Source organism: Limosilactobacillus rudii (genome assembly GCF_014145455.1).
GTDB classification, from domain to species: Bacteria; Bacillota; Bacilli; order Lactobacillales; family Lactobacillaceae; genus Limosilactobacillus; species Limosilactobacillus rudii.
This window is the reverse complement of sequence record NZ_JACIVB010000033.1, coordinates 1-57,671: the sequence shown is the minus strand read 5'-3', so window position 1 is coordinate 57,671 and position 57,671 is coordinate 1. Positions and strand designations below refer to the sequence as shown.

General features: G+C 37.7%; 54 protein-coding genes and 1 other RNA gene (1 of these 55 running past the window's edge). 18 read left to right on the top strand and 37 right to left on the bottom strand.

Going from position 1 to position 57,671, the window contains the following annotated elements:
* From H5S39_RS02165 to kduI, 3 genes are all read right to left on the bottom strand, one after another.
* Positions 1-380, bottom strand: partial view of an IclR family transcriptional regulator gene (locus H5S39_RS02165; protein WP_182595349.1) — the 5' portion only. 373 nt of this gene lie to the left of the window's left edge; 380 of the gene's 753 nt are visible here — the first part of the coding sequence; it begins with the start codon at positions 378-380; its stop codon lies beyond the left edge, outside the window.
* 134 nt (positions 381-514) lie between these two features.
* A complete protein-coding gene (kduD, locus tag H5S39_RS02160; RefSeq protein ID WP_182595350.1) occupies positions 515-1,330 on the bottom strand; it encodes a 2-dehydro-3-deoxy-D-gluconate 5-dehydrogenase KduD in 816 nt (271 codons plus the stop codon).
* 13 nt (positions 1,331-1,343) lie between these two features.
* Entirely contained in the window at positions 1,344-2,192 is an 849-nt protein-coding gene (gene kduI, locus H5S39_RS02155) for a 5-dehydro-4-deoxy-D-glucuronate isomerase (protein ID WP_182595351.1), read from the bottom strand.
* 167 nt (positions 2,193-2,359) lie between these two features.
* On the opposite strand from kduI, the gene H5S39_RS02150 reads away from it, so the two are divergent.
* From H5S39_RS02150 to H5S39_RS02140, 3 genes are all read left to right on the top strand, one after another.
* The gene (locus H5S39_RS02150; protein ID WP_182595352.1) at positions 2,360-3,229 is read left to right on the top strand and encodes a sugar phosphate isomerase/epimerase family protein; all 870 of its coding nucleotides are present in this window, start codon (positions 2,360-2,362) and stop codon (positions 3,227-3,229) included.
* A 217-nt stretch (positions 3,230-3,446) separates the two neighbouring features.
* Positions 3,447-3,605, top strand: a complete 159-nt coding sequence (locus H5S39_RS02145) for a hypothetical protein (protein WP_182595353.1) — start codon at positions 3,447-3,449, stop codon at positions 3,603-3,605.
* On the top strand, positions 3,556-4,119 hold the full coding sequence (locus H5S39_RS02140; protein WP_182595402.1) for a type II toxin-antitoxin system PemK/MazF family toxin: 564 nt from the start codon (positions 3,556-3,558) through the stop codon (positions 4,117-4,119). Before H5S39_RS02145 ends, H5S39_RS02140 begins: the two co-directional genes overlap by 50 nt.
* A gap of 206 nt (positions 4,120-4,325) precedes the next feature.
* Here H5S39_RS02140 and uidA read toward each other — a convergent pair whose 3' ends face one another.
* The 6 genes from uidA to H5S39_RS02110 all read right to left on the bottom strand — a co-directional run bounded on the left by uidA (position 4,326) and on the right by H5S39_RS02110 (position 13,531).
* The gene (gene uidA / locus H5S39_RS02135; RefSeq protein ID WP_182595354.1) at positions 4,326-6,080 is read right to left on the bottom strand and encodes a beta-glucuronidase; all 1,755 of its coding nucleotides are present in this window, start codon (positions 6,078-6,080) and stop codon (positions 4,326-4,328) included.
* A gap of 204 nt (positions 6,081-6,284) precedes the next feature.
* On the bottom strand, positions 6,285-7,832 hold the full coding sequence (locus H5S39_RS02130; RefSeq protein WP_182595355.1) for a glycoside hydrolase family 30 protein: 1,548 nt from the start codon (positions 7,830-7,832) through the stop codon (positions 6,285-6,287).
* Positions 7,833-7,846: 14 nt separating this feature from the next.
* Complete coding sequence (locus H5S39_RS02125; protein ID WP_182595356.1) at positions 7,847-9,400, bottom strand: glycoside hydrolase family 30 protein; 1,554 nt, start codon at positions 9,398-9,400, stop codon at positions 7,847-7,849.
* Between the two features lie 19 nt (positions 9,401-9,419).
* On the bottom strand, positions 9,420-10,724 hold the full coding sequence (locus H5S39_RS02120; RefSeq protein WP_182595357.1) for an MFS transporter: 1,305 nt from the start codon (positions 10,722-10,724) through the stop codon (positions 9,420-9,422).
* Positions 10,725-10,807: 83 nt separating this feature from the next.
* The gene (gene uxuA, locus H5S39_RS02115) at positions 10,808-11,881 is read right to left on the bottom strand and encodes a mannonate dehydratase (protein ID WP_182595358.1); all 1,074 of its coding nucleotides are present in this window, start codon (positions 11,879-11,881) and stop codon (positions 10,808-10,810) included.
* Positions 11,882-11,902: 21 nt separating this feature from the next.
* Positions 11,903-13,531: a mannitol dehydrogenase family protein gene (locus tag H5S39_RS02110; protein ID WP_182595359.1), complete on the bottom strand. Its 1,629-nt coding sequence runs from the start codon at positions 13,529-13,531 to the stop codon at positions 11,903-11,905.
* Between the two features lie 152 nt (positions 13,532-13,683).
* Here H5S39_RS02110 and H5S39_RS02105 point away from each other — a divergent pair, with 152 nt between their 5' ends.
* The gene (locus H5S39_RS02105) at positions 13,684-14,367 is read left to right on the top strand and encodes a GntR family transcriptional regulator (protein ID WP_182595360.1); all 684 of its coding nucleotides are present in this window, start codon (positions 13,684-13,686) and stop codon (positions 14,365-14,367) included.
* A gap of 68 nt (positions 14,368-14,435) precedes the next feature.
* Here the strand turns inward: H5S39_RS02105 and H5S39_RS02100 are convergent, their stop codons facing one another.
* The 14 genes from H5S39_RS02100 to H5S39_RS02035 form a co-directional block, all read right to left on the bottom strand.
* Positions 14,436-15,461, bottom strand: coding sequence for a sugar kinase (locus tag H5S39_RS02100; protein ID WP_182595361.1), 1,026 nt, complete (start codon positions 15,459-15,461; stop codon positions 14,436-14,438).
* Between the two features lie 18 nt (positions 15,462-15,479).
* Positions 15,480-16,985, bottom strand: coding sequence for a UxaA family hydrolase (locus H5S39_RS02095; RefSeq protein ID WP_182595362.1), 1,506 nt, complete (start codon positions 16,983-16,985; stop codon positions 15,480-15,482).
* Between the two features lie 35 nt (positions 16,986-17,020).
* A complete protein-coding gene (locus H5S39_RS02090) occupies positions 17,021-17,680 on the bottom strand; it encodes a bifunctional 2-keto-4-hydroxyglutarate aldolase/2-keto-3-deoxy-6-phosphogluconate aldolase (RefSeq protein WP_182595363.1) in 660 nt (219 codons plus the stop codon).
* An 18-nt stretch (positions 17,681-17,698) separates the two neighbouring features.
* Complete coding sequence (locus H5S39_RS02085; RefSeq protein ID WP_182595364.1) at positions 17,699-18,580, bottom strand: aldose 1-epimerase family protein; 882 nt, start codon at positions 18,578-18,580, stop codon at positions 17,699-17,701.
* A gap of 14 nt (positions 18,581-18,594) precedes the next feature.
* Positions 18,595-20,061 (bottom strand): UxaA family hydrolase, encoded by a 1,467-nt coding sequence (locus H5S39_RS02080; protein ID WP_182595365.1) that lies wholly within the window; start codon positions 20,059-20,061, stop codon positions 18,595-18,597.
* Positions 20,062-20,065: 4 nt separating this feature from the next.
* On the bottom strand, positions 20,066-21,487 hold the full coding sequence (locus H5S39_RS02075) for a tagaturonate reductase (protein WP_182595366.1): 1,422 nt from the start codon (positions 21,485-21,487) through the stop codon (positions 20,066-20,068).
* A gap of 264 nt (positions 21,488-21,751) precedes the next feature.
* On the bottom strand, positions 21,752-21,931 hold the full coding sequence (locus H5S39_RS02070) for a hypothetical protein (protein WP_182595367.1): 180 nt from the start codon (positions 21,929-21,931) through the stop codon (positions 21,752-21,754).
* A gap of 217 nt (positions 21,932-22,148) precedes the next feature.
* Positions 22,149-23,351 (bottom strand): condensation domain-containing protein, encoded by a 1,203-nt coding sequence (locus tag H5S39_RS02065; RefSeq protein WP_182595368.1) that lies wholly within the window; start codon positions 23,349-23,351, stop codon positions 22,149-22,151.
* A 64-nt stretch (positions 23,352-23,415) separates the two neighbouring features.
* Positions 23,416-24,885 carry a glucuronate isomerase gene (gene uxaC, locus H5S39_RS02060; protein WP_182595369.1) on the bottom strand — a complete coding sequence of 490 codons (1,470 nt, stop codon included), beginning with the start codon at positions 24,883-24,885 and terminating at the stop codon, positions 23,416-23,418.
* A gap of 50 nt (positions 24,886-24,935) precedes the next feature.
* A complete protein-coding gene (locus H5S39_RS02055) occupies positions 24,936-26,408 on the bottom strand; it encodes a glycoside-pentoside-hexuronide (GPH):cation symporter (RefSeq protein WP_231832896.1) in 1,473 nt (490 codons plus the stop codon).
* Between the two features lie 221 nt (positions 26,409-26,629).
* A complete protein-coding gene (locus H5S39_RS02050; protein WP_182595371.1) occupies positions 26,630-27,640 on the bottom strand; it encodes a LacI family DNA-binding transcriptional regulator in 1,011 nt (336 codons plus the stop codon).
* Positions 27,641-27,778: 138 nt separating this feature from the next.
* Positions 27,779-28,297, bottom strand: a complete 519-nt coding sequence (locus H5S39_RS02045) for a pectinesterase family protein (protein WP_182595372.1) — start codon at positions 28,295-28,297, stop codon at positions 27,779-27,781.
* A 5-nt stretch (positions 28,298-28,302) separates the two neighbouring features.
* Complete coding sequence (locus H5S39_RS02040; RefSeq protein WP_182595373.1) at positions 28,303-28,521, bottom strand: hypothetical protein; 219 nt, start codon at positions 28,519-28,521, stop codon at positions 28,303-28,305.
* A gap of 86 nt (positions 28,522-28,607) precedes the next feature.
* Positions 28,608-30,167, bottom strand: coding sequence for an MFS transporter (locus H5S39_RS02035; protein WP_182599955.1), 1,560 nt, complete (start codon positions 30,165-30,167; stop codon positions 28,608-28,610).
* A 317-nt stretch (positions 30,168-30,484) separates the two neighbouring features.
* Here H5S39_RS02035 and H5S39_RS02030 point away from each other — a divergent pair, with 317 nt between their 5' ends.
* The 6 genes from H5S39_RS02030 (at position 30,485) to H5S39_RS02005 (ending at position 36,347) form a co-directional block, all read left to right on the top strand.
* Positions 30,485-31,765 carry a glycoside hydrolase family 28 protein gene (locus H5S39_RS02030; RefSeq protein ID WP_182595375.1) on the top strand — a complete coding sequence of 427 codons (1,281 nt, stop codon included), beginning with the start codon at positions 30,485-30,487 and terminating at the stop codon, positions 31,763-31,765.
* A 12-nt stretch (positions 31,766-31,777) separates the two neighbouring features.
* The gene (locus H5S39_RS02025) at positions 31,778-32,902 is read left to right on the top strand and encodes a glycoside hydrolase family 88/105 protein (protein ID WP_182595376.1); all 1,125 of its coding nucleotides are present in this window, start codon (positions 31,778-31,780) and stop codon (positions 32,900-32,902) included.
* 138 nt (positions 32,903-33,040) lie between these two features.
* Complete coding sequence (locus tag H5S39_RS02020) at positions 33,041-33,931, top strand: aldo/keto reductase (RefSeq protein WP_182595377.1); 891 nt, start codon at positions 33,041-33,043, stop codon at positions 33,929-33,931.
* Positions 33,932-34,222: 291 nt separating this feature from the next.
* Positions 34,223-34,489 carry an ACT domain-containing protein gene (locus H5S39_RS02015; RefSeq protein ID WP_182595378.1) on the top strand — a complete coding sequence of 89 codons (267 nt, stop codon included), beginning with the start codon at positions 34,223-34,225 and terminating at the stop codon, positions 34,487-34,489.
* A gap of 18 nt (positions 34,490-34,507) precedes the next feature.
* Positions 34,508-35,851 (top strand): PFL family protein, encoded by a 1,344-nt coding sequence (locus H5S39_RS02010; RefSeq protein WP_182595379.1) that lies wholly within the window; start codon positions 34,508-34,510, stop codon positions 35,849-35,851.
* 10 nt (positions 35,852-35,861) lie between these two features.
* A complete protein-coding gene (locus H5S39_RS02005) occupies positions 35,862-36,347 on the top strand; it encodes a prolyl-tRNA synthetase associated domain-containing protein (RefSeq protein ID WP_182595380.1) in 486 nt (161 codons plus the stop codon).
* Between the two features lie 47 nt (positions 36,348-36,394).
* Here the strand turns inward: H5S39_RS02005 and H5S39_RS02000 are convergent, their stop codons facing one another.
* Positions 36,395-36,919, bottom strand: a complete 525-nt coding sequence (locus H5S39_RS02000) for a GNAT family N-acetyltransferase (RefSeq protein ID WP_182595381.1) — start codon at positions 36,917-36,919, stop codon at positions 36,395-36,397.
* Between the two features lie 208 nt (positions 36,920-37,127).
* Between H5S39_RS02000 and H5S39_RS01995 the strand changes: the two genes are divergently transcribed.
* A complete protein-coding gene (locus tag H5S39_RS01995; RefSeq protein ID WP_231832898.1) occupies positions 37,128-37,928 on the top strand; it encodes an alpha/beta hydrolase in 801 nt (266 codons plus the stop codon).
* A 34-nt stretch (positions 37,929-37,962) separates the two neighbouring features.
* Positions 37,963-38,574 (top strand): endonuclease III domain-containing protein, encoded by a 612-nt coding sequence (locus H5S39_RS01990; RefSeq protein WP_182595383.1) that lies wholly within the window; start codon positions 37,963-37,965, stop codon positions 38,572-38,574.
* A gap of 61 nt (positions 38,575-38,635) precedes the next feature.
* Here H5S39_RS01990 and H5S39_RS01985 read toward each other — a convergent pair whose 3' ends face one another.
* Positions 38,636-39,454 carry a glycosyltransferase family 8 protein gene (locus H5S39_RS01985; RefSeq protein WP_182595384.1) on the bottom strand — a complete coding sequence of 273 codons (819 nt, stop codon included), beginning with the start codon at positions 39,452-39,454 and terminating at the stop codon, positions 38,636-38,638.
* A 175-nt stretch (positions 39,455-39,629) separates the two neighbouring features.
* On the opposite strand from H5S39_RS01985, the gene H5S39_RS01980 reads away from it, so the two are divergent.
* Together H5S39_RS01980 and H5S39_RS01975 are read left to right on the top strand one after the other, a co-directional pair.
* Positions 39,630-40,676, top strand: coding sequence for a hypothetical protein (locus tag H5S39_RS01980; protein ID WP_182595385.1), 1,047 nt, complete (start codon positions 39,630-39,632; stop codon positions 40,674-40,676).
* Positions 40,677-40,721: 45 nt separating this feature from the next.
* Positions 40,722-41,378: an HD domain-containing protein gene (locus tag H5S39_RS01975; protein WP_182595386.1), complete on the top strand. Its 657-nt coding sequence runs from the start codon at positions 40,722-40,724 to the stop codon at positions 41,376-41,378.
* Between the two features lie 129 nt (positions 41,379-41,507).
* Here the strand turns inward: H5S39_RS01975 and H5S39_RS01970 are convergent, their stop codons facing one another.
* Positions 41,508-42,167 carry a hypothetical protein gene (locus H5S39_RS01970; protein ID WP_231832895.1) on the bottom strand — a complete coding sequence of 220 codons (660 nt, stop codon included), beginning with the start codon at positions 42,165-42,167 and terminating at the stop codon, positions 41,508-41,510.
* Complete coding sequence (fakB, locus tag H5S39_RS01965; RefSeq protein ID WP_182595388.1) at positions 42,164-43,042, bottom strand: fatty acid kinase binding subunit FakB; 879 nt, start codon at positions 43,040-43,042, stop codon at positions 42,164-42,166. The genes H5S39_RS01970 and fakB overlap by 4 nt, the downstream gene beginning before the upstream one ends.
* 222 nt (positions 43,043-43,264) lie before the next feature.
* On the opposite strand from fakB, the gene H5S39_RS01960 reads away from it, so the two are divergent.
* Positions 43,265-44,950 carry an NFACT RNA binding domain-containing protein gene (locus H5S39_RS01960; protein ID WP_182595389.1) on the top strand — a complete coding sequence of 562 codons (1,686 nt, stop codon included), beginning with the start codon at positions 43,265-43,267 and terminating at the stop codon, positions 44,948-44,950.
* A gap of 98 nt (positions 44,951-45,048) precedes the next feature.
* Here the strand turns inward: H5S39_RS01960 and H5S39_RS01955 are convergent, their stop codons facing one another.
* The 5 genes from H5S39_RS01955 to H5S39_RS01935 form a co-directional block, all read right to left on the bottom strand.
* Positions 45,049-47,529 (bottom strand): ATP-binding protein, encoded by a 2,481-nt coding sequence (locus H5S39_RS01955; protein ID WP_182595390.1) that lies wholly within the window; start codon positions 47,527-47,529, stop codon positions 45,049-45,051.
* Positions 47,529-48,611: a carbamoyl phosphate synthase small subunit gene (locus H5S39_RS01950; RefSeq protein WP_182595391.1), complete on the bottom strand. Its 1,083-nt coding sequence runs from the start codon at positions 48,609-48,611 to the stop codon at positions 47,529-47,531. Before H5S39_RS01950 ends, H5S39_RS01955 begins: the two co-directional genes overlap by 1 nt.
* A gap of 77 nt (positions 48,612-48,688) precedes the next feature.
* Positions 48,689-49,600, bottom strand: a complete 912-nt coding sequence (locus tag H5S39_RS01945; RefSeq protein ID WP_182595392.1) for an RluA family pseudouridine synthase — start codon at positions 49,598-49,600, stop codon at positions 48,689-48,691.
* 1 nt (position 49,601) lies between these two features.
* A complete protein-coding gene (gene lspA / locus H5S39_RS01940) occupies positions 49,602-50,048 on the bottom strand; it encodes a signal peptidase II (protein WP_182595393.1) in 447 nt (148 codons plus the stop codon).
* The gene (locus tag H5S39_RS01935; protein WP_182595394.1) at positions 50,049-50,441 is read right to left on the bottom strand and encodes an EbsA family protein; all 393 of its coding nucleotides are present in this window, start codon (positions 50,439-50,441) and stop codon (positions 50,049-50,051) included.
* Positions 50,442-50,481: 40 nt separating this feature from the next.
* Here H5S39_RS01935 and H5S39_RS01930 point away from each other — a divergent pair, with 40 nt between their 5' ends.
* Entirely contained in the window at positions 50,482-50,871 is a 390-nt protein-coding gene (locus H5S39_RS01930) for a ribonuclease HI family protein (RefSeq protein ID WP_182595395.1), read from the top strand.
* A gap of 67 nt (positions 50,872-50,938) precedes the next feature.
* Here the strand turns inward: H5S39_RS01930 and H5S39_RS01925 are convergent, their stop codons facing one another.
* The 5 genes from H5S39_RS01925 to H5S39_RS01905 all read right to left on the bottom strand — a co-directional run bounded on the left by H5S39_RS01925 (position 50,939) and on the right by H5S39_RS01905 (position 54,469).
* Positions 50,939-52,093: a THUMP domain-containing class I SAM-dependent RNA methyltransferase gene (locus H5S39_RS01925; protein ID WP_182595396.1), complete on the bottom strand. Its 1,155-nt coding sequence runs from the start codon at positions 52,091-52,093 to the stop codon at positions 50,939-50,941.
* A gap of 90 nt (positions 52,094-52,183) precedes the next feature.
* Entirely contained in the window at positions 52,184-52,648 is a 465-nt protein-coding gene (locus H5S39_RS01920) for a class Ib ribonucleoside-diphosphate reductase assembly flavoprotein NrdI (protein ID WP_220477027.1), read from the bottom strand.
* A 402-nt stretch (positions 52,649-53,050) separates the two neighbouring features.
* An RNA gene (gene rnpB, locus H5S39_RS01915) (RNase P RNA component class B) lies at positions 53,051-53,425 on the bottom strand.
* A 34-nt stretch (positions 53,426-53,459) separates the two neighbouring features.
* A complete protein-coding gene (gene gpsB / locus H5S39_RS01910; protein WP_182595397.1) occupies positions 53,460-53,825 on the bottom strand; it encodes a cell division regulator GpsB in 366 nt (121 codons plus the stop codon).
* A gap of 71 nt (positions 53,826-53,896) precedes the next feature.
* Positions 53,897-54,469, bottom strand: coding sequence for an SLOG family protein (locus tag H5S39_RS01905; protein ID WP_182595398.1), 573 nt, complete (start codon positions 54,467-54,469; stop codon positions 53,897-53,899).
* Positions 54,470-54,642: 173 nt separating this feature from the next.
* Here H5S39_RS01905 and recU point away from each other — a divergent pair, with 173 nt between their 5' ends.
* On the top strand, positions 54,643-55,257 hold the full coding sequence (recU, locus tag H5S39_RS01900) for a Holliday junction resolvase RecU (protein WP_182595399.1): 615 nt from the start codon (positions 54,643-54,645) through the stop codon (positions 55,255-55,257).
* An 11-nt stretch (positions 55,258-55,268) separates the two neighbouring features.
* A complete protein-coding gene (locus tag H5S39_RS01895; RefSeq protein ID WP_182595400.1) occupies positions 55,269-57,536 on the top strand; it encodes a PBP1A family penicillin-binding protein in 2,268 nt (755 codons plus the stop codon).
* Positions 57,537-57,671 lie beyond the last annotated feature (135 nt).

Here is a 57,671-nt window from a genome sequence, read left to right as displayed (position 1 = left end):
AGTTTAATACTATTAGTGCTTTCAAGTTTTGAAAGTAATACAACGCTATTATCCTCAATTATTCCAAGATTAACGGTTTCTCTAGTAGCATCACGTAGTTGTTTTAAATATGGTCTGGCAATTTCTTCAATATCAAACGAGTTATTTACTGCTTGGGCATATTGTAAAAAAATCGTTCCAAGATAATAATGTTTATCTTCCCCCTCAACCCGAATGTAACCACAATATTCAAGCGTTTTAAGAATTTTATAAATTGTTGGTTTTGAGATATCAAGGTGCTCATCCAATTCACGAAGCGTCGGTGCTTCATCTGTGCTTGCAATGTAGTCAAGAATTTGACGCGCTTTTAGGAGAACCGCTCCGTATAATTTATTTTCCATTTCTATTCACTCAATTCATTGAAAATTAACTAAATTATATCAAACACCATTTTATTGTTTTTCGCAATACAAACAGGATAATAAAAATGTGACTGGGATTATTTCCACGGTCACATTTTTTATTAAAATAGGTTTTACCGAACGAGATACCCACCATCAACTGGCATGATCGTACCATTGACGTAATTAGCTGCATCACTTGCCAAGAAGACGGCAACCCCCATTAATTCGTGTGGTTCAGCCCAGTGACCAGCAGGAATACGATCAAGGATTTCTTGATTCCGTGCTTTATCTGCCCGAATTGGTGCAGTGTTAGCAGTCTTAATATAACCAGGAGCAATTGCATTGACCTGCACGCCATATGCTCCCATCTCACTAGCAAATGATTTAGTTAAGCCAGCGACCCCGTGTTTAGAAGCCGTATAGGATGGGATAAACTTACCACCTTGGAAGGAAAGCATTGATCCAATATTAATAATCTTACCATGTCCTTGCTTAGCAAATACCTTTGCTGCCGCCATTGACATGTGGTAAACAGCATTAAGGTTAATATTAATAACGGCATCCCAATCCTCATCTTTTGATTCAAGAATTGGATTTCGCTTAATCATTCCGGCATTGTTAATCAAAATGTCGATGTGACCGAATGTCTTAATGGCTTGGTCGACAACTTTTTGGGCAACGCCTGGTTCAGTCAAGTCAACTTGCATGAACTCTACTTTACGCCCACGTTTTTCAATCATTTCACGTGTATCGCTCCACCCTTGAGTACCATGGGTGGGAATAAAAATATCAGCACCAGCTTCAGCTAAAGCAACCGCATAACCTTGTCCCAAACCGGTATTCCCACCAGTAATAATTGCAACCTTCCCGCTCAAATCAAAAGCGGACATTTTAAATTTATCAAGGGCCGCCTCATTTCGCTTAATTTCTTCTTGTGATTGAGCCATAAATATACCTTCTTTACTTCAAATCATGCATATCAACCATGTCCATATCATCATAGGTTTGGTTTTCACCGCACATTGCCCAGATAAATGAATAATTAGTTGTACCAACACCACAGTGGATTGACCAACTAGGGTTCACAACTGCTTGTTCTGGTTCTAAGACAATATGTTTGCTTTCATCCGGTTTGCCCATAAAGTGGAATACTCGCGTGTCCTTTGAACCAAACTCGCAATACATGTATGTTTCCATCCGCCGTGCGTGAGTATGACATGGCATTGTATTCCAGCCATTACCAGGTTCAAGAACGGTGTAACCCATTTGCAGTTGACACGTATCCATACTTGAAGCATCAATATATTTATAGATTGTCCGCTTGTTCATATCTTTTTGACTACCCATTGGCATTGCGATTGCATCCTTAAATGGGAGCTTTTTATTAGGATATGTCTTATGAGCAGGAGTTGACACAACATAGAATTTAGCAGGATCATCAGAATTATCAGATTCAAAAATCACATGTTTGGCACCCATTCCAATATAATAACCATCATGCTTTACAATCTGATCTTTTTTACCATCAATAGTTACTGAACCAGAACCACCAATATTAATGAAACCAAGTTCACGTCGTTGTAAGAAGTAGTCGACACCAAGATCTTTGTCAAGTTTGATTTCTAGTGGTTCACCAGCTTTAGGCGTAACACCCCCGAAAATCATTCGATCATTGTACGTATATGTCAATAAGATATCGCCTAAGGCAAAAATCTTATCCATTAAAAATTCGTCCCGTAATTCTTTTGTATCATAATGTTGGATATCCTTAGGACTGTGAGCATAACGAGTTACCATCTTAAAACTCATTTTATCTATTCCTCCGTTTCTTAATTAGAAATTTTATTTCCTTATTCACCATTAATTATAGTCTTATTGACACTTTTTGCAAGTGCTTCCATTAAAATGTTTCTTTTTAAGAAACCAGATTTCTAATAGCTAATTAAGTGATAAGATAAAACTAGAGGTGATTATAAATGAGTATTAATATCGGCATTCGCGCTCATGATGTCAGTGAACACACTTTTAAACATTTATTTAGCGTTACTGCCAACTATGGATTTAACAATGTTCAATTTGCTCCATTTAAATTTTTGCCAAAAGAGCTAATTGCAAATAGTTCACGGTATTCCCCCGGCTTATTAAACGATATTGATCAAAAGTTTAGACATGCTGGCGTACGAATTTCTGTTTTAGGAAATTACGTTAATATGATTGATTATGAAAATTCTATTCGAAATAAAAATTTGCAAAGCTATTATGATAGTCTCGTAGCAGAAAGATTTTTACATGCGGCAGTTGTCGGAAGTGAAACAGGAAGTATTCTCTCGCCAAATGGGTATAGTCCACACAATTTTACGAATACTGCCCTTTTACGCGTAATTGATTCTGTAAAACAAATAACTAAAACTGCTGAAAAACTTGGTGCCCTATTTGCAATTGAACCAGGAATAAATCATCCCCTTTATGATAACTATGCCGTACGACGGGTATTAGACGCCGTAAACAGTCCTAACTTATTTGTTATCTTTGACCTTGCTAATTTAATCTCCAAAAATAACTATAAAGATCAGGATACTATTTTAACCGAAGCTGCTCGTTTGTACGGTTCACGAATCTGTACTTTCCATTTAAAGGACGTGGATTTTATGGACGGTAAAAAAGTTACTGTTCCTTTTGGCTCTGGAATAATTGACGTTGAACGATATATCGACTTTATCAATAAACTCAAGCCCTATACTTTTGCTACTTTTGAGGCAACAAAAGAAAATGACCTTGATAATGCAATTAGTGTATTTCGTAAGGCAGATAAGCAGGCAACGACTAGAATAAAAGCCTTACAGTAATGGAAACTATAAGGCTTTATGGTAATTATTTAAGCTATCTTTTAAAGCATTCTAATGATATGATATAAACACTGTGCAATCGGTAACAGGATAATAGTAAAACCAGACTACCATAATATTAGTATTTATGACCCTGTATCAAAAGAAACTGATGCATTTTTACTTGTAATTTAGTTGTAGTATAAGCAATTTTGATAAAGAACGGATGTAAATATAAATGGATAAAAACGAACGTATAGATAGATCTGCGGAGATATTTAAAAGGATATCTAATCCAGAAGCATACCATTATGACCAAAAATTTAGATATTTGCCAAATTGGTTAGATAATACTTCTTATTTCTATCAAAAAGAAGCTAATAACCAATTTACCTAAGAGATATTACTATTACCGACGTGGAACTGTTATAAGAGTTAATTTTGGGACAAATTTAGGAAGTGAGTTTAGTAATATTCATTTTGCAATTGTACTTGATAAAAAGGATTCACCTAATAAGAAAACTCTAACAGTCCTCCCCCTTACCTCCAAACAGAACAGTAATCGTTTTTCGTTAGGGCGCGAAGTTTTTAGCCAAACAACAACAATTTTAAATGCTCAGATGGAGTCGCTTAGCAATCGTTTGAAAAAGGCAAGTAAAGAAAATAAATTGGCAAATCAAGAACGGAAAAATCTACAAAATGATTTTAACGATTTACAAAAGGTTGTTAATACATTCAAGGCATATGATAAAAATTCGTATGTCAGAGTTAGTGATATTACCACAATTAGTAAATTAAGAATTGAGCGCATTAACAAATATGATCCATCAGGCAAAATACGATTATCAAGCCAACAAATGGCCTTAATAAGCCGAGAGCTATTAAAGTTATATTTAAATAAGTTTGACTAATAGTAACTAATATGTGAGAATATAGTTACTGGGAGTAAGACTCCTTTGATTTAATTTACGTGGGCCTTGAGCCCTTTGCACCATTAGTTGTACAGCTAATGGTGCTTTTTTTATTATAGTTAATAATATAGTGGTGAAAATAAAAAGCCTTACAGTAATGAAAACGATAAGACTTTTAGGTAATTATTCAGTTTATAAAATGTTTTCTAATCTCCCAACCACCGTTTCTTTAGTAAATTAACAACTTCCTTAGGACGGCGGTCTCTTGTAAAGACACCCTTACGATTTTCACCACCAATACGGATCATCCCTGGTTCGGTGGTAAAGTCAGCAAAATTCCATAGCTGTTCACCCTGAACGTAATCGCAGGAATCAAATACTGCAAAATTAGCTTTATAATAATCTGCTTGGTATTCCTCTGAATATGGATCGTGATAGAGCGAATGCATTCCATCAACCGTGTCAGCGCCAAATTCAGTAAACATTATTGGTTTGTCTGGAAACTTAGCATGCCATTTTTCCAATTCTGTTTTTAAATCTTTCTTCGCTTGATCCATATTACCAAAATCAACGTACCAGCCATAATAACGATTAAGACAAATTACGTCGAGCAAATCCCCAATCAAATCCTTGTCCGCATTAGCATTCATTATATTAACCACTGTTACTGGACGCTGTTGTGGATCTTGTTGCTTAGTATATCGAATAATCTTTTCAAAGTATTCGTGAGCTCCTGGTTCTTGACTTGCCGGCTCATTAGCAACCGACCACATAACTACACTAGGGTGATCATGATCCCGCTCAATCATTTCATGTAAGGCAAGCTTATGATTTTTACTAGTATTTAAATGTTGCCAGGTTTGCCCTTCTTTGACCCCACCGGCTAAAGTAACTGAAAAACTTTCATATAAACCTACTGCTGGTACCTCGTCGATAACAACAAAACCTTTCCGATCAGCTAATCGCATTGTCTCTTCTGAATAAGGGTAATGAGATGTTCGAAATGAATTAGCACCAATCTTTTTCATAATATTTAGATCAAGGTTTACTTGCGGTAGGTTTTCACCTTTACCATGGGCTAGAGAGTCTTCATGCCAGCCAAACCCCTTAAAGTAAAATGGCCTCCCGTTAATAAAGAATTGATGGTCTTTGATCTCGACTGTCCGAACGCCGAATTCTTGAGTATAAGAATCCATTAATTTATCTGCCGCGTAAACATCAACTTTAAGTCGGTAAAGATAGGCATGCAGAGGTTGCCAACGGTGTGTATCAGCAATAATTAATGCATGCTCATCGTCCCCTGTTGCCACAACGTTATTATCTTCATCTAAAATAGATAATGCGACATGATCGTAATTACCGATGATCTTAATATCAGGTGATACGGTCGTGACCTTACCATTAACCTGGTAATTGGCAGCGATATGGTCGATATAAGTATCACTAGTAGTGTATAAAGAAACTTTTCGATGAATTCCTGCATAGTTATAAAAGTCAAACCGGTTTTGCTGGATAATTTTACCGTCTTTTCGTTCGTGGGTTGCAGATGGAATTGTCGTATTATCCAGTAGGTTATTTAAACGAACTTTTAAGTCATTTGAACCTGCTTTCAGATAATCGCTAACCTCAAATTCAAATGGTGTAAACCCACCGATGTGTTTGCCAACCTGCTGACCATTTACATAAATTTCTGCGTTTTGTGTTACTGAACCAAAATGGATAACATTTCGTTTGCTTAGTTGTTCTGTTGGAACATTGAAAGTTGTTTCGTACCAAAAATAACCAATATGATTGCGTTCCGCTAAATTCATTATTTGATCATTATATGAAGCCGGAACCGCCATCCATTGGTAATCTTTTAATGGTTTTGCCGGATCAATCGGAGCTTTTTCAACCGTGAATTTCCATAATCCATTTAAATCGGCAAGTGTCCTTGTTACAGTTTGCTCGGGATAAAGCATGTTAAGAGACCTCCTCGTATTACAATTACGCTACTATATAATTATAAGCTTATTTGTACTATAAAATCCTCAATAGGCACTTAACCGTGTTTATTGAGGATTTGATTTACCTACTGTTTGTCTTAATATAAATTACTAAAAGCCCATTAAATTAAGATTTTCAATGAGCTTTTATAAGATATTTACGTTATTAATAGAAAAAGACTATTCTTTTTTATTCACCCCCTTACCTGGTGCATAATCATCCATTAAGTTAGCTGGGTAAGGATTTAATTCAAATTCTTCATCTTTACGAGGCGAGCTTTCATTGATATCGTTGTTTGACTTATGCAATGTTATAGTACCGTATGCAGGAACAATGATATTTTGCCAATTATTGTCAAAACCATTAATAGTAATTGTAGCCTTAAGTGGCGTATTTGTTGGATTATAGATATGAGCAGCAATTGAACCATCCGGACCGAGAAAGGCAACTGAACCTAAACCACCCGTGTAACCATCAGGGGTATAATTACTAGAACCAATAACAATAGAACCAGGCACAACATCTTGAGTAAAATTACGAAGCATATAATATTCCAAATTACGTTGAACTTTCCCTGTTTTATGATCAATCGTGACAACTCCGCGACGACCGGTAGAGCCTACCATATTAGGTAATCCGCGTTCATCAAGAGCCATATTCCATAAGTAAATTGATGATAAGCCCTCTCGAACAAGCCAATTACCAATTAGTCCAAACATAATATGAGAAGCATCATCAACAGTTTCTTCAAGCATACAACGTCGCTCAGTCATAGCAAAATCCCACTTTGAATTAAATCTACTTGCATTGAAGAGATTAGTATATGGGCCATCATAAGTATGAAAGGCAAAGCCATCAAATGCATTGGCTTCTTCTTGTGTAACTGATTCGCTTAATGGTTTATTTAAGACATTTAAACTTCCATCCCAGAAATAAAGTTTAGTATCTGGAAATGACTTATCTAAAGCGGGTCGTAAGTATTTATAACCAAAATGGGCTAATTCTTTTATATTCCAAATCATTGCTGGCCATTCTGCAGCATTAGAAGGTTCATTTTGAATAGTTATTGCATAAATTGGAATTCCTAATTTTTTATATTCTTCAATGTATCTAATAAAGTATTGGGCATAAACACCTTCAAAACGGTCTTTCGTTGCATAACCATTTCCAGTAAATTCACCGAAACGTAAGTGACCACCCATTCGCATCTTACCAGTATTTTTCATCCAAGCAGGAGCAGACCACGGTGAAGCCATTACTTTTACTGCAGGATTAATTTTTAGAATTTCCTGAACTACCGGCACAATATATTTTAAATCTTTAGTTGCAGTAGGAGAACCTGGTTTACCCTCACCAATTGAGAATTTACTCAAGCTTGAATCATGTTCACCAAAAGGAACATCGTCATAACTATAATATGGTTGACTAGATGGCTCACATGCACCTAAAGGTATTCGAATATTTGAAAAGTCACCTTCATTTGGGTCAAACAGCTCATGCAACAATGCAGTTCGCTGTTCCTTACTTTGTTTCCAAATAAGAGAAGCCGCTGCATCCGTAATAGCAGCTCCAGCGCCGATCCAATCTTGTTTTTTTATAGATGGATCAATAACAATCTTGTATCCTTCACCACTTGTAGATTCAAGGCTAGGTGTAGAGATATGTTCACGTTTTTGTTTTAAGTCTCCAGAAGTAGCTGTCCAAAATTCATTTTTAAATTTTGTCATTTTAAAATCTCCCTTTATTTATTAATGCCTTTCCCAGGTGCCCAGTCGTCTTGGAGAGCTGCGGGACGTGGATTTAATTTAAACTTTTCATCTGCTCGTGGTGAACTTTCATTAATGGCATGGTTAGATTTATGCAAGGTAACCGTTCCATAAGCAGGCACTGCAACTGTCTGCCAATCATTTTCAAAGCTGTTGATTTTAATTGTTGCTGTTAGAGGATGATCAGTTGGGTTGTAAATATGAGCTGAAATTGAGCCAGTTGGTCCCATAAATGCAACAGATCCCAAGCCGCCTGAATAACCATCTTGGGTGTAGTTACTTGAGCCAATTACTATGGATCCTTCCTCAACATCTTGAGTAAAGTTACGTAGCATATAATATTCCAAGTTACGTTGCACTTTCCCGGTAGTATGGTCAATAGTTACTACCCCTCTGCGACCGGTTGAGCCCGCAATATTTGGTAATCCCCGTTCATCTAATGCTAAGTTCCAAAGATAAATCGAAGATAATCCTTGACGAACTAACCAATTACCGATAAGACCAAACATGATATGTGAAGCATCATCTACCGCTTCTTCTAACATGCACCGCCGTTCAGTCATTGCTAAGTCCCAATTGGGGTTGAACCGACTAGCATTAAAGAGATTGGTATATGGACCATCATAAGTATGGAAGGCAAAGCCATCAAATGCTTTTGCTTCTTCAATAGTCATAACTTCATTTAACGGTTCATTAAGTACATTCAAGCTGCCATCCCAGAAGTAAAGTTTTGTATCAGGAAAAGCTTTATCTAATGCAGGACGGAGGTACTTATAACCAAAGTGAGCTAGTTCCTTAATATTCCAAATCATTGCCGGCCAGGCAGCGGCGTTTGATGGTTCGTTTTGAATCGTTAATGCATAAATTGGGATGCCAAGTTTGCGGTATTCTTCAAGATAGCGAACAAAATATTGAGCGTAGACACCTTCGAAGCGATCTTTATCAGCATAGCCGTTTCCGGTAAACTCACCAAAGCGCAGATGACCACCCATCTTCATGCTACCAGTGTTTTTCATCCAAGCTGGCCCAGACCATGGTGAAGCAAGAATCTTTACTCCTGGATTTATTGTTAAGATTTCCTGCACTACCGGTACAATATATTTAAGATCTTTTGTTGCAGTTGAGCTTCCTGGTTCCCCTTCACCAATGGAGAAGTGCTTTAGACTTGAATCATGCTCGCCAAAAGGAACGTCATCATAACTATAGTATTCTTCTTTTGATGTTTCTCCAGAGCCAAAATCACAAGAGCCAATTGGAATTCTAATTGCTGAAAAATTGCCTTCATCGGGGTCAAATAGCTCATGTAGTAAGGCTGTTCGCTGTGCTGGTGATTGCTTCCAGATCAATGACGCAGTGGCATCAGTAATTGCAGCGCCAGCGCCAATCCAAGATTGTTTTCGGATGGCTGGATCAATAACGATTTTGAAGCCGTCACCAGGATTGTTAGTAAAAGTCGGCGTAGTTAATACTTCACGTTTTTTACTTAAATCACCAGCAGTTGCCGTCCAAAATTCATTTTTAAATTTCATAACTATTCCATTCCTTTTATTAACGTACCCGTTTGATAGACCAGATTAAGAATCCACCAATTACTTCTGCTACAACAGCAAAAATAAAGATTGCCTTATAACCAAACCCAGCAACAACTGCTGAAGCAAACATTGCACCAAGCATTTGTCCTAGAGTATTAGCAAGATTAATTAATCCTAAATCCTTACCAGCAGTATCTGCTGACGGGAGAACATCCATATTAAGCGCACCGTCAACCGAATTGTACAAGCCGTTACCAAAGGCAGCGATAATAGCGTACACAAACATTGCCCATGGCTTTTCAACAAATAACGGAAATAGTGCAGCAGCACCTAAAGCAAAGGTTGCAAGTACAACTGGTCCTTTAACTCGCTTCATTTTATCAGCAAGAGGTCCACCAACAAGAGCAAAAATAACACCAATAATTAACATAATCATTGAGAAAATTGAAATCGAGTGTCCAGCATCGGAAGTGTTTTGACCAATGTAATCAGTAAAAATATAAAGCTCAAAAGTAGTAATGATAGTTGAACCAACAACCATGCAGAATTTACCAGAAAGAGCGAGGTAAAAGTCACGGGCTCCCTTAGTTGGGAAGAAGAAATATTTCTTTAGTGATTCCTTATCAAATTTAACTTTTGGTTCATCAAGGTTACCCTTTTCCTGAATTAATAATTCATGAATAATAGCAAGTACAACTGTGCAGCCAGCCATGACGTAAATACCAAATTTAACATTCCCAAGGAATTGTGCAGCCAATAGAGCAAATCCCTGTTGTGCAATAGTAAAGCCTACACCATAAAACGTAGACACTGTTCCCCGCCATTTTGGTGCGACACGATCAGAAATTTGTGGATAAATGGCAGCTGCAATCGCATTCTCTGCAGCGGCTGCAATAATCCATACAAGTATAATTCCTACAACAGATCTCATATTAGCAATAATACATAATGAAATTGCTATGGCTATTGTTCCTAAGACAATATATGGTTTACGCTTTCCAAATCGAGTTCGTGTAACATCAGAGAAGGCTCCAAAAAGCAGGTTAGCAATCGCACCAGTAATTGATGCAACCGTAGCAAGAATACCAACAGCCCATACTTTATTTGCAGGATCAATTTGACTGAACAATTGTGGAATTAAAACACTTCTAGTAGAACCAATTGGACCATACCAGCATAAAGGTGCTAAAAACATTGCGGAAGATATCATCCAAGGTAGTTTTGGCTGTTCAGAATCTTTAACTTTAGCATTTGTGATTTCACCTATAACAGATGATGTGGCTTTTTGCTTTTTATCATCGTTTGATAGTTTACTATCCATCAGTATCACTCCTTATCGAAAACGCTTTCAAAAATATCTTTAAGTTAAGAGGAAAGTAAATATACTAACCTCTAAAATCCTACCTACTTATTATCCTTTTGAATTGCTTCCCATAATCCATTAAGGTAAGTAATTCCAAGAGCACGATCATACAATCCATATCCAGGACGGCCCTTTTCACCCCAAATGTCACGGCCATGATCTGGACGGATATAACCATCAAAGTGAGTATCATACAATGCTTTCATGATTTCATACATATCCAATGAACCTTCAGAAGACAAGTGTGCTGATTCGTGGAAGTCACCGTTGCCCATATGCTTGATATTTCGAGCATGAATAAATGGTGCACGATCCTTTTTAACGAATTCACGAATGATGGCGGGAACATCATTATTTGGATTTTCGCCAAGGCTTCCAGTACAAATCGTAAAGCCATTGTACTTGGACTCATGCATTTGCTCGATTTTGATCATATCTTCCCTATTCTTGTAAATCCGTGGTAACCCAAATAATGGCATTGGCGGATCATCGGGATGCATGGCCATCCGAACATCGTACTTTTCACAGGTTGGAATGATTGCGTCTAAGAAGTACTTAAGATTTTCACGAAGCTTCTTTTCGTCAACATCCTTGTAAGCTTCAAATAATCGCTTTACTTCTGCTAATCGTTCTGGCTCCCAGCCCGGTAAAACGTAACCATTTGAATTCTTTTCAACCGACTTAATAATATCTTCTGGAGACCCTTCCACATATTTGTGTTGGAATGCCATGTCTGTCGAACCGTCCGGCAGTGGATAGTGGAGGTCAGTTCGTACCCAGTCGAAAATCGGCATGAAGTTATAACAAATTACCTTAATACCATAAGCAGCTAAATTCTTGATTGTCTCCTTGTAATTTTCGATGTACTTATCACGACTTGGTAATCCAATTTTAATATCATCATGAATATTTACTGATTCAATTACCTCGAGCTTTAGTCCTGCATCTTCAACTTCTTTTTTAAGTGCTGCGATCCGTTCCTTTGGCCAAACTTCGCCAACTGGAATGTCAAATAGCGCTCCAACTACTTGTGTTGTTCCTGGAATCTGACGGATATCTGACAACTTAATTGAATCGTTGCCATCGCCATACCAGCGAAATCCCATGTTTTTCATTACTTATTTTCCTTTCACTAGTTAATATTTACCCTTTTCTTCAACTGTTTGATGAATCGTCTCACGAACAGCACCCGGTTTAGTAATCATTTGGCTAAAGTAATTTTCAACTTTTTCACCAATACCAATTTCGTAAAGATCGTTCCCAAAGATTGATTTATTACTCAAAATTAGTTGAAGCTTTTCGTGAACGTTAATTTCATCACCAAGCTTGATATCTTTTACATATTCATGCAATTGGTCATACAATGGATCAGGACTTGGCGTAAATGTGTTTCCTTCATCATCGGTTGCCATCAGATAACGACACCAGCCAGCGATAATCATTGGAATGAATTCAAGATCTGCTGGATTTAGTTTTTGATCATCGACATAATGCTGGAGGGTAACACCATAACGAATACCAACTTTTTGTGAAGTATCTGATGCAATCCGTTGAGGTGTATCAGGAATATTCTTATTTGGTAAACGCTTCGTAATTAGCGTATCGATAAATTCTTTTGGATTGATAATCTTTGGGTCTTTGACAACCGGTAAATCTTCACCGTAGCCAAGGTTCTTAATCATCTTTAATAGGTCATCGTCGACTGCTTCATCCGCAATTGAGTGGAAGCCAAGAAGGCAACCAAAAATCGCTAATGACGTATGCAGTGGGTTTAAGCAAGCAGTGACTTTCATTTGGTCAGCGTCATTAACTGTTTCACGATCGGTCATAAATACGCCAGCATCTTCAAGCTTTGGCCGTCCATTTGGAAAACTATCCTCAATTACGAGGTAGTGAGTTTCCTCAGTATTACCAAATGGTGCAATATTAGTATGCTTATCTGTATGGACGATTTGGGCATCTTCAATTCCATCGGCTAGTAGTTGCTTTGATACTTTTTCTGATGGGTTTGGTGTGATCCGGTCAATCATGCTCCATGGGAATGAGACCTTCTCTGGATTGCTTAGGTAATCAATGAAGCCTTGGTCAACAAAGCCACTCTTTAACCAGCCGTTAGCAATCAGTAACACTGCTTCTTCAAGGCGTTTCCCATTTTGTGAGAAGTTATCGGTGCTGACCATTGCAATTGGTAATTTACCAGCCTTGTAGCGCGCTAATAGTAAGTTGGTAATAATTCCCATATTTGTTACTGCTGTGTCAGGTTCACTATTAACATCATGTTCGGCACCCTTCGTGAGGTCCCCATTCATGTCCTTTAAGGCGTAACCTTTTTCCGTAATTGAGAATGTAGCAAATTGCAGCGATGGCTTTTTGAATACTTCTTTTAATTCTTCAAGCCCTAGCTGATTTTTACTATTAGCGTAAATACTGTTAGTAACGCTAGCCACCAATTCTTTATCTAATCCATCATTTTTCATCACTACTGATAGAAAACGATTGTTGTAAGGCTTATATACCTCATTAATCACTTCATCATCATAGGTATCAGCAACGATAATCCCACTATCCAGCGCGCCCTTATTGATTAAATGTTGAGCGATTACTGAATGGAAACATCTGAAGAGATTACCTCCACCAAAGTGAACCCAAACAGGAGCTTCTTTGGTATGTTCAATTAATTTTGTTTGATCGAACTGCGGAATTTTTACTCCCGCTTGGTTAAATGGTGCAAGATTGTTTAAATAATCATCAGTTAATTTCACCATTAACAGCGCTTCCTTCCTTTAGAAGTAATATACTAATATATCAGTTGCCTTTATAGTAAACGCTTTCAGATAATTTGTCAATGTTATATTAGAAATTGCATTTTTATTAGCAAACACGCTATAATTAAAATATTAGAAAGGACGTTGCAATAATGCCTAGTTACTCACGAAATGACTTAACCGGTCAGGCTTATGACATTATCTTAAAAAAGATTATTGATGCCGAATATGAGCCTGGACAAAAGATTTCTGAAAAGAAAATAGAAGATGACCTCCAAATTGGTCGGACCCCTGTTAGGGAAGCCCTCCTGCAATTACGACAGGACCGCTTGATCAATGTAATCCCGCAGTCTGGAACATATATCTCTAAAATTGATTTAAAAGATGTTTTAGATGCTCGTTTTGTTCGTGCTAGTGTTGAACGGCGGATTATGCGCGAGGCCGCAACAATAAAATTATCTACTGAAGAAACTGCTGACCTAGAGCGAATCATTGAAAATCAAAAAAGAACCCGTGAAGAGGACAACTTTCCTGCCTTTTTAGACAGTGATGATGTCTTTCACGAGTACTTTTATAAGCTTACCAACCACCAACGCGTATGGGATTGGCTTAAGAAAATCAATATTCAGTTTAATCGGTTCCGTTTTCTACGTTTAAAAGTGCAAAAGTTATCCTGGCAGGGATTAATTGAAGAACACGTTGCCATTTACGATGCAATCAAAGCTAATGATGTCAATGAAGCTGACCGGCTAACAGCTAACCACATGCACCGGATGCTTGATGAGGAGGAGTCACTTATTAAATCCTTCCCTAACTATTTTGATAATGTAAATTAAATAAAGCAGTAAGTATCTTTTTTGTGAAGAGCTTACTGCTTTTATATTAGTTATTACAAATTTTCACTTTATCGGGAGACCCGTGTTCCGGCGCCACCCTTCATAACAGCTTCAACATCTTCCTTAGTTGAGATATTCAAGTCACCAAGAACGGTTAGCTTGAGGACACTCGCTGCAATCGCATAATCAATTGTTTCTTGGGGATCAGTATCATTTAATACACCGTGCATCAGGCCAGCACCAAACGCATCCCCGCCAGCAACGCCTTCAAGAACATCAATCGCATATGCTGGACTCTCATATATCTGACCATCTTTTAGCATTAGTGCCATCCACGTCGACTTATCGACGGACTGGATATTGCGTAGCACGCTAGCGACAACTTTAATATTTGGATATTGCTTAACAATCTCTTTCATTCCGTGAATAAAGGTATCCTTTTGCTCGATTCCTCGTGACATATCGCCATCAAAGGCATAGATACCAAGGCTTTGTTCGAAGTCTTCATCGTGAACAAGGCAAATCGTCAAGTATGGCATAATCTTCTCCATGTATGCCTGTGCCTCTGCTGGGGTCCATAATTTCCCCCGGAAGTTAAGATCACAGGCAATCTTAATACCATTTTCCTTACAGTATTCGCATGCCGTTAGCAGTGTTTTGCGCATCTCATCAGAAAGAGCGGCAGTAATTCCGCTAAAGTAGAAGTAATCTGCACCTTTTAATATTGTTGCCCAGTCATACTCATCGGCTTTAGAAGTTGCAAATGAACTGCCTGCCCGGTCATAGGTAACTTTAGTTGAACGAATACTTGCACCCTTTTCAAAGAAGTAAATACCCAACCGCGGACCACCATATTGCAGTAATGATGTGTCAACACCATATTCACGTAATTTATCAGTAGCAGCTTGTCCTAATACATTTTTCGGAAACTTGGATACAAAGGCTGCCTGATCACCAAATAGACTCAATGATACTGCAACATTTGCTTCGGAACCACCATAATTAACATCAAACTGGTCAGCTTGGAGCATCCGTTTTTTATCAGTTGGCTTAAGCCGCATCATCATTTCACCAAACGTAACAATTTTACTCATTTTACGTCACTCCCTTAATTATTCAGTGACACCAGTCTTAAAGATTGCAATGCCGTGAACATTGTATTTCTCGTTATTTGTCTTCTTACCACTGGCAACGTCAATGATAAATTGAATAAATTCATCCGCGAGGTCATCCATCGATTCATTCATCAACCGTCCAGCATCAAAATCAATCCACCGTGGCTTCAAATTAGCAATATAAGAATTAGAGGATACCTTCACTGTTGGAACATAAGTAGCAAATGGCGTCCCCCGACCAGTCGTGAACAAAACCATTTGACAATCAGCCGAAGCTTCTGCCGATGACGATACAAGATCATTACCTGGTGCTTGTAGTAAGTTTAGTCCCTTAGTCTTCAGCTTATCACCATATTGCAAAACATCATTGACCGCTGAGGAACCAGACTTTTGCGTACATCCCAGCGACTTATCCTCAAGAGTTGATATTCCTCCCGCTTTATTACCTGGTGATGGGTTTTCATAAATTGGCTGATGGAAACTCTCAAAGTAAGCTTTGAAGTTATTAATCAAATTAACAATTTTATCAAATGTTTCCTTATCTCGCGCTCTTGACATCAAGATTTGTTCTGCACCAAACATTTCAGGAACTTCTGATAAAACGGTCGTCCCACCTTGCGCATCAACGAAATCAGAAAGGCGGCCAAGCAATGGATTGGCGGTAACGCCTGATAGTCCGTCAGAACCTCCACACTTTAGCCCAATCTTTAACTCACTTAATGGCTGTGGTGTCCGTTGATCGTCACTTACCGCATCATTTAACTCTTCAAACAGGTCTAAACCATCCATGATCTCATCGTCGCTATCAGCGGAAGATAAGAACTTAATTCGACGTTCATCAATCCCCCCTGTTGCTTCATTGAGGGCCTGTTTCATTTTTTCTAATTCACTGTCATCAGCACAATCTAAGCCACAAATCAACACGGCACCAGCATTAGGCTGCATTGCGGCATCAACTAAAATCTTCCGTGCATGTTCGTAATTATCTGCAGGGGTATCAAACCCATAGGTATGCTTAAGGGCAATAACATTATCAAAATTACCATTATCCGGATGCAAGGCCTTGAACTCGTCAACTAGCGGATCAAGAGTTTCACTAACAGAACCAACAACTGGGATAATATACAGGTCATTTCGAATCCCTACTTTACCATTTGGCCGTTTGTAACCCATAAAAGTCCGGTTATCTTTCTTAGCCTTAGTATTGATTTCGATTGGGTCGTAATGATAGGTTAGCTCACCGGATAAATTAGTGGCGATATTATGAACGTGTACATGTTCCCCCCGCTTAATATCCTGAGTGGCATGACCGATTGGATATCCATACTTAATGATATCTTCGCCCTTAGCAATATCTTCTAGCGCAATCTTATGTCCACGTGTAATATCTTCAAGAACGGTAACATCGCCATGATTCTTCGTTTTAAGCACTGCCCCTTTTTTGATATCTTGGAGGGCAACAGCGACAATATCGTGGTCGTCCAAAATAATGAAATTGTTCATTATACTCAAACTCCTTCTTATTTCAGAAGTAACAATTATTTGTTAGCTTCCTTTTGAATCCGTTCAAATTCAGCATGGAACTTTTGCGCATTTTCCTTAACTTGATCGTAATCACCATCAGCACCTGGGCCTACTAGGCTACCACCGGCACCAACAACAAAAGCACCAGCATTGAACCATTCTGCCATGTTGTCAAGGGAAACACCACCACTAGGCATAATATTTGCTTGTGGGAATGGGCCTTGTAGTTCTGGAATCATCTTTTGGGTAGCAATCGCACCTGGGAAGATCTTAATAACGTCGGCACCAGTTTCAAGAGCATGTTGAACTTCTGTTGGCGTAAAGCAACCTGGCATGTATGGGACGCAATAGAGGTTACAAAGCTTAGCAACTTCTGGATTATATGAAGGACTAACAATAAACTTTGCTCCTGCAATCATTGCTAAACGAGCTGTTGGCGCATCAAGGACAGTTCCAGCACCGACAACAACTGATGAATCATTAGCATATTCTTCACTAAGCCGCTTAATTGTTACGTCAGCATTTGGTGATGTAAAGGCTAATTCGATTGCTTTTACTCCACCCTCAATACTTGCCTTAGAAATCTTATATGAATTTTCTTCGCTCCGCCCACGAACAACGGCGACAACTCCGGCCTTTTCTACTGCTTTTAATGCTTCAAATTTTGGTAACATAATTAATAATCTCCTTCTTTACGATAAGTGCATTTCGTATTGATAAACTTGTGAACTATTTGCATCAAGGAATAAATTGCCTTCTTTTTGCATCCAATCAACTGGTTCACCTAAAACATCAGGCAAGCCATTAAATGGTTCAATACATAAGAAAGAGCAATCTTCATCTTCCTTAGTCCATAAGCACACATTCTTAAATTGATCGATGTCAAGTTGAATCTGGTGACTGGTTAACGGTGAATAAAGTTTTACACTCTTGATTCCTGAATTGGTAATAATACGCAAGCCAGGTTTAAATGTTTCATAATTAAGTTCCAATAAATTTCCACTAGAATTCAATAATGGTTCCTGCTTTCCCGTCCGGTATGGCGCAGGAGTTTTAACTATTTCATAAACACTTAAATCATCATCTGTGCTAGTGAATCTCACACGGTAATTATCAAATTTACCAACACCATTGATTGGAACATTAAATGCTGGATGCGATCCTAGCGAGAATGGCATTGTCTCTGCCGACTTATTAGTAACTTCAAAGCTTAATGATAATCCAGTACTTAATAAAGTAAAGGTAATTGCTAATTCAAAATCAAACGGATAGAGCTCTTTCGTACGATCATTTGCTTTTAATACTAGGGTTAAAATATTAGGTTCGTGCGTACGAACAGTAAAATCTTCATCAGCAACAAAACCATGCTGAGGCATTGAGTATGTCTTACCATTAAGAACATATTGATCTTTATTTGACCGTCCAATTGCCGGGAAAAGAACAGGAGCATGCTTACCCCATTCTTGACCATTCCAAATGTAGTCAAAGTCAGCTTTCTTATTATAGAGATGGGTCAACTGAGCACCGTGTTCGTCGATTTCAGCACGAAACTCTCTATTTTCAATAATTTGCATTTTGGATCCCCCGTTTATTCCGTGACACCAATCTTAAAAATAGCTAAACCATGTAAACCGGTCTTTTCATTACTTGTCTTTTCACCGTTTGCTACTGCTAAAACATAGTCTAGTAGTTGGTCTGCTGTTGTTGTTTCACCATCAACATCAATCCATCGCTGCTTCTTTTCAGCAAGAGCAGTATTGGACGACACCTTAATTGTTGGCACATAGGTTGAATATGGCGTTCCCTTTCCAGTACTTACGATAACCATTTGACAATCAGCAGAAGCTTCTGCTGAAGAATCAATCAAGTCGTTATTAGGACTTTCAATCAGATTAATTCCCGATTGAGTTAATTTTTGACCATAAGGCACAGCGGTACTTACTTCACCATTGCCGGCAAGTTGCAAAATTGTTAATGCCCGTTCTTTTGCAGTTGAGATGCCAATCTTGTCTTCTTCATCCGTTGGTTCTTTTGCCATTTCGGTATCAAAGTGAGCATAATACTGCTTAAAATTGTCAAAAATTTTTTCAACTTGTGTAGCAGCCTGCTTATTAGTAGTGCGATTAATGATCTCCTGCTTAGCACCTGCTAATGCCGGAATTCCAGTCAAGGTAACGGTTCCACCATTTTCAGTAATGTAACTAGAAACACCAGCAATTAATCGATCAGCAGTGATTGTACTTAATCCATCAGGCCGAACACTTTGTAGTCCAACTTTAAGTTCACTTAATGGCACTGGAACACGGTGATCATTTGCAGCCGCATCATTTAATTCTTCAAGCATCTGCTGAGCATTAGCAAATTCATCCTTTACCTCTTGGGCAACTAAGAACTTCATTCGTTGGTTATCAATACCTTCCATCTGCTCAATTTCGGCCTTCATTCCGTCCATTTGGTTATTTTCACAACCAAGGCCGAATACTAAGACTCCTCCCGCATTAGGATGAAGAGCGGCATCGCACAAGATATGTCTAGTTTGCTCAAAGTCATCACCAAGTTGAGAGCACCCGTATGGATGTTTGAGGAGAATAATATTGTCAAATGAGCCATTGTCAGGGTGCTTAGCTTTAAATTGTTGCACCATTACGTCCATTAAAGGAGTAATGCAACCAACAGTTGGCACAATGTAAAGGTCGTTACGAATACCAACCTTACCGTTTTTCCGCCGGTAACCCATGAAAGTCTTTTGATTTGAGTTTGGTAGCTCAATACTTTCTGCACTCACTGCGTCGGTATCGCTAACATCACTCGTTAAGTTACGCTTATTGACTAACGATCCAGCTGATAAACTGGTTGTTAATTGACCAATTGGCTGACCAAATTTAATAATAGTAGTTCCTTCTTGTGCATCAGTCAATAAAACTTTGTTGCCAACTGGAATATCTTCGTGAATAACCAATTTATTATTGTCAATGTTAATTGTTGACTGCGCCGAAATATCGGTAGTTGCAATGGCTACGTTATCATTTGAATTTAGGATAAGCAGCTTTTTCATAAGATTACTCCTCTGCGTTAATTTCCTGGACAATTTGCCGAGTTCCCTTGTTGCCGATTTCATTGTAATACTTAGTAACTAGGTCTTCTAAGCCCGGAATCTTCGTGAGGTCCTTACCCCAGAAATCAGGGTTAGAAAGCGCAGCATGAATGTAATCGTCAGTACCCTTAATCTTTTCAAATCCGGCAACAATATCAGCAGTGTCATTGATGTCAAATTCTGACTTACCATTGTAAATCCATAAGTAAGCAGCAAGCGCAAGGGTCATCCGTTTTGGCAACTTCCCATACTTTTCGTAATAGCGCTTGTAATTAGGTAACAACCGTGCGCGATACTTTGAAATACTATTAAGCGCTAAAGCACTCAATTGGTGTTTTACATATGGATTTTCAAACCGTTCTTGAATTCCCTTTGCGTAACTTTCAAGTTCATCCTTTGGTAGTGGAACAACTGGAATGATTTCCTTATGCATTTCATCATCAATAAAGCGGTAGAAATCACGGTCAGCCATTACTTGACCAACTGTTTCTAATCCAGCTAACCGACCAATTGGTGACATTGTCGTGTGTGGTCCATTAAGAATGGATACTTTCCGGTTACGGTATGGTTGCATATCATCAGTAACAACAAGATTGATTCCTGCTTCCTTGAGTGGGAGTACTTTTTCAATATCCTTATTCCCTTCGATTACGAAGATTAGGAATGGTTCTGTCTTGACCATGTTTTGGTCCTTGTATCCCCATTCCGCTTCAAGGTCCTTTGCCCGATCACGTGGATAACCAGGGACAATTCGGTCAACCAATGTTGAGTAGAATTCATTGTCATTGTTAATCCAATTTACAAAATCTTCGCCAAGGTTCCATAAGTCAGCGTATTGTAAAATTGTCTTCTTAAGGGCATCACCATTGTGGTTAATTAGCTCACATGGGATAATATGAAAGCCTTTCTTACCAAGTTCAAAGCGATGATAGAGTAAGGCTGTTAATTTAGCTGGATAAGAGCTCTTTTCTCCCTGCTTAATCTTGTCAAGGGTATCATTTTCGTCAAATGCAATCCCAGCTTCGGTAGTATTGGAGAAAATAACTTCAATATTATCATCCTCAGCTAATGCCATATATTTATCATATTCAGTATATGGGTTAACAGTCCCATTGATAGACTCAATAATTTCATGACTTTGTACTTTCTTACCATCAAGAATTCCTTCCAATAAGACAGTGTAAAGGTCGTCTTGAGCATCAAGTTCCTTTACCCGGCCAGTTGGTAGTGGCTGCACTACTTGAACGCCACCCTTAAACAATCCTTGCTTATTCATTTGTTGAATTTGCCAATCGATAAAAGCACGTAAAAAGTTACCTTCACCGAATTGGATCACTTTGTTAGGATATTGTGGTAATTTACGAAAACTATTATTAAGACTTTCCATGATGAAACCCTCCAAAATTAACTGTATAGTTCGTCTAATTTGCTAAAACAACAGTGAGAAGATGTGTAATTCCTCGCAAATTAAGCTGTGCATTGAAGACGTACTCATTATTATAATTACTACAGTTGATGAATGCGCTATCAATCTGTTTTTATTATAGAATGTTAACGTGAAACTTTCAATAGTATTTGGAAGTTTGTACAAAATTGATCAAGTCTTTTTAAAAGAAAAAGGCTATCTAAACGCTAGCCTCCAAGGGTTAACCTATTTATTTAATTGGTAATCAATTGTTTCTTTATTTTTATTCACAATGTTTGTCATCTGGTAACTAATGTCGTGACTATTAGCATTTTTATTGGTAGCATAAATCGAACTTGCGCTTACACCGCCTGCTAATAGTACGCTGGCAACAACTACAACAATCAAACTTTTAATTAAACTCATATAACATTCTCCTCTTCCTTATGTTCACGTGAACAATACATCAACACCATGTATTCTACTACATATATTCCTATATGCAAGAGGAAAATATTCTTTTATTATATAAAACGTTTTAATAACTGATATATTAGTATACTAGAATTGTAACCACTACTCTGCTTTTAGTCAATCCTTTCTTAAAATAAAAGACTCCCTATTTCTGGGAGCCGTACTTAAACTAGCCAAACTTCTCTGTATAATTTCTTAGCAAATCAACCATCGTCATCATTATTGCCCTACCAAAACGCTCTTCTTGATCCGTACCAACCATCGCAAATGCAAATGTAATTCGGTTTCGATAAGTACTAACAGCAACCTGGAACATTGGATATCGGCGGTATGTCCCTAGCATATAGAAATCCTCAATGGAACAACCATTAAAGTGAAATTGGTGGTCATCAATAATACCAAAATTGGTATACGAAATATTACGCACATGGTAGTTATCTTCAACGGTTTGCTGCAATTCACTAAGCGAATACTTATCATAATTATCAATTAGCGATTTAACTGATTGAAAACACTGAAAATTATCTTTATTTTCTTGCATTGCCTGGTGAATTGACCAGACTAGCTTTTCAAAGGGCGCACTTAATTTCGATCGGACCGAAATATTATAACGGGAAGTATGATTCGCAATGCGTAACTGTCCTTTTTTAGGAATAAATTGGCGCATATCAGTCGGACACGCCAATGAAATTGAGTTGGCGTCGGAATAGCGCTGAATTGCCTGACCGAATGCTGCCATAAATAGGTCATTTAATGTAACTTTTTCATGATGGGCAGCCTTTATTAGTTCTTTTCCTTCAGCAGGAGTTAAATTAATTGCTAGCGTTCGCCGAGATTGCTGGTCATCGTCCGCTAATTTAGGCAAACTGAGTGGTTGAGTCGGATGGTCAACCCTATGATCAACCTTTACTGGGTGCTCAGCCAAAAGTTTACGTAGCCAGTCAATATCTTGATGATTCTGACAATTATCAACCACCCCTTCGTTATACGCTTTTGCAAGTAAGTACAGGAATTGCTTTCCGCCAGCACCATCAGTCAGAATATGGCTAAGATAGATTGTCACCCGATTGTGGTTTAAATAAATTCGCAGTTGAGGGTCCGCAAAAAGATCCCATCGCTCGCTATCAATATCAGGATCGATGCCAATAAAAAGAACACCTTCTAAGTCATCAGTAACAGGAATAAATGAGTTATCAGTTAAAGAGTACTTACAAAATAGCTCTGGAACAACCTTTTCCGTTAACATGATTGCCTGTTTAAACCGGTTCACGTCAAAATTACCCTTAACCGTAAAACTAATCCTAATAATTGGATATAGTTCTTTTAACCCAATTGTATGTAAAATATTGAGTGGCTCTCCTGGATACTTCATTTTAATCACCCCTAACAAAAAGGAGCCGTAATTTAACATTTATTACAGCTCCTTATAAATCTAATTAATATTGAAATGGATTTTCGTGCTTATCAAATAATTCTTCTGGTGTAGCATCACTAAAGAAGCCAAAGTATTCATAAGCATTATTGTAGGCAATATCTTGGACAATCTTTCCAAGGTATTCCTTGTCTTCTGGTGCCCGTCCTTGTTCAACAAGGCTACCAATAAAGTTACATAATACACGACGGAAGTATTCGTGCCGTGGATATGAAAGGAAGCTCCGTGAGTCAGTGAGCATTCCGACAAAGTTAGGTAAAAGACTTTGTTGAGCAAAATCACGTAATTGAGTCGTCATTCCCTCAGCAGTATCGTTAAACCACCATGCGGCACCAAGTTGCATCCGTTGCTTACCGCCTTCTAAGAAGCATCCCATTAATGTTACTAACTGCATCCAGTCATTAGGATTTAGTGAGTAGAAGATTGTCTTTGGAATGTCATTTGTATCACGCATCTTAGTATATAGCTTTTGCATATGTGATACGATATCCGGTTGAGTTCCCATTGCATCATAACCAGTATCTTGACCGAGTTGTTTGAACATTGGATGGTTAAGGTCCCGAATTGAATTAATGTGGAATTGCATTGTCCAATTGTACTTAGTGTTCAACTTCATCATTTCTTCAAGGAACATCGTCAACCACTTATCATATTCAATGCCCGTTACTTCTTCATTTGCCTCAGCCTTCTTCATGATTGCATCTAGTTCATCATCTGTTGCTTCAGCGTAATGGTAAGTAAGTAACGAGTGGTCTGATAAACGACCGCCCATTTCATTAAAGTATTGGAACCGTTGATCCATTGCCTTAATCAAATCACGGAATGATTCAATCTTAACACCAGAAACGTCACTAAGCTTCTTGATATATTCAGCAAACGTTGGCTTGTTAATTTGAATTAAGTTGTCTGGCCGCATTGCTGGTAATGTTCGGAAGCCATTTTCCCGTTCATCTTTCTTTAATAATTTGTGGTAATGAAGATCTGATGCAGGATCATCAGTTGTGCAGACAGCCTTAACATTAGAAAGCTTAATAAGGTTACGAGGCTTAAAATCATCCGTTTGCAAAAGCGCATTGGCTTTTTTCCAAACTTCTGGAGCGTTCTTTCTTGTCAAAGGTTCATCGATACCAAAGAACCGCCGAAGTTCGAGGTGCGTCCATTCATAAACCGGGTTACCAACTGCCTTTTCGATTGTTCCAGCCCAGGCTAAGAACTTTTCATAGTCATCAGCATCACCAGTAATTAGGTCTTCTGGAACACCGTTTGCCCGCATCAAGCGCCACTTGTAGTGGTCACCATAGTGGTCTTCGTTGATCCATACCCGTGTAATGTTGGCATAATTTTTGTTTTCATAAATTTCTTCTGGATTTAAATGACAGTGAAAGTCAATGATTGGCATGTCCTTAGCATAGTCAAAGAATAACTTTTTACCCCATTCATTAGTTAACAAAAAATTCTTATCAAGTAATGTCATGATAGATTCCTCCTCATAAAATCTGATCCTTACTGGACGACAAAACCAAACTATTTGACATCTTCGTCACCAATAACACCATGTTCCCACTTACCATTATCAAGGTCAGTAGCAATTTGCTTAAATTTACTATCACTGATTTTATATAAGAAACCAATAATAATTGCGGCCATAATCAAGCAGAAACCTGGATAAAGCGTCATCGCTGCCTTGATACCTTGAAGGGTACGAGCAGTTTGGTGCGCATTAGCAACATAACCGGTAACTGCTAATACACCAGCACTTACCAATGCCGCAATTGATTGCGCAATCTTACGCGAGAAGTTGAAGGCTGCATAGGTAATACCTTCTTTTCGCATTCCAGTATGCCATTCACCATAATCAATCGCGTTAGAAACCATCGCCCAGGTAATACCATTAGGAATTGCTAAGGCAGTATAACCAATCGTAACTAAAACAATGAAAGTGATTACGTTACTTGGTAAGAAGAAATTCAAAATATTAGCAATTGCACCGACAACAAATGACCACATCGCCGTCCGCTTTTGACCAAAGCGTTTTGTTAATGCTGGAATCATAAAGACACCAACAATCGAGCAGCCCATCATTACAGCATTAATAACTGGCTGTAGTCCAATGTTACCTAAATTATATTGAGCATAGAATACCATCATTTGGTTATTAGTATTCATTGCTGAAATCGTGAACAATGTCATTAAAATCAAGGCACCAAGCGGTCCATTAGTAAATACAACTTTGATATAATCTTTGAACCCTTCTCGTTTGGCATTCTTGTCACGGTGAACTTTAACATTTTCCTTGGTTCCTAAATAACAAACAGCAAACATTGCAACACCGATAACAGCAAATACCGCTGCAGCAAAGAAGTAACCGTGAAGTTGATCTTTGCTACTCATACCACCACCGACAAGTTCCATTAATGGAATAAAGGCAACCCCGGCAATAAACTGTGCACCAACAGAACCAACTTGACGAGTAGTCGCCATGAAACTTCGGTCTTGTGGATTCCGCGACATGACCGACGCTAGCGACCCATACGGATCATTAGTAAACGAATAAACAACTCCCCAGATCATATAAACAGCATAAGCATAGATGATCTTTTGGGTGGTCGTCAGTCCCATCGGCATCGTGAAGGTAACCACCGTCATAATTCCCAAAATAATTGCTGAAACCATCATAACAGGGCGGAATTTCCCCCGTTTACCAATATTCTTCCGACCATCGACAAACGAACCAGCAATTGGGTCCATGAAAGCATCAAAAATCTTAGTAAATGCAAAGATTCCTGCAACAGCACCAGCACCGATTCCTGCAGCATCAATCCAGAACTTAGTCAGGTAAGCTTGACCTAAGTCAAACATAAATCCGTTACCAAAATCACCAAAACCATAGAAAATTTTTTGATGGGTTGGAATCTGCTTATTAAAGTTGTCAGTTTTAGCAACTTTACTATTGGCTGAATCTTTTACGGTTGAGTCTTTAACAGATGTGGTATCCAACAGCATGACCTCCCTTAAATTATCAAGAGCATAACGCACACGTGAACATTTACAAATAAAATTAAAAGCTGCCTCTACGCAACTTTATAAACAGTAATTACTGTGAATGATTGCAATCGCTAAGGAAGTTCTATCATTTCAATTTCGAAAGCGATTTCCTTAACACTTGTTATAATACCACATCTTTTTGAAAACGTTAACAACTTTTGTGAAAAAAATAACTAATTTAGTTTTTTTACGGATTCACGAACGACTAAAGATGGCTTTATGTTCAGTGATTGCACCGTTTTAGGACTTTGATTATTAATTAGATCATTTAATGTTTTAATTCCATTGTTTGTGATTTCACGCATTGGCTTCTTGATGGTAGTCAAGCGTGGAATGCAGTAATTTGAATATGAACTATCGTCAAAACCCATGAATGAGATTTGTTCTGGCACACTAAAGCCATAATCTTCACAGGCGCGCATGGCTCCCATTGCCATATCGTCATTGGAAGCAAAAACACATGTTGGGAGCTCACCAAGATTTAAAATTTTCTCCATCGCATTATAACCTGACTTTACGCTATAATCACCAGCTACTACCCACTTGTTATTTAGCGAAATACCGTGCTTTTGTAATGTATCTACAAAACCGGCTAGCCGATTTTGCGACGATGTAAATTCTTCTTTACCAGAAATAATTCCAATTCTTCGGTGTCCCATCCTTAATAAGTACTCGACTGCGGTAACTGTCCCAGAATAATCATCCGACGCATAATTAAAGAGATCCGTTCGTTCTACCTTTCGATTTAAAATAACAACTGGTTTACCCGTATTGGCCAACTGTTCAATATAGACATCATCAGTCGACGATTGACTAACAACTAATGCCCCATCAAACCGTAAATTTATTGCTTGCTTTGACTGACGTAAACTTGCAAAACTATCTACCGCAATCTCATACCCTTTAGGTAGCATTTCTTTTATCTGGTGAAGCATTTCTGACATGAAACTTGGTGAGGTTCCACTATTTAGGTCTGTAAAATAAACCGCAATAATGAAAGATCGATGTTCAACTAAAGCCTTAGCGTTCAAATTTGGCGAATAATTTAATCTTTCAGCAATCTCATGAATTTCTTTCTTAGTTTTCTCTTTCACTAAAGGACTGTCATTCAACGCTCGTGAGACAGTCGTATGCGAAACATTAGCGATTTTAGCAATCGTTTTTATTGTAACTTTATCATTCATAATCCATTCCCCCTCAATTAGATATGTTGTTAGTGTAAATAATAACAAAAGATGATATTGCTTATCAATATTAATGGATTGTGTTTTTAAATTAATCCTTTAATGACAGAATGTTCACGTGAATATAATTTATGATTATTAAAGATTAATATTAAAATATCGTTGAAGAGAAGCTATTAATTCCGTTGGTATATTTTTCGAAGATATTGCCCAATATTGATCAATCAATTTGGTATTAGCCTGATAAGCTCTAAAATCAGCCTTTTGTACAGAGGCTGGATCATCACCCCAATAATGCCATCCATTTTCAAGTAAGTTTGCTGACATATCACAATTAATAAAATAAGCTTTGGCAAATTCTCTCCATGGTCGTCCCAGATAATTATTTTGTTGACTATCATCACAGTTAATCTTACAGTGATAAAAAACAAAACCATATGCTCTTAAATGACTAGTACATGGCGCACAAATATAACTCTCACCCTCATCACTATAAATACTATTTATGATACATTCCACGAATAATGCACTACCGCCGCCAAAGATATAATCAACATTTCCTTGAATAGTACATTTTTGAAAAATATACCTTGTTTTTCCCCGTTTTCTTTTTACAGGAGTATCAGTTATTGTTTTATCCCTATTTATCTTAATCACAGGTCCTAGACATTATGTCCTAATTGTTTGGCTCCCAAGCTATTATTAATAATAACTATTCCGTGACCCAAAATTTCAACATTATTACCGATAATATGAACACGTTGGTTATAAATTCCTGCATGAATATTAATAATTACCTTTTCCGATGATAAGATAACCTTTTGAAATTTATCTAAGATACTTTGAATTCTTTGATTAGGAAAAATATTAATAACTATCATGAGCTCACTCCATTAACAAAAAAGTTGAGTTCTCTTCTTAAACCCAACTTTCAATCACTATTTTAATGTTTAATCTTATCCCTTAATTAATGAAAAGTCGAAACTTGGTTAACAGAATCTGATTTTTCTTGATAACCAACATTATTATTACCATAGCATTGATCATACTTAAATCCGGTAAGGTCTTCAACAACCGCTTTAGTCTTAGGATCAACATCTTCGGGTTTTCCACCTTCATGACGACGTTTAGTTTCATCGTTTAAAATCTTTAAGGTATCACGGTTAACATGCATGTGCTTAGAACTCCAAATACCAAGAACTTCAAGGCCGCAAACACCAACTAAGAGAATTAATACAATTCCCCATTGAGCACTTAATGGCTGAGTTGCACGTCCCTTAACAAATCCAGTTTCTGTAAGGACAAATCCAAGGATAAGCATGATGGTAGCACGCATAATTTTACCCATCATTGTCATAGCACCAGAGTAAATACCTTCACGACGCCGGTTAGTAATGGCCTCATCGACATCAGCCATATATGAGTAATTAGCCCATGGAATGTAGTAAACAGCACCAGTACCAAGGCCATAAACAATACTAATAGCAAAGATCAGCCATGTCATTGAAGTTGCTCCGGCAAACCAAACACAACACCAAGCAATCATCGAAACAATAACAGTTGTTAATGCTAACATGTAAGGTTTTGAAGCTTTACCATACTTTGCAAATACCCACATAATAAAGAATGTTGAAATTAATTGTAAAATATTATTGATTGAATTAATTTCTGAAACAAAGACATTTGTCTGTGCTAAAACAAAAATGAAGAAATATGTGTTGGTGGCAGCGAAAAGCCATTCACCACCGAACCCAAAGGCATACATTCCGATATGCCAACGGAAACTCTTATTCCGCATAGTCGAAACAATATCAACAAAAATCTTTTTAAATCCATCCCAGAAGCCATTAACATGTTCAGACTTAACTTCATCAACCGGCAATTCCCAAGTAACAAGGTATACACATAAAGCAGCTAGAGCCATAACAGCAGCATATGTCAATACTGCCATCTGGTAAGAATGAGGATTATTCTTACCCATTAAGACAAAGAATACACCTGGTAAAGCAGAAGTAACAAAACCAGCAACTTTACCAAAGACTGACATAAATCCAGTCAGTTGTGAACGTTCAGTATAATCCTTGGTCATTTCAACCGGTAAAGTCTTGAACGGAACATTAAACATTGTATAGAACCATTCGTATACCAAGTAAGTAATTAAATAATACGCAAATGACTTACCAGTTTGCCATAACAGGGGGTACCAAAACATTAACGGTACAGTCAAGAGAATAAAGAAACGACGTCGACCAAATTTTCGGCCGGTACGAGTGTTATTAAAGTTATCAGTTATGTAACCCATTAGCGGGTTCTCAATAACATCCAAGTAAGTACCAATTGTAAATATCAATGTTCCTTGCCAAACTGGAAGGTTACAAAAGGTAGTGTAGAAGAATAGTAACCAGGCAGAAGAAATTGACAATGCTCCACCACCGATAAAGTTACCAAAACCATAGCCAAGCTTTGTAATAATCGTAATCCTATGTTTGCCAGAAGGTGAACTGGCAGCAGACCCATTCGAAGACATATTTATCCCTCCATAGTGAATAAACGAAATGATTGCAGAAACTGAATAAGGAAATATAAATATTAGATATTAGATGTTAGCGTTAACATCCACGCCTTCAATATACAACCAATGCTTTTGTTAATCAATGAATTTATGAAAGCGCTTTCTAAAAAATAGTGAAGAATCCCTTTAGAATCAACGGTTAAGCCGTATTTAAAATTTTTTATTATAGTTTTTTGCCTAAAATTGACATACTATGATCAATTCTTTACAATAATCTATGAAAGCGCTTTAGATAATAAAATGTTAACGATAAACTCATGGAGGTTAATAATATGATTGTCGGTGAACAGCCACTAATTCTTCTGGCTAGCAATCAAAATGAAGATAAACAATATATACAAAAAGCTATTAACCAACTTAAAAATAATAATGGCGGTCATTTAATTTTATCTGGGGGGACCTTTTATACTGGCGCACTCCAACTTTGTAGTAATTTGCATTTGACAATCGAAGCAAATGCAAAACTCGTTTTTTCTGATGATCGTCAGGATTACCCAGTTATTACTTCTCGGTGGGAAGGACGTGAGACGTCTCTATATCGCGCTTGCCTCTTTGGTGATCATGTTAATAATATAATTATCGATGGTACAGGAGTTATTAACGGAAACGGTTTTTCGTGGTGGGAAGAGTTTCGTAAGAAAAATAAGCAAGTTCCCCATGCCCGTCCTTATCTCCTTTCAATTGAACACTCTCACCACATAAAAATAAAAGACTTGCAATTTATTAACTCGCCATCATGGACATTACATCCTTTTGACTGTCATGATTGTTTAATTGATGGTATTTACGTAAAAAATCCTTCTGACTCCCCTAATACAGACGGTATCGATCCAGAGTCTTGTCAAAATCTTCGTATTGTTAATTCTGTTTTTGATGTTGGTGACGATTGCATCGCTATAAAAGCAGGGACCGAAGACGCAATGCAAAAGCTTTCCTGTGAAAATGTTGTTATTTCAAACTGCAATATGCTTCACGGACATGGAGGAGTTGTTCTCGGAAGCGAAATGAGTGGCGATATTCGAAATATTGTCATTAATAATTGCACATTTACTAATACTGACCGAGGAATTAGGTTTAAGACTCGTCGTGGTAGAGGTGGCACTATCGAAAATATAGTAATAGCTAATATTTCGATGAACAACATTCTTTGTCCAATAGTAATGAATCTTTACTATTTCTGTGGTGAAAAAGGCAAGGATAAAATTGTCTGGGATAAGGAGCCTCATCCTGTCTCAGCGATAACCCCAGCTATTAAGCACGTTCGCATCTCTCAACTTAGTGTGATGCATATTAGATCTTGCGCTGGCTTAATTTACGGTTTACCTGAAATGCCAATAGAAGATGTAAGCATTTCAAATAGTTCCTTCTACTTTGATTCAGGTTGCGTACCAGCAGAACCAGCTATGTTTGCAGATGCACCAAAACTAACCCAAAAGGGCTTCTTCATCGAAAATACTAAAGACTGCGAATTAACCAATATCACAATGTCAAACAACGATGATCCAGCAGTCTTCCATAATACTGCTAATGAAAATTTGACTCTCAACCTATAAGGAGATTCCACTATGACTAAAGAATATGGCACACCAGCAGATGACTGGGCAGTACAAACAGTTGAAACGCTGTTAAAAAGAGAACCGGAAGTAAATTTAAAAGGAAAATGGGAATATGAGGATGGCTTAATGCTTGATGGCGTTATGGATGTTTACGAAAGAACTCATAATAGTTCTTATTTAGATTATATTAAGCATTACTTTGATACCTATATAAATGAAAATGGTGATGTAAAAGGCTATGATACTAGCCTATTCCGCCTAGATGATATCAATAATGGAAAAGTACTCTTAAGGCTCTATAAATTGACTAAAGATGAAAAATATAAAAAAGTATTAGATAGACAATTCCAGCAATTAAAGAATCAACCAAGAACTTCAAGTAACCTTTTTTGGCATAAAAAGAGTTATCCTAATCAAGTGTGGCTAGACGGAGTATACATGGCTGACGTCTTCTATGCTGAATATTTAGAAAGCTTTCAAGACGACCCTATATATGATGATGTAATCCATCAATTTCTTAAATCATATGATATATCCTTAGACGAAGACACCAGCCTATGCTATCATGCCGTTGATGAGTCTAAAAATATGTATTGGGCTAATAAGACAAATGGTCATTCCCCTCACTTCTGGCTTCGGAGTATTGGATGGTACGTAATGGCAATGACCGATGTTATAGAGCACCTGCCTAAAAACAGCACCGGCAGAAAGCAAATCTTGCAGAATCTCAATAATCTGTTAACCGCATTGAGAAAAATTGCTGACCCGGCTACTAATCTCTGGTATCAAATTCCTGACGAAGGTAGTCGACCAATGAACTATTTAGAATCTTCTGGGAGTTTAATGATTCTTAATGCTATTGCAAAATCACTACGAATGGGTTACCTAACTAGTGACAACTGGCAGCAATTCTTAATTAAAGGATGGGAAAATGCCCTAAAGCAATTTATCTCCATTACCAATGAAGGTTACGTTAACGTTAATAAGATTGCTCACGTCGGCGGCCTAGGCGGTCCCAATCACCGCGACGGCTCTTTTGCCTATTACATGAGTGAACCAATTGTCTCAAATGATCATAAGGGTACTGGTCCTTTCATTATGCTTGCAAACGAAATGTACCATTACTATAAATAAACTAAGATTAGTTCGAAGTAAGTTAAAACTGGCTTCGAACTTTTTGTTATTCCATAACCAAAATCAGCTCATAGCCTTATTTGATTCTAAATAATAAATGACTGCTATAATTATTAAGTGAAAGGAGCGTTCGATCAAATGAATCAAAATTTTCAACCTAAAATTAAACTAAATAACGGATTACTTATTCCCCAACTTGGCCTAGGCGTTTGGAAAACCTCGCTAAACGAAACACAACAAATGGTAAAGAACGCCATTGAAAATGATTATGTACTTATTGATACTGCCAAACAGTATGGCAATGAAGAGGCTGTTGGTCACGGAATCCAAGAAGGGCTAGCAGCAACAGACCGTCAAAGAAATAGTATTTTTTTGACAACTAAAATATTTAATGGTGACCAAGGAGATTATGATAAACTACGAAAAGCTTTTAATCTTCAACTTAAAAAGCTTCAAACTGATTATGTCGACCTTCTCCTTCTCCACTGGCCAGTAAACAACAAATATAATGAAAGTTGGCGGGCACTGCAGGATATCTATGCGGACGGACAAGCAAAAGCAATTGGTGTTTGCAACTTTAACGTTGAACGAATGACCGACCTACTAGCACACGCCAAAGTTACCCCTGCTGTAAATCAAATTGAATTTAACCCCCTTATCCACCAACCAGAAATTGTTGACTTTTGCCATAAGCAAAATATTCAACTTGAAGCATGGTCCCCACTAGGAAATGGACGACTCCTAACAAATGATGTTATTACTAAGATTGCCAAACAACATCATAAAACCCCTGCGCAGGTCATTCTCCGCTGGGAGGTCCAACAAAATTTTGTTATTCTTTCAAAGACGACCCATCCACAAAGAATGCGGGAAAATGCTAATATTTTTAATTTTGCATTAACTGACAGCGAGATAGAAAGTATTAATCAATTAGATCAAGAAAAACATGCTATTTGGTATGACAAGTTTAAGTGGTCGGGTAATCCTGACGGTGTTGATGACTATATTGCTAAGCCAGGGGCGTTTTAAAGTATAATTAAATTAATTATTACTAAAACGTACCATTTTTGTACCACTTCAAAGTAAATTATAGTAACTTGCTAACTATGCTTATGAAAACTCAAGAAATGACGGAAATTGGCTAAAAGCTATTTTTTGTCATTTTTATTTATTTCAGCTATTTAAATCGCCTTTTACCTATTTCACGCTTTATTTTCGCCCAACATTTTGAATGTTATTTGTAAAAGGCGAATATTAGCTGGTAATCACCCTCTTATTGTATTAGAATTATAAGAACTAAATGAAAGTGAGGATATGAACATGAAAGCCGTATTAACTGTTTTGGGAGAAGATCAAGTTGGGATCATTGCACAGGTTAGCACCTTTCTTGCACAAAAAGGGATTAACATTTTAGACGTTTCTCAAACAATTATGGATAATAATTTTGTCATGATGATGTCAGTAATGGTACCTACTAACCTTGATAGTCACGAATTGAACACTGAATTAACTACCCTCGGTAAAAAAATCGGTGTAGAAATCAATCTTCGAAATGCCAAGATATACGATGCAATGCACAGCCTTTAATCTAAGGAGCGGATATTAATGAACTCTCAGCAAATATATGAAACTAGTCATATGATTTCGAATGAAAACCTTGATGTACGAACAATTACAATGGGGATTTCATTACTTGATTGTATTGATAGTGATAGCGACATCGCCTGTCAAAAAATTTATGATAAAATCACAACAAAAGCACGCGATCTTGTTAAGGTTGGTCAGCAAATTGAAAGTGAGTATGGAATTCCCATTGCTAATAAGCGGGTCACGGTTACTCCAATTTCGTTGATTGCGGCTGCTTCTCATGATCATGATTATGTTAAATACGCGAAAACACTGGACAAAGCAGCGAAGACATTAGGGATTGACTTTATTGGGGGTTACAGTGCACTCGTTCAAAAAGGCTATCAAACCGGTGACCGTACCCTTATTTCCTCATTACCGGAAGCATTAGCTGAAACCGATTTTGTCTGTGCTTCAGTAAACGTTGGTTCTACCAGAAGCGGAATTAATATGGACGCTGTTGCTAAAATGGGAGAAGTCGTTGTTGAAGGTTCAAAACGGGACATAATGACTAACGCAAAACTAGTAATTTTTTGTAATGCAGTTGAGGATAATCCCTTCATGGCTGGCGGTTTTCATGGGGTTAGCGAACCTGACGTGGTAATTAATGTTGGTGTATCTGGTCCTGGTGTAATTAAGACAGCCCTCGAAAAAGTTAAGGGAGAGTCAATGGACGTAGTGGCAGAAACAATCAAGAAAACTGCCTTTAAAGTTACCCGAATGGGACAATTAGTCGGCACCCTCGCCGCTGAAAAACTGGGCGTCCAGTTCGGTATTGTCGACCTTTCACTGGCGCCAACCGCGGCTGCAGGTGATTCGGTTGCGGAAGTATTAGAAGAGATCGGTGTTTCCCAAGTTGGAACACATGGTACTACTGCTGCCTTGGCAATGCTTAATGATGCCGTTAAAAAAGGTGGAATTATGGCATGTAGTCATGTTGGAGGGCTTTCAGGTGCATTCATCCCCGTCTCTGAAGACGCCGGAATGATTAAAGCAGTTAATGCTGGAACGTTAAATATTTCCAAGCTTGAAGCAATGACTGCTGTTTGCTCGGTTGGTCTCGACATGATTGCTATTCCCGGTGATACACCCAAAGAAACAATTAGCGCAATGATTGCTGATGAGGCGGCCATCGGGATGATTAACAATAAGACAACCGCGGTCCGTGTCATTCCTGCTCCTGGTAAAAAAGTGGGCGAAACGGTTGAATTTGGCGGTTTACTCGGACACGCTCCTGTAATGGCTGTTAATAAAGCTGCAAGTACTGCCATGATTAAACGCGGGGGCTTAATTCCCGCACCAGTTCATAGTTTTAAGAACTAGGGATACTCTAATGGATGAACAAGAAACACTTTCTTATTTAACAAAATTGGGCATTAATTATCAGATAGTACATCATAAGGCTGTCTTCACAATGGATGATGTACAAAAAGTAAAGCTGCCTCACCCAGAAGCTGATGCTAAGAATTTATTTATCCGTGATGATAAGAAACGTAATTATTATCTTTTAACCGTTAAGGGCGACAAACGGGTTGATTTGAAGCAATTTCGACAGGCAAATAATACCCGCCGATTATCATTTGCATCGCCTGATGATCTCCGGCAAATATTAAATCTTTTACCAGGTTCTGTGACACCACTGGGCCTGCTAAACGATCAAGAATGTCGTGTCAGTTTTTATTTGGACTCGTATTTTGAAAATCAGCCACTAATTGCGGTCCACCCTAACACTAACACCGCAACTATTTGGCTTGATGGTACTGATCTACTTAAGGTAATTAAGCATCACGGTAATCAGGTCCATATTATTAACTTTTAAAATCAAAAATCAAGCCAACACAAAAATGCTGACTTGATTTTTTGATTTTAGTTACCTGTTAAAAGGGCGTATACGTACGAATTTTCTTCAGGACGGTAAACCCCATGAAGTTCGCCAACTTTAGTAAAGCCGTTCTTAGCAATTAAGTGTTGCATAATCTTGTTATCAACATGGGTATCAATCCGAATCGACTTAATATCTGTCCGATTCTTCTTAATGTAGTCAATTACGCTAGTGAACAACTGAGAAGCATATCCCTTACCAGCATGGTTAGAATGAATTGCTACTCGGTGAATAACAACATATTTATCAGTATCAATTAACCAATCCCCATGAAGCTCGTCATATGAGTGGTCTGGTGCTTCAACAATTGATAGTGCCCCAACAGTCTCATCATCATCTGAATCAACAAGGTATGCAAAACCCTTCTCAATATCTTCTTTAATATGTTCTTCGTTCGGGTAATCGCCCTGCCATTGATCAATCCCTTGCTCAGCTAATTGGTTTCGACCATCTCGCAGAATTTCCATAATTTGATTTAAATCATCCATTTTGGCTTGTTTGATTTGCATCGTATTACCTTCCCTTCTCATTATCACTAATTAAATGTGTTATTCGTTTAACAACTTTAATAATGTAACATACTTTATGATTTAAATACAACTATTAATTATTAAAAGTTAGTCCTTCAATATGCTATGATAACACCAAACAATAAAAGAAGGCGTTAAAATGATCAAGCTTAAAAAAATTAATTTAATATCACTAATTATTCTCCTGATGGCAACTGTATGTGTCGGCCTCACAGGAACAATCGTCCATGCCGATGTTTCTAGTAAATATGTCCATTCCACTACTCCTACTCTTTTCTTTCATGGTTACGGAAGCGGGGCTCATGCCGAAAAATATATGGTCAACGGTTTCGTTAAAGCCGGGGTATCCAAAACAGTTATCACTGCTGATGTTGCAAGCAACGGAACTGTCACACTCAAGGGAAAGATTGCTCATAATGCAATTAACCCTTTAGTAATGGTTAATTTTGATAATAGTCGAACAACAGATTACGCACTTCAGGGACAATGGGTCAAAAATGTTCTTGAAGAATTACAAGCGCAATATCATTTCAAAAAAGTAAATATCGAAGCTCATTCAATGGGAAATATGGCGGTTATGTACTACCTACTAGCAAATGCTGGTAATCATAATCTACCGCAAATTCAAAAACAAGTAGCAATGGCTGGAACATTTGATGGTGCAATTGGCTGGAATGAACCGGCTAGTTTGACAATCAATAAAAAGACAGGAAAACCATCTTCAATGAACGACACATATCAAAAGCTCCTACCACTCCGCCACCGTTACCCAACTCAAATCAAGCTCTTAAATATATACGGAGACCTAAAGGATGGCAATGATAGTCAAGTATCAAACGCTTCGTGTCAGTCACTTAAATACCTTATTAATAACCGCACCCGTTCTTATCGTGAAATTAAAATTACTGGGCCAGATGCGAAACACGAACTACTTCACCATAGTCCGCAAGTCAATAAAATTTTAATCAAATTCTTCTGGGGAAAGTAAAATGAAACTAACTGTTTAAGAACTTTATTGGAAAATGCACCAAAATATGGGCCCCTCGGGGTGGTGGCCTGCTGAGTCAAAGGAAGAAATTATTGTTGATGCAATCCTGATCCAGAATACAAACTGGCAAAATGCTGATCACGCACGGTTATTATTTAAGAATCAAACTGATTTTAAACCTTCTTCAATCCTTGCAATGACAAATGAAGAACGACAAAATGCGGTCCGTCCAGCTGGCTTTTTCCGTAATAAAAGCAAGGCAATCTACAATATTTTTTCATGGCTTGATAAATATAATTTTGACTATTCTGCCATAAAAAGTATATTTGGTACTGACTTACGGCACCACCTTCTTCAATTGCACGGCGTTGGTGAGGAAACGGCTGATGTATTGTTAACTTACGTCTTTGAAGTTCCGACTTTTATCAGTGATAAATATGCGCGGACCCTTTTTACACTTCTGGGTGTTCAAAACTTAACCGATTATCGTAGCCTTGCTAAAAGATACCAGTTAAACAATGACTTTACGATTGAAATGGCAAAAGATTTCCATGGATTAATTGATGAATTCGGCAAAGTCTACTTTCATCCCCAGACTAAGTTTAATAAAAGCTTTTTAGCTCATGATGAGTTAATTTTGAAATGACCCTTATTAATCGAGTAAAAGCATCGTGTTATGAAAACCATTCACTAGCACGATGCTTTTATTAGTTATTCAAGATTCGCTTAGTCATCTGAAAGTAATTTTTATAAAGTGCAGTGTAACGTCCCTTATTCTTATCGGGTAACCACGGCTTATCATGACCACAATAATGCAGGATAACCGTATTTTTCAATACCCAATCAGTCGTCCATTCCCCAAATGAGATTGTTTCATAAATCGTTCCCTTTCTTGTATCAAAATTATATAACTGGTCTGGAACTGATTTAATATCACGTCCATAAAGAGCATTAAGGATATCTTGATCTGGTAATAAAAGCATGTGACTTTGGATATACTCAAAGATATCCTTTGCCTGCACTTTTTTACGAATATTGTCCAAGTTCATCAATAGTACTCCTGAATTATAATAGCCATCTGCATCAAAATTTTGCAGTCTAATCTTATTAATGACATCAGTTGTATTGGTAAGATTGGTGTGAATTGCAGAAGCATATAAGTAGTCATTTAACGGAACGTTATAAAGGCTCGTTAGATCATTGACACATAAAACATCCGCATCTAGGTATAAAATCTTATGGATACTTGTTGGCAGTAGCTCGTGTGCAAACAGTCGATAATAAATGGTTGTTGGATAACGGTCAGTAACCGGTGCCTCACGAAATAAGGTATCATCTACTACTACCGGATGATAGTGCATATTTAGTTGGTTACAAAATTGCTCTAATTTAGCAGTTTGTTGTAGTTTCCCTTTTTGCAATACATAAACATTAAACTCTTGCTGTCTAGTATTGAGTTTGATTGAAAGTAGGACAGTCGCCAACTGTGTAACAAATTTATCGTTAATCGAAAATAATAAGTTCATTATTAATCTCACCTCATATAAGGATTATTTTACCTGAGATTATCAGGAGATGTGCCGTCTTATCGTTGAAATTAATTTTCTTATTTAAAAATTAAAAAATAGCGGGGATATGATATAATTAATCGAATTTATGGTTATTACATGATTAATATCTAAGCTTGATTTTAGAAAGAAGATGAATAACATTAAGTATCTTAAGCGCTGGAAATTAATGCTAACAGTTATCATGGTTAAACTTTTAACGGCTAAAGCAACCTTTGCTTCAATGGGGTCCACTGGTGGCGGCGGTACTTCTACAGGAGGCGGTATTACTTCGACGGGCGGTGGTAGTAGTTCATCTAGTAATAGTGAGCTTAATTCTTCCGGTGGAAATGATATAATTGGCCTGTTTATTTTATATTTTCTATTGGCGCCATCATTCGACTATTTAATAATTATTTTCGTTATAAGCTATTTCAAAAAGTTAGTAATAAAAATTAAAAATAAACGAGATATAGTCCAGATAAAGAAACTAAAAGCATGGATGCTTACACCCAATATGACAATTAGTAAATTTAAACAAGATCTTCGCAAACATTCTATTAAGTTAGTTAACGAAAAAGATAATCCACTTAATCAAGAATTATTACATACTTATGCAATAGCACAGTTTACGTATGGGCAATCAATTCGTCAATGTTTGACCAAAAACAGCAAATACTTAGCGGTCCTACAACAACACCTCGGTCACGTCTTTTTATCAACTATGAATAAAGAGATTAAACTAAAAGCACGGACGGGAATTATCGATGATGTAATAGTAAACGATGGCAATATTCTAAGTTGTGCAAAAATAACAGGAAATCTTATTATAGCTAAGGTCCAAGCAATTGGTCATGATGACGAAGTAAATATTTTTTCTAATTTTGATTCATCATTTAAACGGCAGCAATGGACTGATTATGTAATTTTTGGTCGAAAAGATTCATCTTCAAACTGGAAGATTTACAACATTATCTATGGCGAGCATTTTCACCTTAACGGAACTGACTATAACAAACAGACAGGTCTTGATACTGCTGGTTTTGAGGAAAAGCGCTTGGAAATTTCAGATTCCTTAATTGAATCAGCAAAAAAGTACCGAAAAAATCACCGACGATTACTCCTGTGTTCTTTCGTCATTAGTTATATCATTATTCTACTTCTCGATTATGAGCTTTTTAAGAATTGGCACCTTTTTTGATTAAGCAATAAAATTAGAATAAGCATAAATAAAAGAGGTAATAAGATGAACCAAACAGAACAATTAGCAGCAGTTAAAGCATATACAATCAGCAAGCTTGGTCAAGATAGCACTGGCCATGGGATGGACCATATCAACCGGGTCGTCAGAATGAGTGAACGCCTAGCAAATGGTGAAAAAGTGGACCCGTTTTTACCCATTGTCGCCGCATACCTGCACGACACAATTGATGAAAAACTTGTCAAAAACATTAATACTGCTAGGGAAGAATTGATTACCTATCTCAAACAAAATGAGTTCTCTCCTGACCAAGTTCAGCAAATAATGGATGTAATTAATAACATCTCCTTTGCCCATACCCTCGACGGTGAACAAATTAATTTATCAATCGTTGGACAAATTGTTCGTGATGCCGACTGGCTGGATGCAATCGGCGCAATCGGTATCACAAGAGCAATCTACTATGGCGGTGGACACCACGAAAAGATATACGATCCGGCAATCAAGCCACGGTATAATATGACTCGTGAAGAATACCGTAATCTTGCCGATGAAACAATTATTAATCACTTTGATGAAAAGCTCCTACATCTAAAAGATATGATGAATACTAAAACCGCTAAAGAGATTGCTACTCATCGTCAACAAGTAATGCTTGATTATCTTGCGGAATTTCATGCAGAATGGAATGCGGAAAAATAAAACGAAAGCTCAAAAAAAACGACCAAGAGCTGCTTATTAGCAGATTCTGGTCATTTTTCTTTGAATCACTGTAACAATGGCTAGGTTGGTCAATGTTTAACAGTTAATTACCATTGCATTATTACCAGCTTAGTTTCTGGAATCTTTATTTTTATCGTCTTTACTTTTAGAATTTCGCAAATCAACAATTATCGATCCCTGGTGCTTGGTGCCCGAAGAATTATTAGAATCATCATGGTGGTTATCAATATGTAAAGCTTTTCGAGCAACCCATCGAAAGATTAAAGAAATTGGTGCAACCAAAAAGCCATATAATAGCCCCGTGAGCAATGCATTCGGAATGATTAACTGTACAAACGTTAAACCACCTGTTGGACTACCAGTAAGAACTAATCCAATTAAACCATAGAATGCGGAAATAAAGAATAATTGAACTAATCCGGTAAAAATTGCTAACCATAATAATTGTTGATGGTTAAGATCAATAGTTAGCGAAACTTGCTTTTTTAAAATCAATCCAACAACAATTAAAATAATAATAAAATCAACTAAGACAACCCAGTCAGCGGTTCCCAGGACAATCATAATAATCGTACTAATAATAGTAACGATAAATGAAATGTTAATTCCCAACGCAACCGCAATACCGACTGCAATTACCCCAGCTAATGGCATAAACGCCTCACCTGTTGGGAGAATGGTTTGGAAACCGGTAAATGAAACTAACAGCATTAAAATACCAGCAACAATTGCCAATAATGTTTTAATTAAAACTTGTTTCTTTTTCATGCTAAAGGCTTCTTTGTCGTATCTTGCATCCATGCTAATGCCAAGGCACCCTTACCTAAGTGTGCACCAATAACGGGACCAAAATAGCTTAATTCAAACGTAATATCTGGATGATCTTCTTGTAGTTTGTCCATCCACTTTTGTCCTTCTTCAGGAACATCAGCATGCACCACCATTGCCCGAACCGGATAGTCAAGCTGAGCGATGTCCTCATCAAAAATCTGTTCACAACGCAACTTAGCTTTCTTCATCGAACGTACCTTTTCAAAGGCTTCGATTGCATGAGTTGGCGTGTGCATAGTTAGTAAAGGTTTAATTTTTAAAATTGACCCAACAAAGGCTGACGCATTAGAAAGGCGACCGCCACGAACTAAGTTTTGCAGGTCATCAACAACGAAGACGTTATTAAAAGTATCACGATACTCTGTAATCTTTTTGATAATGTCATCAAGATTATCGCCCTCATTAGCCAATTTAGCTGCTTCTAGCGCTAAATGCCCCATCATCTTAACTGTCAAATGAGAATCAAAAGGAACGATTTTAATAGTATCTTTCATTTGTTCCGCAAGCTGTTCGACAGTATCTAAATACCCGGTAATCGCCCTCGTCAAATGGATACTAATTACAGCATCATAACCGTCATCAGCTAATCCTTGATAAACTTCCATTAGCTGACCAATTGGTGTTTGTGATGTACTAGGAAAAGAGCTTGAATTGGCCATCTTTTCGTAAAAATCACTAGTAGAAATATCAACACCCTCACGGTATGTCTGACCGTCCAGCGTCACTGGGATTGGGACAACATGAATATTATTAGCCGCCACCTCTTCTGGAGAAAGGTAGGCAGTACTGTCAGTAACAACAGCAATTTTCATCTTATCAACTCCATGTTCTAAAATTATATAATTAAAAAGAATAATTGCATTTTTACGCGGATTTTACCCACATAATACAAAAAGCATACCACATCAACGACACTAAACCAACTAAAAATATGTTTACTAAAGCAACATTACTTTTCATTGATAGTTCAAAAATGTATAATTAATATTGCTATTTTCGTTTCATAAAATTCATAATCATAGGAGGATTAACTAATGTCTTTTGATGGTTTTTTTACTCATGCAATTGTTCATGAGTTAGATCAAAAATTAACAACTGGCCGGGTAGCCAAAGTTAGTCAGCCTTACCCTGCCGAATTAATAATCACTATTCGTGCACACCGAAAAAATTATCCATTACTGCTTTCCGCCAACCCAACATACCCGCGAGTTCAAATAACAGATATTCCATATAAGAACCCCGCGGTACCCACAAATTTCACAATGACGATGCGTAAATATCTTGAAGGAGCAATCGTCAATAAAATTGAACAGGTAGATAATGACCGAATTATCAAGATTATTTTTGATACTAGAGATGAACTTGGCGATACTCAACAATTAATCCTTATTATTGAGATAATGGCTCGTCACAGTAACATCTCATTAGTTAACCATAAAACCGGAAAAATTATTGATACAATTAAGCATGTTGGTTCTGACCAAAATCGTGTCCGCCTTCTACTTCCAGGAGCAACATTTGTCATGCCCCCTAAACAGGATAAAGTCAATCCTTACCTGCCAAATCAGGTTTATAGTGACCTTGTTAGACAAGCAGAGGACTTGCAGGACTTAGCACGAACATTACAACAACATTATCAGGGCCTTGGTAAAGATTCTGCACAAGAATTAGCACAGGAACTACTACAAAGTGATAATTTACCGACCACTTACCAGCAATTCCTTAACCACTTTAATAATCCGACGCCGGTAATCATTAAGCAGGCAAATGGTAAAACACAATTTGCTGCTTTTTCACCAATCGATGCTTCTGAGGCAACATTACAGCATTTTGATTCTGTTTCAGCCTTATTAGATGCTTTCTATGCCAATAAAGCCGAACAGGACCGTTCAAAAGAACTAGCTGGACAAGTACTAAAAGTTATTAAAAATGAACTTAAGAAGGATCGACGAAAAGTAAAGAAACTTCAACAACAACTAAAGGATGCCGCTACCGCAAATGAATACCGGGTACGCGGAGAGATCCTTACTACCTATCTTAGTAAATTAACCCCTGGAATGAAAGAAATCGAACTTCCTAACTTCTATAATGATAATCAACCATTAAAAATCAAACTTTCTCCCGAGCTATCCCCTTCGCGAAATGCACAAAAGTATTTTACCAAATATAACAAGCTCAAAACTTCCGTGGAATATGTTAATGAGCAGCTTAAACTTACGAACGACGAAATTCAATACTTTGAAAATATTGAAAGTCAGATTAAATTAGCCGCCCCGGCAGATATTCAAGAAATTAAGCTTGAGTTACAAGATCAAGGTTACATTAAAAAGAAGAAAAGTGGTAAAAAGCAACGTAAAGTTAAGCCAAGTGCGCCTGATGAATTTCATACTAGTGATGGAACGCTAGTATTAGTTGGTAAAAATAATCGTCAAAATGATCGCCTTAGCTTCAAAATTGCCAATAAAAATGAAATTTGGTTACACGTCAAAGATATTCCCGGATCACACGTGGTTATTCGCTCAACTAATCCAAGTGATAAGACAATCCTCGAAGCAGCCGAACTTGCCGCGTACTTTTCTAAGGGACGTGACTCTGATAATGTCCCAGTTGATTACTTACCGGTTAAGCAGTTACATAAACCAAACGGTGCCAAGCCAGGTTTTGTAATATTTCGCGGGCAAAAGACCTTGTATGTGACACCGCATAAATTAGGGAAATAGCAAAATAATTAAAAAGCATCAAAAATTGGCTAAAAGCCATTTCTTGATGCTTTTTAATTAAACCTTCATAAAGACAGCTGCACTGTAATTCTATTATTTTATTCTTCTAAGAATTGCATTTGTGCACCGATTACACGATTTCTTGCCGGAATTCCGCCTTTAACTCGTAGCGCCTTAAATGGAAATGTTGCGCGGTACGTAACAGTTCCCGGCAATGGTTCATGACCAAGTAAATCATTAACATTTACATTATCGGTAAACAACCTGGTAAAAATCCCTGGCAAGTTTATATGGAGAGCTTTAGATAAGAAAGCAACCTCTGGCAACGACAATGATTGCGTCTTTAGTAGCTTAAAGTCAGTAGCAACTTGTTCAAAAATAACTTGATATAACCCTGGCTGCTCCATCTCTAGTACTGCTGCACTGGCCTGCTTGCCAATACGCTGATATATATTAGCTGGCAGGTCAGCCGGATAGCACAAAGCTGTTGATTGATATTTCAAGGCTAATGGCGAAAAAAGATTAGTCGTCGTTCCCAATGGGTATGCATATTCTCCATCATAAACATAATTAAATGCGTAATGTTGCCGATCACTTCCAGCAGGATTCATCGGTAAATCATCTGGAACAATAACTAACTTTGTATTTAATTCATAGTTTGCTAACTCTGACAATAAATGATTATAACTAGCTGGAATAAATAAGTACTGTGGCTGCTCAATTTGCAGGATTTGCAAAATATTTTCAACAGCAGCTGGCTCAACATACCTTTTTTGCGCTAACGCTGAACTAAGGGTAACAGAACTAGGGTTAGAATTAATAACAATATTGTTAAAGCCTTCTGCACGTAACTCTTGTAAAAGCATCGCAATAAAATAATCTCCAGCGTTGCTTAAACCAAGTCGTAAGCCTCCTGTTCCAATTACTAATGCACTTGGTTGCGCAGTTTTTTTAATTTCGTTTTCTTCTTCATATGCTGAATAAAAAATACCCGTATGTTGGTCAAATTCGCCTGCTGATGGTTCTACTTCCTTATACTTTGTCGTTAGTTGATGATCACGACTCATTTGATAGACTTGCGCAGGTGAAACTTTCCATAATTTTGCTATTAAACGATTACTTAGACCATAACTCTTTGCTTTTTGCAAAATTGGCTCCTTATTCGGATGATCTGCAATCTCACGGATTAATAATCGCATTTTATTAATTTGTGCAAAATAAAATGGAGCAATCTTGGTCATTTCAGATAACTCATTAATTGAATATCCCCGTTGCATCGCTTCAATTAGCACAAATAACCGTCCTGCTTCCGGATGGACAATCTTGGCAACGAGTTGATCATCAGTTAATTGCTTTTGCGCGGCTAAATGAAAGTCTGTTGGTTCGTGGTAACGTGACTCGATCGCTTTGAATAACGCTTCAATAGTACTACGGCCGATTCCAAAAACGGTTCCAACCGAACGTTTTTCAGTTCCCAATAGTTTACTAGCTTTTGGCAGTTCACTGAATCCCCAGACTGGTACACGAGCAGCGATATGGTCCATTGTAGGTTCGATAAGCGCCGCATGGTGAACATACTTATCGCCCAAATCGATATCCCGCAAGTGCTTGCCTGCATATAGCTGGGCTGTTACCTGTGCAATAGGATATCCTGTTGACTGCTCAGCAAAAGCAGTCATTCGGTCAAAATAAGGACTATTCTTAATGACATAAAACCGATCACTATTAGTATCAAGTGCAAACTGAATATGATTGGTCCCCACAATTCGTAATTTGCGTGTAATTGCAAACGCGGTATCACGAATATCTTGAATTTGCCGATCAAGCAGTGTTTGAACAGGATTAAAGGCAATAGAATCACCAGCATGAATACCGATTGGATCCATATCTTCAATCATTGAAAGCATCATCATTGTTCCTGAACTATCACGCTGAACAATAACTTCAATTTCTTTATATCCTGCAAGACTCTGCTGAACAAAAACCTGCTCTGCTCGTGATTGATCAAGGCACTGCTTTACCGCATCAGCAAGCTCACTCCGATCGTGAACAATCTTTCGTGTACTACTACTTTTAGGTAACACTGACCTAATAATTACTGGATAGCCTAATTTATTCGCCTCGTCTAGTGCATCTTGGTAATTATTAACTGTAACAATCTTTTTAGTAGGTGCATCCATTTGTCGAAGTGTTCGCTCAAGGAGTACAGCATTATTCACCTGCCGAATAGTAGCTTCTGGAACGCCCAATAACTGAATATTTTCCTTACGAATAATTCCCTTTTCTAATAGTTCTTGGGTAAGTTCAAATGCACGTCTGTTTCCTAAAGTCGGCAAAATTGCATCTGGATGAAACTTATCAATAATATCAACAAGGCTGTCTACTTCTAAGGGCACAATACATCCTTCATCAACCTTTTCTAAACTTACAGAAAATGGATTATCATCAGCTAAAATTGTTTTTATCTTCATTTTTTTAAAGACACGCGTCACTTGATAAATTGTGGAATCTAGTTCATCCCCATGCTGAACATCATTTGCCCCGGCACCGATAATTAATACAGATTTTAGGTTTGTCACTAACGATGAACCTCCCTTCTATTCATTGTATCGATAAACTCATCAAATAAACCGTCTGTTTCATCAGGCCCTGGTGCTCCATCCGGGAAAAACTGAACTGAAAAAGCTGGATAGCGACGGTGCCGCAACCCTTGAACGCTACCATCAATCATATCAACATAAGTTATAAACAACTGTGATCGATCAACGGAATTACGGTCAATGATATACCCTTCTCCTTGGGTGGCATAGACAATATGATCAGTAATGATCTCATGGATCGGATGGTTCATCCCATGGTGTTCTACAGGAATCGGCTTCACACTCGTACCATTAGCAATTCCAAACAGTTCATGGCCTAGGCCAATTGCAAATAACGGTATTTTCGTTTGAACTGTACGAATCATCTCTAAAACTGACTTACGGACATTTTGTGGATTCCCCGGACCGCTAGACAAAACCACGCCATCAGGATCTAAGCGTAAAATTTCGTCGGCAGTGGCGGTATATGGCAAAACAGTAATATTACATTTTCGCCGACTAAGTTCGCGTAAGACCCCATGTTTTAATCCAAAATCAATGACAACAATACTTAAACCAGTACCAGGATTAGGATATGGCTTAGGGGTAGAAACTTGAGCCACTTGTTGGTTTGTTAATACCGTTGCATGGAGTTGATCAAAGGCATGATCATCTGGTACAGGGACAATACTTCCCTTTAAAGGTCGCCCAGCTTTACGTAATTTATGAACAACCGCCCTAGTATCGATATTGGTAATTCCTGGTATATTCATTTGTTGTAAATACTTGTCAAGGGTTAACTGTCGATCATTATCTGTCGTGGCGTCTGAAAGCGAGCGGACAATAACCCCCTTAATTGTTGGTACAATTGTTTCGTATATATTTCGCTGAATTCCATAACTGCCAATATTAGGCTGGGTAAAAACAACAATTTGATTATTATATATTTGATTAGTAATAATTTCTTGATAGCCAGTCATACTTGTATTAAATACAACTTCTCCAAAAGTTACTGCCGGAGATCCAAAACCTTCTCCTGCAAAAACAGAACCATCTTCAAATATTAGGTATCGTGCTGCCACTTTTTCACTCTCCTAAATAACTTTGTTACTAATTGATCAATGTTATTATGAACGTTATTACTGCTAAACACAAGTAATTATTGGTCGACCTTTCGTAAATGTTCAATCATCTTTTGAAAATATGATGGTAATGGCGCAGTAAAGACCATTTCTGTACCGGTACGCGGATGCTTAAATCCTAATAGACGAGCATGAAGGTATTGTCCATTGCCGGCAAGTGTCTTTCGCGGTCCATATAACGGATCTCCTGCTAATGGATGACCAATATATTTCATATGTACACGAATTTGATGCGTACGACCAGTTTCAAGCTGGCAAGCGACTAAAGTATAATCCTTAAACCGCTCTAAAACAGTAAAATGAGTAATAGCATGGCGCCCATTATCTACTACTGCTTGTTTTTTACGATCCTTTAATGACCGACCAATGGGAGCATCGATTGTCCCTTTATCTTCTTTAATAACCCCATGAACTAGCGCTACATATTCGCGTTTATTGGTTTTTGCCTTTAATTGACCTGCCAGTGACCGATGAGCCATATCATTTTTTGCAACCATAAGTAGCCCAGACGTATCCTTGTCAATCCGATGAACGATCCCTGGACGAAATTCACCATTAATTGTTGATAGTGGCGAGTGATATAGGAGTGCATTTACAAGGGTATGATCTGGATGCCCCGGCGCTGGATGAACTACCATCCCTTGTGGCTTATTTACAACAATAACGTCTTCATCTTCATAGACAATATCTAGCGGGATTTTTTCAGGTTTTAAGTCAATTTTCTGTGGTTTTTCTGGAATTATTTCGACTTTATCGCCAACTGCCAATTTATATTTTGGCTTTACCTGTTGATCATTAACCAATACATGCCCATCTTCTATCCAATGTTGGAGCTGTGAACGAGAGAATTGGTCAAAGTGGTGACTAAGCTGTTTATCTATCCTCCCCGTTAATTCTGTACCAATTATTAATTCAAATTGTTCTGGCATCTTAATCCTTCTCCTTTAAGATACATACAATCAACCACAAAACGCCGACTGTTAGGCACATATCTGCAATATTAAATACTGGAAAATTAATAAAGGTTGTTTCAAACATATCAACTACATATCCTTGTGTTAACCGATCAATAAAATTTCCAATGGTTCCTGCCATAACTAGCGCAAGCCCTACTAACATTGAAAAATTTTGTCGATAGTGCCAGATGAAATAGGCAATAACAATAATCGCAATAATTGTTATGATTGTAAAAAATGTCTGTTGACCTTCAAATAAACTCCAGGCGGCACCTGTATTTTGAAGATTTGTTAACGCCATTATTCCCGGTATTAGTTGCTTACTTCCACCAATTGCAATTGTCGTGGCGACCCAATGTTTTAATAGCTGGTCACAAATTGTTAAAATTAAAATAATTACCGTAGCCAAACTAAGTAACAATTATTGTACCTCCTGTTGCTTAAGCGCCAATTTTAAACGGGCAATTGCTTTAGAAGTAAATGTAAAGTTTAGTACTTCGCCATTAACTGTAACTGTTACAGTATGCTTAGTAAAATGCGGTTGGCGAATATCTGCAATTGGAATAACTAAATAATTTTTTTGGAGCAACCGGTTAAACACCATCTTAGTCGGTGTAATAATTACTGTCCGTCGCCGCCACTCTAATAGTGCTAATATGGCAAAAATAGCAAAGAAAAGGGCACTTAACCATTGAAAATGAGTTATTTCCAGCCAAGTTACCAATCCTGCAATGAAAAACATGAAGGTCCAACACCAACAAATAATTGTTCCGGTTAAATCTGGCTGATAAAAGTAACGAGTTTCTTCTTCCATAATACTTACAATTTCATCCTTTCAGAAAAGAGGCTTTTTTATGATTAAGATTTATACAGATGCGGCAACTAAAGGCAACCCTGGTCCAACTGGATTGGGGGCAGTGATCATTGTCGATCATAAGCAGATTCAACTTTCTAACCTCGCACCAATAATGGATAACCACCACGGTGAATTTGCAGCCGCTCAATTCGGTTTTAAATACCTAATCAATCATTTTAGTAAAAATGAAACAATTTTATTTTATACTGATAGTCGTATTTTAAGCGATGCAGTCGGTAAAAATTATACAAAACATTATAAAAAAGAATTAGACGATCTTAATCGTCTAATGTGCTATTTTAATATTGTAATTACACGGTGGGTCCCAGAAAACCAGAATCACGGGGCACATAACCTTGCAAATCAAGCATTGCATAAATTTAAATAGTTATAATTTGCCCCCTATGTGCCCCCTAACGCTTATCTAAAACCATCCAAATCGCCTAAATCCCTTGCTATTGCAGCGCTTTGATCTTGGAGCGATCCTTTTTGCCCCAATACTGGAATAGATCCGTCCGTAATGCACCATTGTAAAGTTTGCGGCGCTTAGTAGCTTTAGCACCATAATATTTTTCAAACTCCATATCTGCCGTCAAAATATACTTACTCCATGTAGTCATTGGTCGGTATAATTCACCCATTTGCCGGTATAGCTCATGAACTGACGCTTCATCACTTAAACGCTCCCCATATGGCGGATTAGCGACAATTACCCCATTAACTTTGCTAGTATGCCAATCCTTAACCGCTAGTTGTTTAAACTGAATATCATGTGTTAATCCAGCAGCACGTGAATTTTCCTGCGCAATATCAATCATGTTTTGATCAATATCGTATCCATGTATATCAAGTTCAATATCATAAATAGCTTTAGCATCAGCTTCATCATGAACTTCATCCGACAAACCATCAGGTACTAAGTTAACCCACTGCTCGCAGATAAAAGAACGATTTATACCTGGTGCAATATTATGGCCATAAAGAGCTGCTTCAATCGGAATAGTTCCCGAGCCACATACAGGATCTACAAACGGGTTATCCGGAAACCAGTGCGCAAGCATAACTAATGCAGCTGCCATGTTCTCTTTAAGAGGAGCACCACCTTTATTTTTTCGATACCCACGCTTAAATAGACCGGCACCACTAGTATCAAGAGTCAATAGGACGTGATCTTTGTTAATCGCTACTTCCAACGGATAAGTTGCACCTGACTCTGCTAATCTTGTTCGGCGATGATACGCATTACTCAGCCGCTGAACAATTGCCTTTTTAGTAATTGCTTGAACGCTTGGTACATTATGTAGCTGTGAATTATGACTCTTTCCTTCAACGGGGAATTTAGCATCTAGCGGTAGTAAATTTTCCCATGCAATGCTTTCAGTTCGATCAAATAATTCTTCAAAAGAACAAGCATCAAATTCACCAACAATAATTTTTACCCGGTCTGCAGTTCGTAACCATAGATTCGTTCGAATGACATCTTTCATCGTTCCTTGAAAACGAACCCGACCGTTTTCTACCTTTGTTTCATATCCAAGGTCACGTAATTCTTTACCGACTAGCGCTTCAATTCCCGCAGCCGCTGTAGCAATTAATTGGTATGTTTGCACATTAAACTCTCCTCGCTTTTATATTCTAGTATTTATTCTACCTTATGTTACAGAAAAGTGGAAAAAAGCTACAAAAAAAGCATCTGAAAATTACTTTTCAAATGCCTTATCTGTTAAAACTTTATAAATCCGCTCAATATCACGGGTGGTGCCTCGAGATTCAAAAGCGGCTAATAAAGGTAAATTGTAGTCACGGGCATAAGTCTTGGCCGTAATAACAAACATTTTACCTAATGTTAGATTTCCACTTCCAATAAAACCTAAACAATTTTCTATATTATTATCTGTTTCCAAATAATCTCTCATTGGATTCGTCAATATTTCTGTCAAAGTCGGTGTAAATTTGCTTCCTCCTACCATGTAAGTAGGAAGAATTACAAAGAAATTTGTCTCACTCTTAACAGGTATCGTCTGTTCAGAAATCTCAAGTAATTCGATAACAGGATTATCGTTATTTAAGTGGTTTTGTTGTGCAGCATACTCCTGAAGACGATGAGTAAATGATCGAACATTTCCAGAAAATGACATATAAACAATTGTAATTTTCTTATTCATAATTCCCTAATATCTGATTCTTCTATTTTCACTAATCTATCGATAAATAAATTAAGTAAGCAAAAAGCAAGTTTTAATGCATTTCAAACTGGATAATGTTCAATTTAGTTCATTAAATCTAGTCAATCTCATTTTCTTTTTCCCTCTCTTTTTTTATACTATTATAAGCCGTTTGCCTATTAATTAAAATAGTTATTTCTCATTTACTAGGTATTCTAACGCTTAACTGTCTAATACTGAGAATCACTATCACTGTTTATTTATAGTAATTAAGGAATTATCTTAAAAATATTTTAATAATTATTTAGAAAAATATTTATCTATATTTAACTATTAAAATTTATTGCTTATATATCAAAGCAATAAAAAAACCCGAGCGAACTCGGGTGCCTGTATGCAAGAATCTGTAGGCCATGTTTTGTCATAATACAATTATCAGGCATAACTGTATCGAGGTAATCATCTATCTCAGAGCATATAATACTCTCCCCTGGAATCACTTCAATTCGTTATCCAAAGCTCCCCTACCGTAGTTTGGGTTTACCGCTTGAGGGGTTTACCGCGTTCCACCAGTACCGTTTCCAATACTGTATCGTCACTGTGGCACTTTTCAGGAATACTAAGACATAGTAAAACCTTAGTCTGTTTTTCCGCCGTCACCAAAGAATGGTGCCCCGCCTTATTTTTTCAGCGAGCACAAACACTACAAGCATCGCAGCTTGTGCGAGCATGGACCTTCCTAACACAACATAAAGCTGTGCTCAATTACCCAAGACTTGCATATATTTTTAATAAAATAAAACGACACGCACTAAAGCAAATGTGAGTCATTACTATTATCATTACCGTCTAATTGAGAACCGAATACCCGTCGTTCAAGATTAGATAAACGCTTTAAAATATCCATATTAGTGGCACTCGAAACTGGCTGACGAGAAGTAGTTTGACTACTCATTGAAGAACCAACTTCAACTTGACGATTTAATTCATCGACTTTAGCTCTTAAACGTTCATTTTCATCATTTAAACGTTCAATTTCTTTATTATAGGTGTCGTAGTCTTTAATAACATCATCTAAGAAAGCATCAACATCCGCTTCATCGTAGCCTTTGCCAATATTTCTCTCCTTAAATTGCTTGTGCAAAATATCTTGTGGAGTAAATTTTATGTTATCCAACTTAAACACCTCAATTGTTTAGTTTGCGTAATCCAATAACTATAATACCAAACCTAAAAGTAATTGCAAGTCTATTGTTCATATTTTTCTCTTTGTAGTTCCGTCCACTCTTCGGCAGCTTCTTGAAGCTCGTCAAAATCAATAAGCCGTACCTGATAATCATTATTATTTGAAAATTTACGACTTATTACATAATCATATTTTGGTTTACCTTCATGTTCAGGATCATAAAGTAGAAGTGCTTCATCTGTATGGTTAAGCATGAATTGCTGGTAATTGCGTAACTGTTGTGGCGATTGGTAAGGCTTTTCAGAAACGTTTGCAAAAAAATCTACTTTTTGCGTTGCATTTGCCAATTTCATTTGATTTTCTTCATTCCATTGCTTACCGAATTCAGCAAATGGCAACATCATTGCGACCTTTAATTGCGAATAATCATCTTTTAACCGCGTAGCTACTTCAATTGTCCATCTCTCAACTCCCATCTGTGGACCCGTAATTGCCCACAATTCTTCTTCACTTTGCTCCAATTGCTCTTTCAGGTATCTCTCAAGGACAGATTGTATTACCTTAACTTTTGGATCATTATCTTTAAAAACATTTAGTTCGTAGCTCCGATATCCAGTTATCCATATGCGTTTCATAAAAACCTCCGTTAGTCATCGTTTTATACTAAGTTGCAAAATAGTTTTTTAATCAAAAAATTGAATTAAACATTGTTATGACAATCTTTAGCCTAAATTTTTGTAATCATCTTGTATAAATCATCAAGCAAGTAGTCTGGTATAATAGGTCTCTAGTTAGGAGAGTGATTATAGTGACCATTCACTATCCCAATGGTCAGCAACCCGTACAACACTATATTACACATAAAGAATTGCCGACACCACACCAATCAATCTATGCAAAACGGGGAATGTCGTTAGAGGATGAAATAAATCACAGTAATCAATATTATCTTGCACGCCATATCGCAGTTATTCATAAAAAGCCGACTCCTGTTCAACTTGTGAAAGTCGACTATCCTAAACGAAGCGCGGCCGTTATTCGCGAAGCATACTTCCGTCGCCCTTCAACAACAGATTATAATGGCGTGTATCGGGGCTATTATATTGACTTTGATGCGAAAGAAACACGTAACAAAAATTCTTTCCCATTAAAAAACTTTCATCCCCATCAAATTCAGCATATGCGTGAATGTGTAGCACAGGGTGGAATTTGTTTTGCCTTCATAAAGTTTACAGAACTGGATTTACTCTATCTTCTCCCTGCTACAAACCTTTTTAAATATTGGGATCAGCAACAAAGCGGCGGTCGTAAATCAATTTTACGAACAGATATTGCTAAAGAAGGCTATCAAATTCATTATCAACTTAATCCACGCTTACCATATTTAAGCGCCGTTGATAAAATAATTGCTGCAAAAGCGTAAAGGAGTTTACTATGTCAAATGATAATCAGCCAACGCGCAGTGAGCGTCACAATACTGATGATAATCAACAGCGTAATGTTGGCGGCTTAATAAAGAAAATCCTACTATGGGTGGTTGGGATTGTCGTGCTACTAATCGTTGCATCAGCAGCACTATTTTTCTACTACGCTTCTAGCGCTCCCAAAATCAGTAGAAATGATTTAACAAGTCAGAGTATTACGACAATCTATGATGATCAAAACCGCGTAATTTCCCGTTTAGGAGCACAAAAACGAGAATATGCTAAAAATGATCAAATCCCCAAACAGTTAAAGGATGCAGTTGTTTCAATTGAAGACCGGCGTTTCTACAAACACCACGGGGTCGACACAATCCGAATTATGGGAGCAGCTACATCTAACATTTTTGGTCGTTCATCTGGTATGCAGGGAGGAAGTACGTTAACACAACAATTAGTTAAATTATCTGTTTTCTCTACAGCAGCCTCAGATCGAACTTTAAAGCGTAAAGCGCAAGAAGCATGGCTAGCGATCAACGTTGAACGACACTTTAGTAAGAGTCAAATTCTTGATTTTTACATTAACAAAGTTTATATGGGAAATGGTGTCTATGGGATGCAAACAGCAGCTCAGTATTACTATGGAAAAGATTTAAATGACTTAGACCTTTCTCAACTTGCTCTTTTAGCTGGAATGCCACAATCGCCAACTTATTATAATCCATTAGTAAATAATACTAAGTACGCAACACAGCGGCGAAATGAAGTATTAAATGCAATGGTTCGCAGTAAGTACATTAGTCAGGCTCAAGCAAATCAAGCTGCAAGTGAAAGTGTTACTGCTGATTTGGATCCAGACCATGGTAATATTTCCGGAAGTGGTACAGCAGCAAAAGCTAAAGTAGTTGATCCATATGTAAAACAAGTATTAGCTGACTTGCAAGCTCAAGGCTATAATCCATATAGCGATGGTTTAAAGGTTCATACTAATCTCGATTTAGATGCACAACAGCACTTGTATGATGCTGCTAATAACGGTGTGCAATTCCAAAACGATAAAATGCAAGCTGGAGTAGCTGTTACAGATCCTCACAATGGTCAAATTATCGCTATGCTTGGTGGACGCCACACTGGTAATGTTGTTTATGGTCTTAACCGTGCTGTTCAAAGCAACCGAAGCTCTGGTTCAACCGCAAAGCCTTTAATGGATTATGGTCCCGCCATTGAGTATCTTCAGTGGCCGACATTTAAGCCAATTGCAGATACAAGGTTTGTTTTCCCCGGAACAAACACAGTACTCCACGACTTTGACAAGAAATATAAAGGTACGATGACAATGCGTGAAGCGCTTGTTCAATCACGAAATGTTCCTGCTATCCGTGCTCTACAAGCAGTCGGTATTAAACGGGCAACTACCTTCCTCGACGGTCTTGGTATTTCGCAAAAACAACCTTATACATTGCAAAATGGGATTGCCTTGTATATTTCACCCCTTCAGGTTTCTGCTGCCTATGCTGCTTTTGCTAATGGCGGTACATATTACAAACCTTATTACATCAATTCAATTACGACTCAAGATGGCAATGTAAAACAATTTAATCCTAAAGGTAGTCGTGCAATGAATAAAGCCACTGCCTACATGATTACTGATATGTTAAAGGGTGTATTTAATGATTCGCAAGGTAGTGCCACTGATGCCAAGATTAACGGGGTCAACCAAGCCGGTAAGACTGGTACCACTAACTATCCAGGAAATTCCGGACAGTCTGGGGTAATGGATTCATGGATGGCCGGCTACACTAAAAACTATTCTATTGCTGTGTGGACCGGTTATGATCATCCCTTAGAGCCTGGTGGTAGTATTTCAGAACAATATGTTAAATCTGCGCAGCTGCTTTATAAGGACCTGATGCAATACCTTGATAGTCAAAATCACGCTTCTGATTGGACGATGCCTGATACTGTTGAAGCAGTTCGGGTTAAGGGTAAACGGCAATTAGTAATTCGTGATTCTAAATGGGCATTTGAGTATACTGAAGACACATCAGATAACCATTCAGATAGTTCGTCATCAAGCTCAAGTGAATCATCATCAAGTTCAGTTTCTAGCAGTAGTAGTGAAAACAGGCCAGAAGCTCATAACAATGATGAGAATAATCATAACGAATCATCATCAAGTAGTACACCTGCTAGTTCCAGTTCATCTGCACCAGCAGCAAGTTCTAGCTCTGCTTCATCAAGTGCTCCATCAACACAACCAAGCAATACCCCTCAACAATAGGTCGTAAATTTATATGTAATCGAGTAGGAGATAATTGATTAATTCAATTATCGACCTCTCACACCACCGTACGTACGGTTCCGTATACGGCGGTTCGACAACTTAATCACTTTGAATTAACTGGAGCGTCTTGGA

Bases quoted from the DNA above. Each gene is read 5' to 3' on its own strand.
- kduD (WP_182595350.1), bottom strand. From the start codon at position 1,330: ATGGCTCAATCACAAGAAGAAATTAAGCGAAATGAGGCGGCCCTTGAT.
- kduI (WP_182595351.1), bottom strand. From the start codon at position 2,192: ATGAGTTTTAAGATGGTAACTCGTTATGCTCACAGTCCTAAGGATATC.
- H5S39_RS02150 (WP_182595352.1), top strand. From the start codon at position 2,360: ATGAGTATTAATATCGGCATTCGCGCTCATGATGTCAGTGAACACACT.
- H5S39_RS02145 (WP_182595353.1), top strand. From the start codon at position 3,447: ATGGATAAAAACGAACGTATAGATAGATCTGCGGAGATATTTAAAAGG.
- uidA (WP_182595354.1), bottom strand. From the start codon at position 6,080: ATGCTTTATCCCGAGCAAACTGTAACAAGGACACTTGCCGATTTAAAT.
- H5S39_RS02130 (WP_182595355.1), bottom strand. From the start codon at position 7,832: ATGACAAAATTTAAAAATGAATTTTGGACAGCTACTTCTGGAGACTTA.
- H5S39_RS02125 (WP_182595356.1), bottom strand. From the start codon at position 9,400: ATGAAATTTAAAAATGAATTTTGGACGGCAACTGCTGGTGATTTAAGT.
- H5S39_RS02120 (WP_182595357.1), bottom strand. From the start codon at position 10,724: ATGGATAGTAAACTATCAAACGATGATAAAAAGCAAAAAGCCACATCA.
- uxuA (WP_182595358.1), bottom strand. From the start codon at position 11,881: ATGAAAAACATGGGATTTCGCTGGTATGGCGATGGCAACGATTCAATT.
- H5S39_RS02110 (WP_182595359.1), bottom strand. From the start codon at position 13,531: ATGGTGAAATTAACTGATGATTATTTAAACAATCTTGCACCATTTAAC.
- H5S39_RS02105 (WP_182595360.1), top strand. From the start codon at position 13,684: ATGCCTAGTTACTCACGAAATGACTTAACCGGTCAGGCTTATGACATT.
- H5S39_RS02100 (WP_182595361.1), bottom strand. From the start codon at position 15,461: ATGAGTAAAATTGTTACGTTTGGTGAAATGATGATGCGGCTTAAGCCA.
- H5S39_RS02095 (WP_182595362.1), bottom strand. From the start codon at position 16,985: ATGAACAATTTCATTATTTTGGACGACCACGATATTGTCGCTGTTGCC.
- H5S39_RS02090 (WP_182595363.1), bottom strand. From the start codon at position 17,680: ATGTTACCAAAATTTGAAGCATTAAAAGCAGTAGAAAAGGCCGGAGTT.
- H5S39_RS02085 (WP_182595364.1), bottom strand. From the start codon at position 18,580: ATGCAAATTATTGAAAATAGAGAGTTTCGTGCTGAAATCGACGAACAC.
- H5S39_RS02080 (WP_182595365.1), bottom strand. From the start codon at position 20,061: ATGAAAAAGCTGCTTATCCTAAATTCAAATGATAACGTAGCCATTGCA.
- H5S39_RS02075 (WP_182595366.1), bottom strand. From the start codon at position 21,487: ATGGAAAGTCTTAATAATAGTTTTCGTAAATTACCACAATATCCTAAC.
- H5S39_RS02070 (WP_182595367.1), bottom strand. From the start codon at position 21,931: ATGAGTTTAATTAAAAGTTTGATTGTTGTAGTTGTTGCCAGCGTACTA.
- H5S39_RS02065 (WP_182595368.1), bottom strand. From the start codon at position 23,351: ATGAAGTATCCAGGAGAGCCACTCAATATTTTACATACAATTGGGTTA.
- uxaC (WP_182595369.1), bottom strand. From the start codon at position 24,885: ATGACATTACTTGATAAGAATTTTTTGTTAACTAATGAATGGGGTAAA.
- H5S39_RS02050 (WP_182595371.1), bottom strand. From the start codon at position 27,640: ATGAATGATAAAGTTACAATAAAAACGATTGCTAAAATCGCTAATGTT.
- H5S39_RS02040 (WP_182595373.1), bottom strand. From the start codon at position 28,521: ATGATAGTTATTAATATTTTTCCTAATCAAAGAATTCAAAGTATCTTA.
- H5S39_RS02035 (WP_182599955.1), bottom strand. From the start codon at position 30,167: ATGTCTTCGAATGGGTCTGCTGCCAGTTCACCTTCTGGCAAACATAGG.
- H5S39_RS02030 (WP_182595375.1), top strand. From the start codon at position 30,485: ATGATTGTCGGTGAACAGCCACTAATTCTTCTGGCTAGCAATCAAAAT.
- H5S39_RS02025 (WP_182595376.1), top strand. From the start codon at position 31,778: ATGACTAAAGAATATGGCACACCAGCAGATGACTGGGCAGTACAAACA.
- H5S39_RS02020 (WP_182595377.1), top strand. From the start codon at position 33,041: ATGAATCAAAATTTTCAACCTAAAATTAAACTAAATAACGGATTACTT.
- H5S39_RS02015 (WP_182595378.1), top strand. From the start codon at position 34,223: ATGAAAGCCGTATTAACTGTTTTGGGAGAAGATCAAGTTGGGATCATT.
- H5S39_RS02010 (WP_182595379.1), top strand. From the start codon at position 34,508: ATGAACTCTCAGCAAATATATGAAACTAGTCATATGATTTCGAATGAA.
- H5S39_RS02005 (WP_182595380.1), top strand. From the start codon at position 35,862: ATGGATGAACAAGAAACACTTTCTTATTTAACAAAATTGGGCATTAAT.
- H5S39_RS02000 (WP_182595381.1), bottom strand. From the start codon at position 36,919: ATGCAAATCAAACAAGCCAAAATGGATGATTTAAATCAAATTATGGAA.
- H5S39_RS01995 (WP_231832898.1), top strand. From the start codon at position 37,128: ATGGCAACTGTATGTGTCGGCCTCACAGGAACAATCGTCCATGCCGAT.
- H5S39_RS01990 (WP_182595383.1), top strand. From the start codon at position 37,963: ATGCACCAAAATATGGGCCCCTCGGGGTGGTGGCCTGCTGAGTCAAAG.
- H5S39_RS01985 (WP_182595384.1), bottom strand. From the start codon at position 39,454: ATGAACTTATTATTTTCGATTAACGATAAATTTGTTACACAGTTGGCG.
- H5S39_RS01980 (WP_182595385.1), top strand. From the start codon at position 39,630: ATGAATAACATTAAGTATCTTAAGCGCTGGAAATTAATGCTAACAGTT.
- H5S39_RS01975 (WP_182595386.1), top strand. From the start codon at position 40,722: ATGAACCAAACAGAACAATTAGCAGCAGTTAAAGCATATACAATCAGC.
- H5S39_RS01970 (WP_231832895.1), bottom strand. From the start codon at position 42,167: ATGAAAAAGAAACAAGTTTTAATTAAAACATTATTGGCAATTGTTGCT.
- fakB (WP_182595388.1), bottom strand. From the start codon at position 43,042: ATGAAAATTGCTGTTGTTACTGACAGTACTGCCTACCTTTCTCCAGAA.
- H5S39_RS01960 (WP_182595389.1), top strand. From the start codon at position 43,265: ATGTCTTTTGATGGTTTTTTTACTCATGCAATTGTTCATGAGTTAGAT.
- H5S39_RS01945 (WP_182595392.1), bottom strand. From the start codon at position 49,600: ATGCCAGAACAATTTGAATTAATAATTGGTACAGAATTAACGGGGAGG.
- H5S39_RS01935 (WP_182595394.1), bottom strand. From the start codon at position 50,441: ATGGAAGAAGAAACTCGTTACTTTTATCAGCCAGATTTAACCGGAACA.
- H5S39_RS01930 (WP_182595395.1), top strand. From the start codon at position 50,482: ATGATTAAGATTTATACAGATGCGGCAACTAAAGGCAACCCTGGTCCA.
- H5S39_RS01920 (WP_220477027.1), bottom strand. From the start codon at position 52,648: ATGAATAAGAAAATTACAATTGTTTATATGTCATTTTCTGGAAATGTT.
- H5S39_RS01905 (WP_182595398.1), bottom strand. From the start codon at position 54,469: ATGAAACGCATATGGATAACTGGATATCGGAGCTACGAACTAAATGTT.
- H5S39_RS01895 (WP_182595400.1), top strand. From the start codon at position 55,269: ATGTCAAATGATAATCAGCCAACGCGCAGTGAGCGTCACAATACTGAT.